This is a genomic window from Actinosynnema sp. CS-041913, assembly GCF_050942485.1.
Lineage (GTDB): Bacteria > Actinomycetota > Actinomycetes > Mycobacteriales > Pseudonocardiaceae > Actinosynnema.
In genome coordinates, this window is sequence record NZ_CP192037.1 from 7,960,663 (window position 1) to 8,018,333 (window position 57,671).

47 protein-coding genes and 3 pseudogenes (1 of these 50 running past the window's edge) are annotated in these 57,671 nt (G+C 68.0%); 29 read left to right on the forward strand and 21 right to left on the reverse strand.

Annotated elements, in window-relative coordinates; all coding sequences use genetic code 11:
- The 5 genes from mmuM to ACQPZF_RS35845 form a co-directional block, all read right to left on the reverse strand.
- Positions 1–478, reverse strand: partial view of a homocysteine S-methyltransferase gene (gene mmuM, locus ACQPZF_RS35825; RefSeq protein ID WP_433274863.1) — the 5' portion only. It extends 407 nt beyond the left edge of the window; only the first 478 of its 885 coding nucleotides appear in the window; its start codon is at positions 476–478; its stop codon lies beyond the left edge, outside the window.
- 157 nt (positions 479–635) lie between these two features.
- Positions 636–1,859, reverse strand: coding sequence for a methyltransferase, FxLD system (fxlM, locus tag ACQPZF_RS35830; protein ID WP_433264704.1), 1,224 nt, complete (start codon positions 1,857–1,859; stop codon positions 636–638).
- Positions 1,856–3,094, reverse strand: coding sequence for a lanthionine synthetase C family protein (locus ACQPZF_RS35835; protein ID WP_433264706.1), 1,239 nt, complete (start codon positions 3,092–3,094; stop codon positions 1,856–1,858). Before ACQPZF_RS35835 ends, fxlM begins: the two co-directional genes overlap by 4 nt.
- Entirely contained in the window at positions 3,091–6,156 is a 3,066-nt protein-coding gene (locus ACQPZF_RS35840) for a lantibiotic dehydratase (RefSeq protein WP_433264708.1), read from the reverse strand. The genes ACQPZF_RS35835 and ACQPZF_RS35840 overlap by 4 nt, the downstream gene beginning before the upstream one ends.
- A gap of 83 nt (positions 6,157–6,239) precedes the next feature.
- Positions 6,240–6,401 (reverse strand): FxLD family lanthipeptide, encoded by a 162-nt coding sequence (locus ACQPZF_RS35845; RefSeq protein ID WP_433264710.1) that lies wholly within the window; start codon positions 6,399–6,401, stop codon positions 6,240–6,242.
- A gap of 590 nt (positions 6,402–6,991) precedes the next feature.
- On the opposite strand from ACQPZF_RS35845, the gene ACQPZF_RS35850 reads away from it, so the two are divergent.
- Together ACQPZF_RS35850 and ACQPZF_RS35855 are read left to right on the forward strand one after the other, a co-directional pair.
- Positions 6,992–8,515, forward strand: a complete 1,524-nt coding sequence (locus ACQPZF_RS35850) for a peptide deformylase (RefSeq protein WP_433264712.1) — start codon at positions 6,992–6,994, stop codon at positions 8,513–8,515.
- Positions 8,516–8,982: 467 nt separating this feature from the next.
- Positions 8,983–10,194: an IS256 family transposase gene (locus ACQPZF_RS35855; protein ID WP_433274859.1), complete on the forward strand. Its 1,212-nt coding sequence runs from the start codon at positions 8,983–8,985 to the stop codon at positions 10,192–10,194.
- A 332-nt stretch (positions 10,195–10,526) separates the two neighbouring features.
- On the opposite strand, the gene cas2 is transcribed toward ACQPZF_RS35855, so the two are convergent.
- The 8 genes from cas2 to ACQPZF_RS35895 all read right to left on the reverse strand — a co-directional run bounded on the left by cas2 (position 10,527) and on the right by ACQPZF_RS35895 (position 20,991).
- On the reverse strand, positions 10,527–10,817 hold the full coding sequence (cas2, locus tag ACQPZF_RS35860) for a CRISPR-associated endonuclease Cas2 (protein WP_433264714.1): 291 nt from the start codon (positions 10,815–10,817) through the stop codon (positions 10,527–10,529).
- A 654-nt stretch (positions 10,818–11,471) separates the two neighbouring features.
- Entirely contained in the window at positions 11,472–12,365 is an 894-nt protein-coding gene (gene cas7c / locus ACQPZF_RS35865) for a type I-C CRISPR-associated protein Cas7/Csd2 (RefSeq protein WP_433264715.1), read from the reverse strand.
- Positions 12,366–12,401: 36 nt separating this feature from the next.
- Positions 12,402–14,174, reverse strand: a complete 1,773-nt coding sequence (cas8c, locus tag ACQPZF_RS35870) for a type I-C CRISPR-associated protein Cas8c/Csd1 (RefSeq protein WP_433264717.1) — start codon at positions 14,172–14,174, stop codon at positions 12,402–12,404.
- Entirely contained in the window at positions 14,174–14,893 is a 720-nt protein-coding gene (gene cas5c, locus ACQPZF_RS35875; RefSeq protein WP_433264719.1) for a type I-C CRISPR-associated protein Cas5c, read from the reverse strand. The genes cas8c and cas5c overlap by 1 nt, the downstream gene beginning before the upstream one ends.
- Positions 14,894–15,493: 600 nt before the next feature.
- Entirely contained in the window at positions 15,494–18,346 is a 2,853-nt protein-coding gene (gene cas3 / locus ACQPZF_RS35880) for a CRISPR-associated helicase Cas3' (protein WP_433264721.1), read from the reverse strand.
- Positions 18,343–18,942: a sigma-70 family RNA polymerase sigma factor gene (locus tag ACQPZF_RS35885; RefSeq protein WP_433264723.1), complete on the reverse strand. Its 600-nt coding sequence runs from the start codon at positions 18,940–18,942 to the stop codon at positions 18,343–18,345. The genes cas3 and ACQPZF_RS35885 overlap by 4 nt, the downstream gene beginning before the upstream one ends.
- 115 nt (positions 18,943–19,057) lie before the next feature.
- Positions 19,058–20,302: a CRISPR-associated helicase/endonuclease Cas3 gene (locus tag ACQPZF_RS35890; protein WP_433264725.1), complete on the reverse strand. Its 1,245-nt coding sequence runs from the start codon at positions 20,300–20,302 to the stop codon at positions 19,058–19,060.
- Positions 20,194–20,991, reverse strand: coding sequence for a CRISPR-associated endonuclease Cas3'' (locus ACQPZF_RS35895; protein WP_433264727.1), 798 nt, complete (start codon positions 20,989–20,991; stop codon positions 20,194–20,196). The genes ACQPZF_RS35890 and ACQPZF_RS35895 overlap by 109 nt, the downstream gene beginning before the upstream one ends.
- 1,194 nt (positions 20,992–22,185) lie before the next feature.
- On the opposite strand from ACQPZF_RS35895, the gene ACQPZF_RS35900 reads away from it, so the two are divergent.
- Together ACQPZF_RS35900 and ACQPZF_RS35905 are read left to right on the forward strand one after the other, a co-directional pair.
- Complete coding sequence (locus ACQPZF_RS35900) at positions 22,186–23,364, forward strand: MFS transporter (protein WP_433274865.1); 1,179 nt, start codon at positions 22,186–22,188, stop codon at positions 23,362–23,364.
- 291 nt (positions 23,365–23,655) lie between these two features.
- On the forward strand, positions 23,656–24,858 hold the full coding sequence (locus ACQPZF_RS35905; protein ID WP_433264729.1) for a diguanylate cyclase: 1,203 nt from the start codon (positions 23,656–23,658) through the stop codon (positions 24,856–24,858).
- Positions 24,859–24,882: 24 nt separating this feature from the next.
- On the opposite strand, the gene ACQPZF_RS35910 is transcribed toward ACQPZF_RS35905, so the two are convergent.
- Positions 24,883–25,296, reverse strand: coding sequence for a winged helix-turn-helix transcriptional regulator (locus ACQPZF_RS35910; protein ID WP_433264731.1), 414 nt, complete (start codon positions 25,294–25,296; stop codon positions 24,883–24,885).
- Positions 25,297–25,853: 557 nt separating this feature from the next.
- Here ACQPZF_RS35910 and ACQPZF_RS35915 point away from each other — a divergent pair.
- From ACQPZF_RS35915 to ACQPZF_RS35980, 14 genes are all read left to right on the forward strand, one after another.
- Positions 25,854–26,300, forward strand: a complete 447-nt coding sequence (locus ACQPZF_RS35915; protein ID WP_433264733.1) for a prepilin peptidase — start codon at positions 25,854–25,856, stop codon at positions 26,298–26,300.
- Positions 26,301–26,518: 218 nt separating this feature from the next.
- Positions 26,519–26,875, forward strand: a complete 357-nt coding sequence (locus ACQPZF_RS35920) for a hypothetical protein (RefSeq protein ID WP_433264735.1) — start codon at positions 26,519–26,521, stop codon at positions 26,873–26,875.
- A gap of 41 nt (positions 26,876–26,916) precedes the next feature.
- Positions 26,917–27,912: a hypothetical protein gene (locus tag ACQPZF_RS35925; protein WP_433264736.1), complete on the forward strand. Its 996-nt coding sequence runs from the start codon at positions 26,917–26,919 to the stop codon at positions 27,910–27,912.
- A gap of 119 nt (positions 27,913–28,031) precedes the next feature.
- Positions 28,032–28,745, forward strand: coding sequence for an SAF domain-containing protein (locus tag ACQPZF_RS35930; RefSeq protein WP_433264738.1), 714 nt, complete (start codon positions 28,032–28,034; stop codon positions 28,743–28,745).
- 38 nt (positions 28,746–28,783) lie between these two features.
- Positions 28,784–29,587, forward strand: a complete 804-nt coding sequence (locus tag ACQPZF_RS35935; protein ID WP_433264740.1) for a chromosome partitioning protein — start codon at positions 28,784–28,786, stop codon at positions 29,585–29,587.
- Positions 29,584–31,035: a CpaF family protein gene (locus tag ACQPZF_RS35940; RefSeq protein WP_433264742.1), complete on the forward strand. Its 1,452-nt coding sequence runs from the start codon at positions 29,584–29,586 to the stop codon at positions 31,033–31,035. The genes ACQPZF_RS35935 and ACQPZF_RS35940 overlap by 4 nt, the downstream gene beginning before the upstream one ends.
- Positions 31,032–31,955, forward strand: coding sequence for a type II secretion system F family protein (locus ACQPZF_RS35945; RefSeq protein WP_433264744.1), 924 nt, complete (start codon positions 31,032–31,034; stop codon positions 31,953–31,955). Before ACQPZF_RS35940 ends, ACQPZF_RS35945 begins: the two co-directional genes overlap by 4 nt.
- Entirely contained in the window at positions 31,952–32,845 is an 894-nt protein-coding gene (locus tag ACQPZF_RS35950; protein ID WP_433264746.1) for a secretion system protein, read from the forward strand. The genes ACQPZF_RS35945 and ACQPZF_RS35950 overlap by 4 nt, the downstream gene beginning before the upstream one ends.
- Before the next feature lie 50 nt (positions 32,846–32,895).
- Entirely contained in the window at positions 32,896–33,081 is a 186-nt protein-coding gene (locus ACQPZF_RS35955) for a hypothetical protein (protein WP_433264748.1), read from the forward strand.
- A 13-nt stretch (positions 33,082–33,094) separates the two neighbouring features.
- Positions 33,095–33,577 (forward strand): TadE/TadG family type IV pilus assembly protein, encoded by a 483-nt coding sequence (locus tag ACQPZF_RS35960; protein ID WP_433274867.1) that lies wholly within the window; start codon positions 33,095–33,097, stop codon positions 33,575–33,577.
- Complete coding sequence (locus tag ACQPZF_RS35965; RefSeq protein WP_433264750.1) at positions 33,574–34,071, forward strand: TadE/TadG family type IV pilus assembly protein; 498 nt, start codon at positions 33,574–33,576, stop codon at positions 34,069–34,071. Before ACQPZF_RS35960 ends, ACQPZF_RS35965 begins: the two co-directional genes overlap by 4 nt.
- Positions 34,072–34,130: 59 nt before the next feature.
- The gene (locus ACQPZF_RS35970; protein WP_433264752.1) at positions 34,131–34,520 is read left to right on the forward strand and encodes a pilus assembly protein TadG-related protein; all 390 of its coding nucleotides are present in this window, start codon (positions 34,131–34,133) and stop codon (positions 34,518–34,520) included.
- 54 nt (positions 34,521–34,574) lie between these two features.
- On the forward strand, positions 34,575–35,012 hold the full coding sequence (locus tag ACQPZF_RS35975) for a hypothetical protein (protein ID WP_433264754.1): 438 nt from the start codon (positions 34,575–34,577) through the stop codon (positions 35,010–35,012).
- A 185-nt stretch (positions 35,013–35,197) separates the two neighbouring features.
- Entirely contained in the window at positions 35,198–38,146 is a 2,949-nt protein-coding gene (locus ACQPZF_RS35980) for a BTAD domain-containing putative transcriptional regulator (protein WP_433264756.1), read from the forward strand.
- A 111-nt stretch (positions 38,147–38,257) separates the two neighbouring features.
- On the opposite strand, the pseudogene ACQPZF_RS35985 reads toward ACQPZF_RS35980, so the two are convergent.
- Positions 38,258–38,533: pseudogene (locus ACQPZF_RS35985) on the reverse strand (winged helix-turn-helix transcriptional regulator); the annotation flags it as partial.
- Positions 38,534–38,720: 187 nt separating this feature from the next.
- Between ACQPZF_RS35985 and ACQPZF_RS35990 the strand changes: the two are divergent.
- Together ACQPZF_RS35990 and ACQPZF_RS35995 are read left to right on the forward strand one after the other, a co-directional pair.
- Positions 38,721–39,194: pseudogene (locus ACQPZF_RS35990) on the forward strand (transposase family protein); the annotation flags it as partial.
- A gap of 249 nt (positions 39,195–39,443) precedes the next feature.
- Positions 39,444–39,752 (forward strand): annotated as a pseudogene (locus ACQPZF_RS35995) (transposase family protein); the annotation flags it as partial.
- Between the two features lie 767 nt (positions 39,753–40,519).
- On the opposite strand, the gene ACQPZF_RS36000 reads toward ACQPZF_RS35995, so the two are convergent.
- The 4 genes from ACQPZF_RS36000 to ACQPZF_RS36015 all read right to left on the reverse strand — a co-directional run bounded on the left by ACQPZF_RS36000 (position 40,520) and on the right by ACQPZF_RS36015 (position 43,663).
- Entirely contained in the window at positions 40,520–41,905 is a 1,386-nt protein-coding gene (locus ACQPZF_RS36000) for a tetratricopeptide repeat protein (RefSeq protein ID WP_433264758.1), read from the reverse strand.
- Positions 41,906–41,949: 44 nt separating this feature from the next.
- Positions 41,950–42,743, reverse strand: a protein-coding gene (locus tag ACQPZF_RS36005; protein ID WP_433274840.1) for an IS5 family transposase whose coding sequence is annotated in 2 segments (ribosomal slippage) — positions 41,950–42,410 and positions 42,410–42,743 — 795 coding nt in all. Because the reading frame shifts where the segments join, the coding sequence is not laid out codon by codon here.
- Between the two features lie 23 nt (positions 42,744–42,766).
- Positions 42,767–43,279 (reverse strand): hypothetical protein, encoded by a 513-nt coding sequence (locus tag ACQPZF_RS36010; RefSeq protein WP_433264760.1) that lies wholly within the window; start codon positions 43,277–43,279, stop codon positions 42,767–42,769.
- Positions 43,280–43,390: 111 nt separating this feature from the next.
- Positions 43,391–43,663 carry a TnsA endonuclease N-terminal domain-containing protein gene (locus ACQPZF_RS36015; RefSeq protein ID WP_433264762.1) on the reverse strand — a complete coding sequence of 91 codons (273 nt, stop codon included), beginning with the start codon at positions 43,661–43,663 and terminating at the stop codon, positions 43,391–43,393.
- Positions 43,664–43,863: 200 nt separating this feature from the next.
- On the opposite strand from ACQPZF_RS36015, the gene ACQPZF_RS36020 reads away from it, so the two are divergent.
- The 9 genes from ACQPZF_RS36020 to ACQPZF_RS36060 all read left to right on the forward strand — a co-directional run bounded on the left by ACQPZF_RS36020 (position 43,864) and on the right by ACQPZF_RS36060 (position 54,657).
- On the forward strand, positions 43,864–44,343 hold the full coding sequence (locus tag ACQPZF_RS36020; protein WP_433264764.1) for a site-specific integrase: 480 nt from the start codon (positions 43,864–43,866) through the stop codon (positions 44,341–44,343).
- A complete protein-coding gene (locus tag ACQPZF_RS36025) occupies positions 44,340–45,035 on the forward strand; it encodes a tyrosine-type recombinase/integrase (protein ID WP_433264766.1) in 696 nt (231 codons plus the stop codon). Before ACQPZF_RS36020 ends, ACQPZF_RS36025 begins: the two co-directional genes overlap by 4 nt.
- A complete protein-coding gene (locus ACQPZF_RS36030; protein WP_433264768.1) occupies positions 45,032–45,946 on the forward strand; it encodes a hypothetical protein in 915 nt (304 codons plus the stop codon). The genes ACQPZF_RS36025 and ACQPZF_RS36030 overlap by 4 nt, the downstream gene beginning before the upstream one ends.
- Positions 45,943–47,070, forward strand: coding sequence for a tyrosine-type recombinase/integrase (locus ACQPZF_RS36035; protein ID WP_433264770.1), 1,128 nt, complete (start codon positions 45,943–45,945; stop codon positions 47,068–47,070). Before ACQPZF_RS36030 ends, ACQPZF_RS36035 begins: the two co-directional genes overlap by 4 nt.
- Positions 47,071–47,210: 140 nt before the next feature.
- A complete protein-coding gene (locus ACQPZF_RS36040; protein WP_433264772.1) occupies positions 47,211–47,612 on the forward strand; it encodes a hypothetical protein in 402 nt (133 codons plus the stop codon).
- 184 nt (positions 47,613–47,796) lie between these two features.
- Positions 47,797–48,663, forward strand: coding sequence for a hypothetical protein (locus ACQPZF_RS36045; protein ID WP_433264774.1), 867 nt, complete (start codon positions 47,797–47,799; stop codon positions 48,661–48,663).
- An 80-nt stretch (positions 48,664–48,743) separates the two neighbouring features.
- The gene (locus ACQPZF_RS36050; protein ID WP_433264776.1) at positions 48,744–50,906 is read left to right on the forward strand and encodes an ATP-binding protein; all 2,163 of its coding nucleotides are present in this window, start codon (positions 48,744–48,746) and stop codon (positions 50,904–50,906) included.
- Positions 50,907–51,283: 377 nt separating this feature from the next.
- Positions 51,284–52,282: a hypothetical protein gene (locus ACQPZF_RS36055; RefSeq protein ID WP_433264778.1), complete on the forward strand. Its 999-nt coding sequence runs from the start codon at positions 51,284–51,286 to the stop codon at positions 52,280–52,282.
- 1,595 nt (positions 52,283–53,877) lie between these two features.
- Positions 53,878–54,657, forward strand: coding sequence for a transposase family protein (locus ACQPZF_RS36060; RefSeq protein ID WP_433264780.1), 780 nt, complete (start codon positions 53,878–53,880; stop codon positions 54,655–54,657).
- Between the two features lie 304 nt (positions 54,658–54,961).
- Here ACQPZF_RS36060 and ACQPZF_RS36065 read toward each other — a convergent pair whose 3' ends face one another.
- Both ACQPZF_RS36065 and ACQPZF_RS36070 read right to left on the reverse strand, forming a co-directional pair.
- Positions 54,962–55,114 carry a hypothetical protein gene (locus ACQPZF_RS36065; protein ID WP_433264782.1) on the reverse strand — a complete coding sequence of 51 codons (153 nt, stop codon included), beginning with the start codon at positions 55,112–55,114 and terminating at the stop codon, positions 54,962–54,964.
- A 448-nt stretch (positions 55,115–55,562) separates the two neighbouring features.
- Complete coding sequence (locus ACQPZF_RS36070; protein ID WP_433264784.1) at positions 55,563–56,945, reverse strand: hypothetical protein; 1,383 nt, start codon at positions 56,943–56,945, stop codon at positions 55,563–55,565.
- Between the last annotated feature and the right edge of the window lie 726 nt (positions 56,946–57,671).

Sequence of the window (57,671 nt, forward strand, 5' to 3'; positions counted from 1 at the left end):
CGGGTACCGTTTCCAGCGCCAGCACGTCGGCTCCCGCATCGGCCAGTACTTCCATCCGGGGGCGGTGCCAGGCCGCCAACTCGGCCACACTGAGGCCGTAGCGGCCCCTGTATTCGGAGCCATCGGCCAGCGCAGCTCCGTACGGCCCGACCGATGCGGCTACCCATCGGGCGCGGCCATCGTGAGCCAGTTCGGCCCGCGCGGCGTCAGCCAACTTGACGCTGCGCCGCATGAGTCGGGCCGCGTCCGCCCGGTCGATACCGCGCGCCGCGAATCCGGGGAACGAGGCTTGGTAGCTGGCTGTCGTCGCGATCGACGCACCAGCTCGGTAGAACGCCAGGTGCGCCGCCGTGATTTCGTCCGGTGCATCGACCAGCAGCCGGGCGGACCACAGAGCATCGGACAGATCGTGACCGCGCGACTCAAGCTCAGTAGCAAGACCACCGTCCAACACGAGCGGGCCGGAGGCGTTCAGCATGTCCACGCGCCCGAGCGTAGGACGGCCAAGGCTTCTTAGTTGCTCACGTGCTCAGCCCGGTGACGGGTGAGCAAGCGGCCTTTCGCTCACCCACCCTGCGCCAGCCACGGTGCGAGTCCGCCCGCGGCGCGGCAGGCGGCCTGTGGTCGGGGTCGGATCAGGCGGAAACGACCAAGCGGACGAACCGCTTGTCGATGATCTGCCCGTCCGTCAGGTCTTTGTCGGGGGTGCCGGCGGGGTAGGCGGTGATGACGGGTTGTGCCGTGCGGTCGTGGTCCCAGGCTCGGATTCCGGCGCACAGCCGTTCCGCGAGGTGTTCGCCTGCGGGGCCGTGGCCGGTGGCGCCGAGTTCGAAGCGGCGTTCGGTGGCGTCGGGTGCTGGTCGGCGCAGGGTGAGGTAGGCCAGCGAGTCGCCTTGGACCAGGGCGGGGCTGCTGTAGGTGAAGGCCGGGGCGCACAGTCGGGCCTCGACGGCGGCCTGGGTGGCGGCGAAGCGGCAGGTGCCGGGTTCGACGCCGGTCAGGCGTGGCCAGATGAGGTCGGTGGACTCCATCGGCACGACCGAGGCACCGGACCACACAGTGGTCGCGGGCTGCGTGAGGATCCCGTGCAGGGTTTCGGGATCGATGGGCTGGTCAGGGTCGAAGTGCAGGTCGACGTCGTCGGCGATACGGGCCTTGCGTTCGCCGTCCTGGCCGTCGCCGAGCATGGGGATGAAGCCGCACAGTTGGCTGTCGGTGGCGCGCAGCACGCCGTTGTCCTGCTTGACGAACGCGACGCTGCGGGCTTGGCCGCGCCAGTGCAGCGGCACCACCAGGCGCCCGCCGGGGGCGAGCTGGTTCAACCACGCGGGCGGCAGGTCCCACGGACCGACGGTGACGATGATCCGGTCGTAGGGGGCCCGGTCTTGGTGGCCGAGCGCGCCGTCGCCGGTGACGACGTGCACCTGGTCGTAGCCGGTGGCGTCGAGGGCGAGGCGGGCGTGGGTGGTGACGTCGGGGTGGATGTCGATGGTGGTGACGTGGCCGGTGTCGCCGATGATGTCGGCCAGCAGTGCGGCGTTATAGCCGGTGCCGGCACCGATCTCCAGGACGCGGTGCCCGGGTCGGGCGTCGAGTTGGCCGAGCATCATGGCCACGACGGTGGGCACGGAGATGCAGCTGGCGGGCCGGCCGCCGGGTTCGCCGGGCTTGATGGTGATGGACCTGTTGGCGTAGGCGTCATGCAGGGTGGCGTCGGGCACGAACAGGTGCCGCGGCACGGTGCGCAGCGCGTGCTCGATGGCGGCCGGGAGCTGGTGTCCGGCGTCGGCGATGTGGTCGACCATGCGGTCGCGCAGCTCGTCCGGTGAGAAGTCGGTGTCAGGGGGCGTGGCGGTCATTTATGTCCTTCCATGTCCAGGGGCTCAGAGGTCTGTGGTGCCGGTGGGGTGATGAGCAGGCAGGCGTCCCACCGGAACGCGGGCGCGGTGGCCGCGTCGCGGGTCAGGGCGATGCCTGCGGTGCCTTCGAGGAGGCCGTCGCCGGGGACCGGTCGGCGGCCGTACAGGTGGTGTGCGAAGCGGGTGTGCAGCCGCAGGCGTTGGGCGGCCAGTTCGCTGTCGGGGCTGGCGTCGGCGGCGGTGCGCCGGAGGGTCTGGACGAGTCCGGCCCAGCCGTGGCAGAGGGAGGCGTCGTCGAGCAGGGCGAGCTGGTGGTCGTCGGTGACGCAGGCGGTCAACGCGTTCTCGGCGGCGCGCTGCCGGCGTCGGTCGCCCAGCGCCAGGGCAGCGAGCTGTTGGGCGCGGGCGAGTCCGGGGGTTCCGTAGCACCATGACGGTCGCTGCGGTCCGTGCTGGTCGACCGAGCCGGTGCGGAACTCCGACGGACGGATCGTGCCGGGCCACCACGGCCGGGTTGCGGTGCCGCACCGCCACCGGTCCAGCCAGCGACAGATCCGGTCGATCGCCTCGGCCTGTCCCGGCACGGTGGTGCCGTCGATCATTGCGAGTGCCAGTAGCGCCAGCGGGCCGGCGATGCCGTGGACGATCCCGAGGTTGGCGTGGCCGCCGGGCCACTGCGGCGAGAGGCGGTCGGCGGGTTCGTTGTGGGTCCACCAGCCGGGGAGTTGTTCGCCGTCGATGGTCACGGGCTCGGTGGCCAGCCGCACCAGGTAGCTCAGCACCTCCCGCAGGAGCACGTCGGCACTGCCGTGCAGTAGGTAGGCGCCGAGGCCGGTCATTCCGTTGATCAGGTCGAACTCGCGCAGTCGGGGCGTCAGGCCCTGTTCGATGCGCTGGCGGGCGGCGTCCAGGCGCTGGCGGACGAGTGCGGCGATGTGGCGGTCGAGGGTGTCGATCGCGGCGGCGTAGGAGGGTCGGTCTGCGGCGCGCAGGACGAACGCGACCGCCGGGGCACCCCGGAACAGGCAGGCGTCGGAGTGCGCGGTGACCGGGCCGCGGGTCATCGTCGCGATCCATCGGTGGGCGGTGGTCCACGTGCCCTGGCCCGCGTGGGCGCGGGCCAGGTGCAGCAACGCGATCCCGGCTGCCCCGAAGGACAGGGATTGCCCCCAGTCGGGCGAGGGATCGTACTCCGGTGGCACCGTCGGCGGGCCGGGCGGATCGTCGCAGCTCATCGTCTGCCGCCGTCACGGGGTCGGCGGGCTCGGCGGGCGAGTGCGGCGTGCCGGGCCAGGCGGCGGCAGGTGTGTTCGCTGGCGGGGTCGATGCCGATGGTCCGGTTGTGGTGCATGTGCAGCAGCGATTCCAGGACGACGTCGTTGTCCGCGTCGGACGGCAGTTGCACGCGATAGGCGGCCAGCGCGTCCGTCCGGGACCGCCACGCCTGCTCGACCGGCTCGGCCCAGCCTGGTAGGCGGCTCAGCGCATCTGGATCATTGGCCAGTCGGATCGCTTCGTCGGTCACCGTGCGGTCGACCGCGGGAGTGGTGCGGACGGGGTGGTCGGTCAGCCAGTCGGTGGCGTCGATGGGGTCGCCGAGGAAACCTTCGACGATGTCCACCATGCCTGCGACGGCCAGCGCTGTGGGATGTGCCGCCGTGGCGGGCAGTTCCCGCAGCATGGCGGCGACCAGAAGGGAGTCGGCGGCGAAGACGTCCTCGGCGGCGGCCAGCGTCGCGCCATGCCCGTAGCGGCCGACTTCCGGGTGGTAGGTGTCGAGCACCAGCCGTCCGATCACTTCTGCCTGCCGCATCCGCTGCGTCCACTTCCCGAGCGCGTTGGTGCACGCAGCGTAGTGGTCGGGGGTGGTGCGCAGACGCAGCCGGAGGTGGTGGGTCTCATGCGGGTTGTGGTAGCGCAGGAACCACCAGTTCTGGTCGATGTCGAGTTCTGCCAGCAGCAGCGGCAGGTGCCGGGCGATGATGTCGTTCATTCGCTCCGGGTGGGTGTGGATCTTCGCCGTGAGCCAGTCGGCGTCCGGGGCGCCGGGTAGGTGCCCGTGGGTGTTGCCCACCTCGGGCAGCGTGCCGCGCAGCGGGTTGGGTGCGGGCGGGCGTGTGGTGACCAGCGGTAGTGCGATCTCGTGGGCGTGGTGGTCGATCCAGCCGTAGTCGGCGGCGAGGGTGGCCTCGTAGAGGATGGCCTGGCCGTGTCGGGTGAGGTGGGTGTGCAGCAGGGTGGCGTGGGCTGGTTCGTCGAGGGTGAGGCGCAGGGTGCGGTCCGCGTCGCGCAGCTCGACCACGTCGGGGCATCCCCACAGCTGCCGCCACGTGTCCAGCGACTTCCGCCGGTCGTCGTTATCGGCGGGACCGGTCGGCAGGTCGGCGGTGGTCAGCCGCCACTGCGCCAGCGACAGCACGGTGCGGCGGTAGCGCACCCTCGGCAACATTGGCAGGTTCGCGTGTGGTCCCCAGTCGAACTGGTACCAGGCCGCGCTGAACGCGCGCGGCAGCTCAGCCAGGAATCGCGCCAGCGGCGAGGGCTGCTTGTCCAGCGCGAGCGCGTGGAACACCTGCGGCTCGACCACCCGGCGGCGGCATCGGCTGACCAGGTGCAGCCGGTCCCGGGTCGCGGTGACGGCCAGGTCCTCGACTGTGATCAGCGTCGAGGAATCGCCCGGCGCGCGGTGTTCCCCCAGTGGGATCACGTGGTCGAGGTAGGCCGGGACGCGGCAGACGTTCTCGGCGGGCGCGTACTTCGGGCCGAAGCTCAGCTGGGCGCGCAGCGCGCCCTCGGTCGCGGCGGGCAGCGTCCGGTAGACCTCCGCGAGGCCGGAGCCTGTGGCCATCGGAGTGAAGCGGCTGGTCAGCGTTCCGGCTGAGCGGGCGGGCGCGACGGTGAGGGTGAACTCGCCGCGTTCCATCGCAGACACACTGGTGGCGTGGACGCGGGCGGACAGCTCCACGTGCGGCGGGATGAACCGGTCGTCGAAGTCCTCGTCGGTCAGTTCGGTGACGTCGTCGTCGGTCAGCACGATCTCGCGGGTTCCGTCGGCCATCGCCCGCCAGGCCAGCGCCGCCAGCCGCTCGTCGCGCGGCGCGGCCCCTGGGACCGGCGTGGTCAGCAGGCTGCCCTCGTAGCGGGCCGGGTAGCCCAGGCCGGCGTCCGGGAGGACGACGTCGAGCAGCGGTACCAGCGTGCCGGTGCCGTACCGGTCGACGAACGCGGCGTGGTAGTCCCGCCAGACCTGGGTACCGGTCGGATGCCTGGTGGTGCGCAGCAGCGCCGAGGCAGCGAGTTCCATCTCCCGCGCGACGTCGGTGGGCACGCGGACGTCGCAGTCCAGCAGCAGGTCCGCCGCCAAGGGCGTGCGGCCCACCGGGGACAGCCTTCGCATGCGGTTCGAAAGCGTGGTGCGCAGGCGCTGCTGCTCGACGAGCGGGGTCGCCTGGTCGTTGTGGTGACGAAGCTCGGCCAGGACGACGTTGAGTTCGTCGAGCGGGGCCGATATATCCGGCAGGGCGTCGGCGTCGGCGGCGTGCAACCGGGCCATCAGGTGGGCGAACGGGTCGGTGACGGTGAACGGCGCGCGTAGGCAGGTCAGCAGGTGGCCCTGCCGCACCAGTTCGGTGAGGGTGTCGAGGACTCTGCGTCGGTCGGCGGCGAAGTCCTCGGCGAGCTTGTCGACCAGCACGCCGAACCGGATCGGCATCGCTGCCATGTCGCGGACGGCGGCGACCACGCTGGTGTGCCGGATCGCCACCCGGTTCGCGCCGTGCGGGACTTCCAAGCGGTCACCGCGCCGCACGGCGAGGTCGTTGACGGTCACGTCCAGGCGTTCCAGCAGCTCGGGAACGGCTTCGGCGCGGGCGGTGATGTCGGCCAGCCACTCGGTGTTCACTCGCACAGTTGCTCGATGGTCTTCGCCCCACTGCGCGCGGGTCGTGTCGGCTATCCCCGCTGAAGCCACGCCCGCGAACAGGCCGAACGGCGTGGGCCGGCCGATGCCGCGCAGCGCATACCGGGCGGTGGACAGGGTCGCGCCGCGGACCTGCTTGTCTGGCATCGCGTGTCCGCGCCGGATGGCGTCGACGCGGTCGGCCAGCGACGGGCTGGCCTGCCGGACCGCCTCGGCCAGGCCGGGCCGGGACCACATCCGGTCCAGCCACGACCGGCACCCCGGGATGTCGGTCGGGTCGGGCCACCGGTCGGGCGCGTCGGTCAGCGGCGCCGCCGCTGACCGCAACAGCGCGACGCCCGTGTGCCGGTACAGCGGCTTTCTCCCAACGGGAATCATCCGTTCCTCCAGGCTGTGCGGTGCGCGAGGGAAGCCAGGGGGCCGGCAGGACCGGCCCCCTGTGTCGAACCGGACAGTCGGTCTCACACGCCGCCGGTGACGCACGCCGATGCGCACGTGGGGTCACAGCCGTCGTCGGTTCCGTTGGTGCACGGGTTCAGCGCCGAGTCCGCAGGGAGGTCGGTGATGACACGGAGTTCGAGCACGAACGGATCGTCAGTGGTGGGCATCTCGGTCGTCGTCATGAGAAGTGGTTCCCCTCGTTGTTCTGGTTGGATCACCATCAACCTGACGTGAAAACGTTGTGCGACAGCGTTCACGCAGGAACTCGTGGCACCGCGTCGACTGCGTCCCCCGCAGGGGTGGACGGTGAGGACCCGGTTGGGTGAAGAGCACGCGCGGCGCACGGCACACGGCCTTGCCAGCCGCGACCGGCCCGCAACGTGATGACCGCGGGCGAGGTGGCTATGGCGGCGCGGGTCAAGCAGTATTCACAAACCGGCCACTGGCACCAGGTGAACGGCCCGGTCGGGGCGGGCAGGCACAGGGCGCGGCACAGCGCCCGGTGACGAGAGCCGAGATGAGCGGAGCCGTACGCCGGCGCGTCGGTGGCGACGAAGTGCCGCTCGTCGGTGAAAACCCCTGGCAACAAGCGAACATCGCTCATGTCCTTCTCCTAGGGGCAGGAAGCGCCGGCAACGCGGCTTCATCGAGGTCTTGTCGCCGAGCGCGGATGAGGTCCACGACACCAGCAGGGCCGGGTGTGCCTCTAGGCTGAACAGCGACTCACAGTGGGTTCACGCCCACTCACGGTCGAAGAAGGCGAGGTGTTGTCGTGACCGGCGGGGCGCATTCGACCAGTGGAGACAACGGTGAGGCCAACAACTTCTCAGCAGAACTGGCCCGTTGGCGCGACGTGCGCGGGTTGTCCCGCACGGCTCTGGCGAAGCTGATGGGCTACGACCGCTCGTATGTGTCCAAAGTGGAGTCCGGACATGAACGACCGTCTCGGGAATTCGCCCTTCAGGCCGAATCCGCGCTGAAGGCCGGTGGAGCGCTGCGCACCGCGTTCCGCGAGTACGAGGCGAGCCGCACCGGCAAATCCCGACAACCACTGCCGGCCACACAGGCCGACCAGCCTGGCGTCGGCAGCCTGGTGGTCGACCACGACGACGCCACCCTGCACTACGACGGGCACACCTATCGGCTGACCCAGCGCCGTCACCTGATCAACGGTGGTGCCGAACCCATCAACCGCTACCTGATCCGCATCTCCGTCGACCGCTACCCTGGGGATCCCGAACGGTCCAACCGCCTTTACAGCGCCGATCCCCTGACCTGGGACGAAATCAACCTGCACGCCTGGCACGGGCAGGACCGGTCGGAGCCGATGAGCTGGAGCGCTCACCACGACCGCGACGCCTTCAAGGAAGTCTGGCTGCACTTCGCCGGCGACACCGGCCACTTCCCGCTCTACCCCGGCGAGTCGACCTGGATCGAGTACGAATACACCGTCCGCGACGAGCACTGGGGCAACTGGTTCCAACGCGCGATCCGGCTGCCCACCGCGAAGCTGTCGGTGTCGCTGAACTTCCCCGCCAGCCTCACCCCGGTGGCATGGGGCCTGCACACCTCCATGACAGCCGAAGCCATGCCTTTCCCCACCGCCATCGACCGCACCACCGACGACGACCGCGTGATCTTCGCCTGGTCCTGCCAAGACCCGCCTCTCCACGCCCGCTACCGACTGGAATGGGACTTCCGCAGCCACAAGACCGCCGACACCGCCGCACCCGCCCGTCCCAGCCGCACCATGGCCGCCCTCGGCGTGGTCCAGGACGGCGACCCACTGCTGCGCCGGACAGCTCGCCCCTTCGACCTGCCCACCGAGGCCGAGGACGCCCGCCGGGTCATAGTCGAACTGCACTCCGCCGCCGAACGCATCGCCCACGCCCACACCTTCGGCAAAGGCATGGGCGTCGCCGCGCCCCAGCTCGGCATCGACCGCGCCGCCGCCATCGTGCGCCCACCCGGTGCCGACCAGCCGATCACCCTGCTCAACCCCGTCATCATCGAGACCGGTGCCGAGACCGACGAGCAATACGAGGGCTGCCTGAGCTTCTTCGACGTCCGCTGCCTGATACCCCGACCACTACAGATCCACGTCGAACACACCGACATCACCGGCGAAAAGAAGATCACCGTCTTCGAACGCGGCATGGCCCGCCTCGTCGCCCACGAAGTCGACCACCTCCACGGCACCCTCTGCCGCGACCTCCTGCCCCACGGACGACAGCCCATCCCCGTCGAACAGTACCGAGGCACGGGCCACACCTGGACCTACGGCGGATCCGCGTAAACACCACTCACAACATTCGGCGATACTCCGACCAACAGCTACGCCGATCGAGTCGGACACCGTTACGACTTTAATCCCAAGTCATGGAATTGGTCTCAGCATGGGCTGAACCCCACACTTTCGTGCCACAGCAAAGGCGTGAAGCGCGCTGACGCCCCTCGACGAAACCCGCCTGGAGGCCCTGGATGAGCAGTTGATCGACCAGGTCCGCCAGGCCCGCACCAGCGGCTCAGGCTGACCGACGAAGGTGGGATGCTCTAGCAGGAGCGCAGCATCAATCGGGTGCAATCCTCGCCAGCTCCGAATGGCGGGACTGTTTCAAGATCGGTGTGTCCGGCCCGACACGCCGGGCCTGGGGTCCGGCGGGATGGGCACTGTGAGTGATGACATCTGAGCTTGTGGGCGCACGGAAGAGCGAGACCGGAACCGGGCGGCAGCTGTCGCCGGAGCAGGCCGCCGCGGCGGCGATGGTGGCCGAGGCCAAAGCACAAGGGCTGGCGTTGACCGGTCCGGACGGCCTGCTCAAGCTGTTCACCAAGAACGTGCTGGAGACCGCCCTGGCCGAGGAGATGACCGAGCATCTCGGCCACGAGAAGAACCGGGCGGAACCCGGGCGCGAGTCGACCAACGTGCGCAACGGTACGCGGTCGAAGACTGTGATCTCGGACGCGGCCGGCGAGGTGGGGATCGAGGTGCCTCGGGACCGGGAGGGCACCTTCGAACCGCAGATCGTCAAGAAGCGGCAACGTCGCCTCACCGATGTCGACGAGATCGTGTTGTCGTTGTACGCCAAGGGATTGACCACCGGTGAGATCTCGGCGCACTTCGCCGAGATCTACGGCGCCTCGGTGTCGAGGGAGACGGTCTCTCGCATCACGGACAAGGTCGTCGCGGAGATGAACGACTGGGTGGGCCGCCCGCTCGACGCGGTGTACGCGGCGGTGTTCCTCGACGCCATCGTGGTCAAGGTCCGTGACGGCCAGGTCGCCAACCGGCCGGTCTACGCCGCGATCGGCGTCACGGTGGACGGGCGCAAGGACGTGCTCGGGCTGTGGATGGGCACCGGCGGCGAGGGCGCCAAATTCTGGATGAGCGTGCTGGTCGACCTGAAGAACCGCGGCGTGCACGATGTGTTCTTCCTGGTCTGCGACGGGCTCAAGGGCCTGCCCGACGCGGTGGCGAACGTGTGGCCGCGGACCGTCGTGCAGACCTGCGTCGTGCATTTGATCCGCAACACCTTCCGGCTGGTGGCCCGCCAGGACTGGGACGCGGTGAAACGGGGCATCACCCCGATCTACACCGCCCCGACCCCCGACGCCGCGGCCGCCGCGCTGGAGGACCTGGCGGAGCAGTGGGGCCGTAAGTACGGGGCGATGATCCGGTTGTGGCGCAACGCCTGGGACGAGTTCGTGCCCTTCCTCGACTACGACGTCGAGATCCGGCGGATGATCTGCTCCACCAACGCGATCGAGTCGCTCAACGCCCGCTACCGCCGGGCGATCCGCGCCCGCGGGCATTTCCCGACCGAACAGGCCGCGATGAAGTGCCTGTACCTTGTCACCCGCAGCCTCGACCCCACCGGAACGGGCCGCGCCAGGTGGACGATGCGCTGGAAGCCCGTGCTCAACGCCTTCGCCGTCACGTTTGGTGACCGCTGGCCGAACGCCGAAACCTACTGATTAACAACGCCGGACACACCGATCACGAGATAGACCCCGAATGGCTGGCGCTCGCCTCACAGCCGGTGTTGCGGATGCAGTAACCGTACGGGTTGCGATCCTCACCAGCTCCGAAGGGCTGGCGCTGGGCTGCCTGATCAGGTGCTTTCGTGAGTGGGGAGCTGAGCATGAGGTGTAGTTCCCACGTGTTGGTACGACACGCCGTGTGCAGGTTGGGAATCTCTCGGCGTGTCTTGTCACGCTTGGGGTTCCCAGGTGGTGGACCGGTTGGGTGTCCGGCGGAGTCCGTGTCCCGGTCACCGCTTCCGTTGGATGCGGAGCCATACGGACTTTCAGATCATCAGGGCGCCGTCGTGTGGTGGTTTTGTGGCGCTGCCGAGGTGTCGGGTGGCGTGGAATGTGCCTCGGTCGAGGTGGTAGATCCTGACTGAGTCGAGGGTCGTGTCGATGGTTGCGAGTAGCCGGGCTTCGAGTTGGAGTCGTTGCGAGAGTGTGCAGACGATTTCGAAGGCGGATTTCTGTACTCGGTGTCCGACGCCTTCGCAGATTTTCGCGACGTGGCGGAGGCGGCGTTCGCCTTCGGGGTTGGTGGTGTCGACGTCGTAGGTGACGAGGAGTTCCATCAGGTGACGGTCCAGGGTAGGGAGGTTTCGCTGGTGCCGCGTAGGTGGCGGGCGAGCAGGCGGGCTGGGATCAGGGGGATGAGGGCGGCCGGGATGTCACGGCCTGTGCCGGTGTGTGGCCATGGGCCTTCTCGGGCTTGGCTCCAGTGTTCGAGGAAGGTTCTGCGTCCGTCGTCGGTCAGTTGGACTGCGCCGCCTGGCGGTGTTTCGGTGTGGTGGTCGCCGCTCTGCTCGCGGTGGATCAGGGTGAGAGGGCATTGCCAGTGCCAGCCCTCCGGGACTGGCGAGGATCGCGACAACGTAGGCAGGCATCGGTCGGGGCTACTGCCCGGCCCCCCGCTGCTTCGTTCGGTTGCTCATCTCGGCGACGCTGGGTCTGTGGGCGCGATCTTGTCGGCGCTCGCCTCTATCGTCGAGGCGACGGCGCAGAAGCCGCCGCATCGTCGACCGGATCGCCCGTCCGCTGCGGCATCGACCGGTGACAGTCTGGGCTGCTATCGCCGGGTCGTGAAACGCAACTTTGCCCGAGCTGTTGGACTGTCGGCGTCTTTCACCTCGCGACGAGCGAATCCCGGCAACTGCTGGGCATTCCTCACCCTTGCCGTCTTGGACAGCTACAGGCGACTGATCAATATAACCGCAGAGCGCACCGTGTTAATGGATGACCTTGGTGAGGGTGACGCCGGTGGGCAGTGTGTCGTCGTCGATGGAGACGGTGTAGTCGTTGAATCCGCGTGGTGGGGTGTCGGGGTTGGTGAGGGTTGCGGTGATGCGTTCGGTGAGGCGGTGGGCGGGTGCGGCGCCGAAGGCGTTGGGGTGGGTGAAGACGTAGAGGCCGCGGGGGGTGAGTCGGCCGCGGGTGGCGGAGCGGTCGTGGTCGAACATCATTTCGAGGGTGCGGTAGAGGAGTTCGAGGTCTTTGGTGTCGACTCCGGTTTTGCGGGCGTGGTTGGCGGAGTAGTAGAGCTCGGCGCGGTAGAGGCCGTAGGGGACGGTCCATTTGCCGCCCATCTCGGTGGTCTCGCCTTTGTCGATGTCGGCTTGGCGGGTTTGGGTGACGCGGGTGATGGCGTGGTCCATAGGGAGGATGGGATCGATGCTGCGGGCCATGGTGACCTGGAGTGGGCCGCGGATTTGGCCGAGGGCGTTGGTTTTGCCGACGGACAGGACGGCTCCGAAGAGGCGGATGTCGGCGTAGCGGTCGCACAGCCAGGCGCGGGCCTGGTCGGCGTCGTCTTTGGTGATCTTGGAGCCGAGTTTGAGGCCGGTGGCTTCGTAGGAGGCTTCCAGGCGTGGGTTGAGGGCGTGTCCGGCCTGGACGAAGATGCCGTAGCGGGGGTCGTCTTCGGCGGCGAGGGTGAGGGTGTCGCGGATCTTGCGTTTGAGGGCGACGTCGGTGACCAGACCGTGGCCGGATTCGTCGTCCATGCGGGGGCGGTTGCCGGCGTCGGGGTCGCCGTTGGGGTTTCCGTCGGTGACGTCGAAGAAATAGACGATGTCGTGGCGCACGGTGGGGTCGAGGTGCGTGGCGGTGGCGGTGCTGGACATGGGTGTCCTCGGCTTTGTTCGGGGTGGGGTCGGTGGTCAGGCGGTGGCTGTCGGGGAACCGTTGTCCGGAGTGCTGTCGGTGCCGCCGTCGCCGGTGGTGGTGCGGTGGCCTCGTTGGTGGTGGTAGCCGAGCAGGAACTGGGCCTGTTGGCGCAGGTTCATCGCGGCGGGCAGGCCTTTGCCTTCGGGGATGAGGGCGAAGACTTCGTCGAGTCGCCGGTCGAAGTAGTTGGCGAGGCCGGGCTTGCTGCGGCGGAGTTTCTTCTGCCAGGCCTTGGCGTTGCGGCTTCCGGTGACCAGCGCGGCGCGGGGGTTGGTGATGGCTCCGCTGAAGAAGCGGTCGCCGTAGGTGCTGTTGACGCGTTCCCCGGAGCCTGCGGCGTGTTGGATCTGTTCGAGCAGCGCGAAGGCACGGCCGGCTTGGTAGGCGGTGTCGGTGGTGCCCGGGTCGAGGTCGGGCATGATGGTCTCCTTGGTGGTCTTGCCGTGGACCAGGGCCAGGCGAAGCAGGGCGGCGCGGCTGTCGTCGAGGTGGCCGTCGGCGCGTATACGGCCGATCAGGTGCGCGAGCACGGCGGGTGGGATCGGCTTGTTGCGCAGGGCGGCGCCGAGCAGTTGTTGGTGGATGTTGTGCGGGCGGGCTCCGCCCGGGATGCCGAACTCTGTGTAGCGGTTGCGGTCGCCCTGCCAGCGGCCGGTGGCCAGCGCGAGTTTCCACAGCGGGTGGTGGCGGCGTCCGGTGGGCCAGGCGGGGGCGATCTCGTGGTGGTCGAACCAGGCGGCGATGTTGCGCTTGAGTTCGATCAGGGGCATTTCGATCCAGTCGCGGACCATGATGCGGGCGATGTTGCCCGCCACGGTCAGGGAGCAGAACATTTCAACGTCCGGCGGGTTTTCGTCGCGTCGGCCGGTGTGGACGGTGGACAGCAGTGCGCTGACGTCGTCGGGGTCGGCCTGGTCGAGGGTGGTGATCGGGTCGTCGTCGACCTCGCCGACGTACCACCAGGACACGCGGCTGTTCTGGCCGCGGGGGGCGATGCTGTGCGGGGAGGACAGCACCGCGACCAGGCCGGTGGAGATCGCGTCGCCGCAGCGGAAGCAGATCGGGGTGTGTTCCAGGCCCGTGGTCAGCCCGTAGCCGAACACCCGCTCGTTGACGCTGACCAGGGCCGTGTCGTTGCTTGCGCCCGGCACCAGACGTCCGGGGACCTTGCCGGGCACGGTGTCGACCAACTCTCTATGCCGGCCGCAGACCAGGCACAGGCCGTGTCGGGTGCCGCTCTTGCCGCCTTTGCGGGTGGCGACCTCGGCCGACCAGAACTCGATCACCGAGTCGCTGCGGCACGCCAGGTCACCGTTCACGGCGATCACCACACCGTGCTTGGCCGACACCTCCTCCGGGCGCACCAGCCGGGTCGCCGCGCCCGAGCGGTAGAACTCGGCCACGGCCTGGGCGGTCTCGTCGTCACGTCCGGTGTCGCTGGCCGCCCATTTCTCGATCAGTTCGACGAACGCGGTGTGGCACTGGGCGACCCGCTCGGGTTTGGTGGTCTCGTCGCCCCACCCGAGCACGTACTGGGCGTCGTCGGCGGCGAGGTTGGCCACCACTCCGACCGTGCGCACGACCGCGGGGACGGTGAGCACCAACCCCCGGTCGCGCCGCTGCTCGTCCTTGAGCGGAGCCAATCCGCCGAGGGGCCGACCGGCCAGGTCCAGGTCCAGGCGCCACCGGAACTCCCGTTCCCGGTGAAAGGGGCGGGCATGTTCCAGCCTGGTGTCGGAGTACTCGACCAGACGTTGCAACAGCATCAGGCCATCCCCCTGTCCACGGGCAGGAGGCCGGCCGACCTGGCCTCGCCGTCCACCGGATCGGGGGAGACACTCGCCGCGGGGATACCGTGGGCGGGCACCTTCAGCACGCCGCCGCGCATCCGCGCCTCGAACCAGGTGAACGACACCGGGTTGCTGCCGTGGTCGACGCTGTGCAGCATCAGGCCGAAGTCCTCGTCACGCTGGATGGGCCGTTGGTCGTCGGGTTCGCCGAAATAGCCGGTGAACTCCCGCGTCCCCAGGTAGGGCTGGGTGAAGCAGCGGCCTTTGGCGACCCGTCGCCGGAACTGGTCGCGATAGGCCGCCACCGGCTTGTCTGCTTGATCGGCCAGGTCGATCTGGGCGTGGATGCGGTAGGCCACATCGCGCAGGCACACCGCGTTGCGTTGCACCCGGTGCGCCACGGTGTCCACCCGCCGGCGACCCGACACCGCGTCGGTCAACGACGCCAGGTCGGTGGTTTCGTTACGGCGCTGGGTGAACTGCACGATGGGCCGCAGCACCTCGATGAGCACTACCCGCCACCGCATCTCCGGCTTCCAGAAGACCGACTCCAGCACCCCCACCGCGGCCGACGGGGTGATCACCGGGTAGCTGACCCGTTCGACCTTCAGCTCCGGACGCGTGAACAACGCTCCCGGACCCCACACTTGCACCACCAAGGGCACCGGCTCGGAGTGCTGCGCTGAATCGGTCATCGCTTCCCTTCACTGTCGGGCTATTCAATGGTCGTAACAGGCGGCAATCCGGGTGCCCGCCACCGAGCGCGTATGGCAGGCGACCCGGATCAGTTGGACTCGCGACCGATCAAGCCGAGTCGCCCCGTGCCGGGCCGGCGTTCCTGGTGCTACGCAGTTCGAGTCGGCGCGTGATCGTGCCCCCTCGTCGGCTGCGGATCATGCGGATCTCCCAACGGCGACCGCCGATTTCGATGGCCATGCTGCCCCATCTCTCCTACCTGGGTGACCGGTCGGCCACCCTCCGCTTGCAGAGAGTCATGGTGCACGTGATCGACCCCGAAGACAAGTTCTGGTAGGGCGGCGTTTTTTTCTGGTACGGCGGGTGCTGCCGGGGTGGCGATCCGGGCCGACGAGAGGCATCGATGGGCGTCGAAACACCTCGGGCCGGAACCCGAGGGTTCCGGCCCGAGGTCATGGTGGTGCCAGGCAGCACCCCGCCATATCAATTGCGATCCTCGCCAGCCGCCCATCGGGCGACGCTGACGCCTGATGGGGCAGCATAGGCGCCTGTCGACGGGCCGCCTGTCGGAGTCGGAGTGCAACAAGGCGCCGCAGCCATCACGTCACCGCAGTTTCATCAAGGCCGAGATCAACGTGATAGGGCCCGAGCCACTCGTGGAGATCGCCGACCACCGGGCGCAGTTTCACGCGGACGGCGTCGGTGTCGGCGATGCGTCGGGGCAGCATCACGGTCCAGCGCTGGAGTCGCCGGAGAGCGGCGAAGCGTGCCTGCGGGACGTAGCGGGCCTGCCGGAGCAGTCGCCCGATCCTGTCGCTGTCCCCGCCGGCACTGATGACGACAGGAAGGTCGTCCTGGTCGATCATCCTGAACGCCCGACGGGGGTCGCGGCGTACCGAGTCGGCCAGCGCCACCAGCGGGCCGTCCGCGACCGCCGGGAAGTCCCAGTTGCGGCGGTGGTACTGCACGAGTTGTCCACGCGGAAGTTTCCGGTGCTCGGTCACAGGCGGGGCGTCCAACTCCAGCGCCTTGTACAGATGGGGGTAGTAGCGCGCCAGGGCTTGGAGGTCGTCCGGTTGCGATTTGTCCGCGCCGAAGTAGTAGCCGCTGACCGCGATCGCCGGGCCGTAGTCACCGGGGCGCCCGCCGTCGGCGAGGTCGACGACGACCACCTCACCGGGGATCTCCCCGCCCTCGCGGTTGGCGCGGCCCGCGGCCTGCAGCAGCGAGTCCACCGGTGCCATCGCCCGATAGACGACCGGGAAGTCGACGTCCACCCCGGCCTCGATCAACTGGGTCGACACGACCAGCAACGGCCCGTCACCCGTCAACGTGTCTTCGATGGTCTTCAGCGCGGCCCGCCGGTGGTCGGGGTGCATGCGGGTCGACAGGTGCACCACCCTGCCCTCGGTGCGTCCGGAGACCATGCCGAACAGGCGGCGTGCGTCGTCGACGGTGTTGAGCACGACCAGCGCCCGGTGCCTCTGCCGCACCTGCTCGGCCAACTCCGCCAGCGTCGGTCGCGACCACCAACGAAACTCCACCCGCCGGGCCTGCGCGGCCATCCGCACCGGGTCCGGCACGATCTCCGGCACGGCCAGCCCGTGCCACGGCGACAGACTCTCGAACACCGGTTGCGTCGCCGAGGTCAACAACACCGTCGTTCCGAAATGCTCCGACAACGCCCGCAACGCATCCAGGATCGGCAGCAGCAGCGCCTTGGGCAACGCCTGGACCTCGTCCAATACCAGCACCGCGTTGGCCAACCGGTGCAGCTTGCGCATCCGCGATGGTTTCCGCGCGAACAGCGAGTCCAGCAGCTGCACTGTCGTGGTCACCACGAACGGCGCGTCCCAGTTCTCCGAGGCCAACCGCTGCCACCGCTCCCGCCGCGCCCCGGCCGGAGTCGCCCTGTCCTCATCACCCAGATCCACATGCGAGTGGTGCTCCAACACGATCCGACCGCCGTCGGCGTCCGCGTCGTCACCATCACCGCCATCCACGCTGTCGCTGTCCGCATCGACCGGGCGGAGGTCGAGGAGTCGGCGGAACACGTCCGCGTTCTGCTCCGTGATCGACGTATAGGGCACCGCCACGATCACCCTGGACTTGCCGTGCTCGGCGGCGTGGTGCAGCGCGAACCCCGCCCCGGCGATCGTCTTGCCTGTGCCCGTGGGAGCCGACATCCGATACACCCCCGGCTTGCCCGTCGCCGCTGCCACCGCCGCGGTGTACAACTCCTCGCGCAAGTCGTGCATCGACGACTTACGGCCACGCTCCTCGGCCTCGGCACGACGCACGGTCAGATAGTCCAGGCGACGCCGCTCGAAACGGTCCCGCAACTCCGCCATGCCGATCCCGGCGCCCAGCGTCGGTTGCGCCCTGCGCAGGAAGTGGACCGCAGTGTCCAGGAAGTCGGCGTCGACCAAAGCCGAGTAGGTCAACCGCACCCCCAACTCCCGCACACCTTGCCGTTTCCGCCACGACTCGGGCAGCAGCAACGGACCGTCGAGCACGGCTCGCGCCTGCGGCACCGCCTCCAGGAAACGCTCCACCGCCTCGCCATCGTCCGCCTCGCCCGGCTGACGCAGCATCTGCCGCAACTCGGTCGAACTGGGCAAACCGCCGTGATGTCCCCACACCATCAGCGCCGCCGCCCACGCCGCATGCCGGTCCCCCGGCACAGTCGCAAGCAGGCGCGCACCCAGATCCTTGTGCGGAACACCGACCCGTTCGTCGGTTCCCTCCACTCTCGACAAGCCGTCCTGCCATGCTCGGCGGGCCTTGCCGGCGTCGTGCAGCAATCCCGCCGCGTACGCCAACCCTCCCGCACCGAACACCGACGCGAACTCTCGCGCCAAGCTGGCCGTCGACGGCGAATGCTCATCCAGCCCTTGGCGGATCATCTTGTCGTTCGCACTATGCGCCCACACACGATCCCTGAGTGCCGTGTCCTCGGTGGGCAATGCCGGATCCAGTTCGGGTTTACTGACTCGTGCATTCAGGGTGGCCGTGTGGTGGATGCCGACAGCACGCGAAGGGAGCGAAGCCGCTGGCGCCTTCGTCGGATCATCGGGGACTCGGTCGACGCTCGGGACTTGGAACGACGAGTCGCCAGGCAGAATCAACTCCGGGCAGGTCCTATCCGGGAGCGCCGCAGAACCTCGCTCGGCTTCCAGGAGTTCGACCGCGCGCGGGGGCTCATGGGCATGTGGGAGGACCAGGTCGGCAGCGGGTCGGAGAGCGGCGATGTCCGAGTCGATCAGAGTGGCCTCGTGGACGAGACCGTCCAACTCCTGTCGATCCATCGACTCGACCGCGTCGAACACCGAGGCCAGGTGAGAATGTATTTGCTGTGTGGACGGTGGGTTGTAGTCGAAGGACGACGGGACGAACGAGTCGCGGTCGTCCTCGTGGTCGTTCGTGTCCTTATTCGTGTTGGGCGTGCTCATGCCCGCCTCCCTCCACTCCGCGGCCCGTACCCCGCCGACAGCGGCGAGCCCTGCAAGTCCTCCGCGATCCGTTTGATCAACCGGTAGGCCGTGGTCGTGCTCATCCCCAGCGCCGTGCCGATCTCCGCGTAAGTGCATTCGTCGACCGCATAGGCCACCACGGCGCGTCTGTCCCTCTGTGGCAGCGACCGGATCAGCCGTTGCATGTCCAGCCGCAAAGCCACGTCATCCTCGGTACCCGCGGCGAACCGATGGAGGATCAAGGCCTCCTCCCGGCGGGCCAACTCGTCGGTCGCCGCCGCCAAGGCCTGGTCGTCCACCGCCAGCGGGGCCTCCCGCTGGGCGAGATAGGACTTGAAGACTCGATCCGCCGCGGCGAACAACCAGGCATGCAGGTTGACCGGTTCCCAGCCGGGTTCCCGACTCCGTTCGGCCGCGTAGCGCTTGAGCGTTTCACCGGCCAGATCCTGCGAGTCCGACTTCCGGCGAAGGCTCAGCCGTTGCCAGAACCAGCGGTCGAGGACCCGAAAACCCGTGGCGAGCGGGATACCGGGCGTCTGCCCAGACCACCGCTCGTCGTGGTCGGACCTCGTCACGATTACAGGTCCTCCGTGACGTGGCCGATGCGGATGGACCACTCCACGCCGTGCTCTTCTTTGGCGTTGACGTAGACGGGCCAGCCCTGCACCGCCAATGTGGCGGCGACGGCCGTCATGGTCGCTGCGCGCTGCGCGGCGAGGCGAACTTCGCCACGGACGCGGACCGCAGTGCCAGCCAACCCAACCAGCCTTCTGGGGAGGGAACCAACCCGAACGGGAAGGCTTCGAAGGGATCGATCGCGGTCACAACGTCTCCATGCTCACGCAGCAGGGATGAAAGATCCTTCACCCTCTGAGTCCCTGGAACAGGCGCCGATTTTTCACATCCGACGAAAGTCGGGGTCGCGTACAACGCTCCGCCCACCGATCGACACTCTCGACCGGCAGTACGCCTCGGAAGCGCACCGTCGGCACTCGCTCGGCGTCCGGACGCCGGTGCGCGACCAACCGGAACAGTCGACGGGCGTGACCGACGGTGTTGACGATCGCCAACGCCTGCCGTCGCTGCACCACACTGCTGTGCGATCGCGTCCAGCATCGGCCGGGGATCGACCTTCCACTCGTAGCGGACCCGTCGCAGGCGGGTGAACGACTCCACCGGCGAGTCGACCAGCGATGTGATGTCCAACTCCCGCCACACCCGCAGATGTTCGAAGCTCGGCTGGGTCGCCGACGCCAGGAGCACGGTGGTGCGAAAATGCGCCGCCAACGTCCGCAGCACGTCCAGAATGGGCACCAGCAGCGGTATCGGCAATGACTGCACCTCGTCGAGCACCACGACCGCGTTCACCAGTCGGTGCACCTTCCGCGACCGCGCCGGCTTGCGCCCGAACAACGAGTCGAACAACTGCACCGTGGTGGTCACCACGAACGGCGCGTCCCAGTTCTCGGCCGCCAACCTGACCCGACGATCGTCCAACTCGGCGTTCGAGTGGTGCTCCAGCACCGCCTGCTCGCCCAGCAGCTCCCGGTACACCGCGGCGTTCTGCCCGGTGATCGTCGTGAACGGCACCGCCACGACCACCCGCGCCCTGCCGTGCTCGGCCGCGTGGTGCAACGCGAACCCCGCCGCGGTCATCGTCTTCCCCGACCCGGTCGGCGCCGGGAGCCGATACACCCCCGGTCCGCCTTTCGCCAGGCGCACCGCGTCCTCGTAGACCCGCGTACGCACCACGTCCACCCCGGACGGAACACCACGGCCGTCGAGCAGGCGTGCACGGTTGGCCTCGAACCTCCGCACCAACGCCGTCATGTCCGCCGGCGGCAGCACCCCGGGACGCACCCACCCGTGGTGGTGGGCGGCGGTGTCCAGGTGGTCGGCGTCGACCAGGGCCGAGAACACCAACCGAATGCCCAACTCCCCCACCAGACCCGACTCCGCCCACGACTCCGGCAACAACGACGGGCCCGCCGACAACCCCCCGCGCCTCCGGGACCTCGGCGAGGAACCGGTCCAGCGTCTCCCGCGACTCCGGCGTCCACTCCAAATCGACCAGGTCCTGCCGACGGCCGAGGCCACCGTGATGCCCCCTGAACCGCCATCGCCGCAGCCAGCGCCCGATCGCGCAGCATCAGCGCACCCAACTCCTTGTGCGGAATGCCCACCCTGTCGCCACTGACGGCGACCTGCCGCAACTTCGCCTGCCACGAACACCCCGCCTTACCAGCGTCATGGACCAACCCCAACGCCGCAGCGAGGGCACCCGCTCCGAAAGAATCCGCAAAACCACGGGCCAACTCGGCCGTAGAACAAACATGATCCACCAACGGATGCCAGGAACCGGTGGCCCTACTGGGACTGTGCGCCCACACCTCAACAAACACCTTCCACGCCGCCGTCCCCCGACGAACGACGCGACCATAGAGACGAGCACCGACAAAACAGACCACCCAGACCCCACACCACCCACATGAACACCCGAACGGAGCAACGAACCAGGGCGATGCAGGGCAACAGCCCGACCGATGCCTGCCTACGTTGTCGCGATCCTCGCCAGCCCCGCAGGGCTGGCGCTGCCGTGGAGTAGCCAGACGGCAGGTAGCCACCCTGGTCGTTGCGATCCTCGCCAGTCCCCGAGGGCTGGCGCTGCGGTGCGTACATCACGTGCTCACCGCCGGCCGTAGTTGCGATCCTCGCCAGTGCCGGAGGGCTGGCGCTGCGCCGACCGCAGCACGCTGCCGTATGCGGTGGTCGAGTTGCGATCCTCGCAGTCCCGGAGGGCTGGCGCTGCGGCTCGGCGAGCACGCCGCGGCGGTCGACCTGTGCGTTGCGATCCTCGCCAGTCCCGGAGGGCTGGCGCTGCACGACGTGCCGAACGTCCTGCTCGTCCAGCGCCTCTGGGTTGCGATCCTCGCCAGTCCCGGAGGGCTGGCGCTGCCGCAAGGTGCAGGTGGACTGGCACGCGACGGACTGGTTGCGATCCTCGCCAGTCCCGGAGGGCTGACGCTGCCGTGCGGCTCGATCAGGATGTCCACCAGGCGCCGGTGGTTGCGATCCTCGCCAGTCCCGGAGGGCTGGCGCTGCCCTGCCTCACCAGCCTAGACCTGGTAAGAAAGCTCAGGCGGGTGGTCATCCTCCCGCCATGTGGGATGACACGCCGGGGCGAGCTTCGGAACCGGTCGGCGTGTCGCGTCACGCTTGTGGTTCCGAAGCAGACACCGCACCACCGACATGGTCTCAGGCCTGTGGTGTACGCAGACGTCCTGCGGTGGCATGGAGCGGTTCTGCTGTGAGTGTGGTCAGGCGGGAAGCTTCGCCGGGGGCGGGGCGAGGACGGTGACGATGTCGCGGTTCGGAGTGCAGCCGTGGGGCGAGGGTGATGTAGCGGAGGTTGGTGCCGGGGAGTTGCCCGGTGACGGCAGCGTGAGCGGCGTTCGGTGGTGAGCAGGCAGCTATGGAGTAGCCCGGTGTCCAGGAGTTTGAAGCCTCGCCACCGCCGCACTCCGACCGGTACCTCACCGACAGCGGAACCCTGGTCCTCCTGCCGTCGCCGACACGCTGGCCGATGTCTCCAACACAACCCTCACCGCACTCCGGATGCATTCTGCGATGGTCAAGTCCTCGAAGCTTTCTCACGATGCCTACTCGACATCCCCGAGCACGAACATCATCGCAGTTCGGAGGGCAACTCGATGCCATACCGCCGGAACCGCAAGTGATCGGCGGACGCTGCGGGTAGGGTGAGGCCGCATCGGTTTCAGCCGGTATCCCACTCCGGGGAGGGGGAGCGGGTGCGCCTGATGGTCGTTCTGCGGGTCCGCGAGTTTCGTGCGTTGTGGATCGCGGAGTTGTTGTCGGTTGCGGGTGATCAAGTTGCCAGGGTGGCATTGGCTGTCCTTGTGTTCGAGAGGACGTCGTCTGCGGCTTGGACGGCGTTGACCTATGCGCTGACGTTCGTGCCGGCCCTGCTGGGAGGTGCGCTGCTCTCCCGGCTGGCGGATCGCTTTCCGCGCCGCGAGGTCATGGTGGCAACTGACTTGTGCAGGACGGTGTTGGCGGCGCTCATGGCTTGGTCCTCGCTCCCGCTGCCGGTTTTGTGTTTGTTGGTGTTTTTGCTGGCGATGTGCGGAGGACCCTTCAGAGCTGCACAGTTGTCGCTCCTGCCGGATGTTTTGGGCGATGACCGATATGTCGCAGGATTGGCCGTTCGCAATATCAGTGGCCAGATAGTCCAAATGGCAGGCTTTGCCGTCGGTGGAACGCTCCTGGCGATCATCAGCCCCTATGTGGCCCTGGGCTTTAATGCGGCAACGTTCCTGGTCGCCGCACTGGTGGTGCGGTTCGGGGTCCACTCTCGACCGGCACCATCACCGGTCGAGTCGAAGCCGTCGACGGCGAGCGGCGGTGGCGCGGCGCGGCTGATATGGAGGGATCGGCGCAGTCGGGGCTTGGTGGGCTTGGCGTGGCTGGTCGGGCTGTTCGTGGTGCCGGAAGGGCTGGCTGCCCCCTATGCGTCAGCTCTGGCGGTTGGTCCGGCTGCCGTCGGTGTTCTGATGGCCGCGGACCCGGCGGGCAGCATCATCGGGGCTTGGCTGGCTGTGCGCTTGTTTTCGGAGGAGACGAGGGCTCGGCTGTTGGCTCCCTTCGCCGTGTTGGCGGGATTGCCGCTGGTGCTCTGCCTGGTTGGCCCAGGGTTGGCTTGGTCGGTGGCGCTGTGGGCGGTGTCCGGAGCCTTCTCCACCGCGTATCTGATGCAGACGCAGGCCTCGTTCGTGAAGCGGATCCCGGATCACCGCAGAGGGGCGGCGGTGGGACTGGCCAGCACTGGCATCCAGGCGTCGCAAGGGTTCGCGATCCTTGCCGGGGGCGCCGTGTCCGACTTGCTCGGGCCCAGCACGGCCGTCGCGGCGGCGGGTGCGTTGGGAGTGGCGTTGTCGGCCGTGTTGGGGTTGTCGTGGCTTCGCGCCCGCCATGCTTGAGCCCGCCCCTGGTGACGGGGGTTGCGGGCGCGAGCCCACGAGGTCGACAACAGCTGTGTTAGTCACCAGTCCTTGTTCTGCACTGTCCACACCTCCCTTCCGCTTCCGAGCACCACCTTTATCAACCGGGGGTGACGATCCACGTACCAGCCGTTACAATCGACGTCCGGTCGGACGGGGGTGTTTGGCGTGACCATGGTCCGCCACCTACGTCGGTGGCACAAAAAACTCACCAGTCCTGGGCTGCCGGCTGCCGTGAGGTGTTGGACGGTGTGGTCGCTCCCCCGACCCGTGTTGATCTATCTCGTCCTGGTCGAAGCATCGGCGATCGTCCTGACTTGGATCTTGATGTCGGGTGGGCATCCGACGACCGGCGACTGGACGATGCTGGTCTTGATCACTGCATTCGGGGTGGTCAACGCTGAGGTGTCGCGGCATGTCGAGCGCGACCGGCGACGCTTCTCCGACACGCCCCACGTGAACCTGACTTCGGTGTGGACCTTCGCCGCGGCGCTGCTGCTGCCCGTCGGATTCGCGGCCCCGGTAGTGATCACCTTGTATCTGCATCTGTGGTGGCGAAGCTGGTACAAGGTCCACGGCGTGCACGCCTACCGGCTGACGTTCAGCGCCGCCACCGTCGTTCTCGCCTGTCACACCGCCGGCGTGGTGCAGCAACTTATCGGACCCCGATCGCTGGTTGTTGCGAATCTGCACGCCGTGTGGGGCATCCCGTTGGCCATCGCGCTGTACTCGCTGGTGAACTCCGGACTCATCGCCGGCGCCATCGGGCTCTCGGAGCGGGCGTTTCATCCTCGCCGGATCCTGGGGAGCGCGCGCGAGAATGCCCTGGAGTACGCGACCCTCTGCCTGGGCGTCCTGGCGGCGATCCTCCTGGCCTGGAAACCGGCCCTCATCGCGCTGTTCTTCCCGGTACTGCAGGTGATGCACCGCAGTGTGTTGATTCGTCAACTGGAGCAGGCCGCCGCGTCCGACGCCAAAACCGGCCTGCTCAACGCTTCGGCGTGGCACACCATCGCTACAGCGGAATTCGACAGAGCGCGTCGCGACAACACCACGTTGGGCGTCCTCATGATCGACCTGGATCACTTCAAGAGGATCAACGATCAGTACGGCCACCTGGTCGGCGATCGTGTACTGGAGGCAGTTGCCCACACGCTGAAGGAGGAAGTCCGGCGATACGACGTGGTCGGGAGGTTCGGAGGTGAAGAGTTCGTCATAGCGTTGCCTGGTGTCGAGGACAAGGAGATCGTCGACATCGCCGAGCGGATCTGCCAGCGCATCCGGTCGATGCGCGTCCAGGCGGGTTCGGAAGGGCCCGAAGTCGTCAGTGGCCTCAGCGTCTCGGTGGGCGCGGCGACCTTCCCCACGGCTGGTTCCCAGCTCGACCAGGTACTCCTCAGGGCGGACAACGCCCTGTTCGCCGCGAAGGACAGCGGGCGGGACCGAGTCCGTACTGCCATGGCACCCAACTGATCATGATGCGACGACGAGCTCGGTTCAGTCGGCGCCGCCTTCTCGACTGGTACGGCGACGATCACTTCCCGCTGTGAGCTCCTCCTGGTACTGCCTCGCCCACTTGATCAGTGGACGCAGTGCCGCAAGCAGGGCGCTTCCCATGTCGCTGAGCTCGTACCAGACCGGCTGGAAGGCCGCCTCCGGTCTGGAGCTGCGTAGCACCAGCCCGTCGCGCTGCATGCGAGCCAACGTGTCCGTCAGCACCTTCCTCGTGAGTGGCCGTTCGTGAGTGCGCCAGCCGGAACGCGCCTCCACAGCGTTGATCTGCTCCAACAAGTCACTGAAGATCAGCGGCCCACTGGCCAACGACGCCAACACCGCCGAGACCCACTGACCACTCAAGGCGGTCATCGCTAGATGCAAGCTCTGCCGGTAGGGGACGTCGTCGGCGGTCATGGTTGCAGTCTCCCTTGCGCGCCGGGAGTGCAGCAGGCAATTGCCCAAGTCGTAGGGGGCCGACACAAACGTTCGTCCGGACGGGTGAAAGTTGAGCATCCGTCCCCTGTTACGTCGAAGTGCCTCGGGGACTCACCTTGCGGTAACACCAACCGCCGAGGGTAGGGAGGAAGGGCCGAGGTCGACGCACGGCACTCCTGGAGGGCCAGTCATGGTCGCCAACCAGTCCTTCACCAGAAGGGCCGATAGGCCGACCATGACTGTCCCGCAACTAGTGGCGTCGGGGTCACGGAAATGGTTGCGTGAGCAAGCGGAGACAATCATGCATCTCATCGTGTATGCCGTTGCGGGCGGAGCCTGTGGCCCCTTCCTCGCTGCATGGACGGTGCGTGCCGTGGATGGCCCCGGCCTGTTCAGGACCGGCTGGGTGGCGCGGCGGCGAAGCAAACCGTCGGCGTGTTGTAGCCACAACCGTCTGTTCAGTAGGTGCGCTTGGCGCCGTCGGCGACACCGTAGGTTCCGCACAGCCGATATTCGTAGCGCTGGCAATATGCTGGATGGCCTGCACAGGGATCGTCCTTGCGTTCATCGACTACGACTGCTTGCGTTTGCCACACTCTGTCGTAGCGGCGATGGCAATCGGAGGGTTGATCTTCCTCGCAACCGCAGCTCTGCAAAATAACCACCTCCGTCACTTCACCGAGGTCGTAGTCCTCGGACTCATCGTATTCGCCAGTTTTCTCACGCTGGCACTGACAAGCCGCCGGGGCCTTGGATTCGGTGACGTGACCTTATTTGCGACCGTCTCGCTGTACTTGGGCTGGTTTGGCTGGAGGCACGTGGTTTACGGCATCTTGGCCGCCTTCACGTTGGGTGCCGTCACAGCCGTAGCGCTACGAAGCGCAGGAAGGATCGGGAGCCACGATCATTTCGCGTTGGGTCCGTGCATCATCGCCGGCGCACTACTGACCGTGTTGATACAACCGACGGAGGTCGCTGCATGAATCGCCGCACCATGTCGTTCCGCAGGTTACTCTATCCAGTAGTGGCTGTCGGACTGACTTTAAGTGGATGCACTTCCAGTTCGGAACCCGGCGGTGACGCAAGGGATGCGAGTATTGCGCGGGGAACTGTCACCGTTAGTACGTCGACACAAGCTTCCTCGGATCAGGATGTCGCACGTGGTGCAGCGGTTGCCGTATACGTCGCAATGTGGAGGGAGATGGCGAAATCTGGCGAGACTGCGGACTGGCAGTCAGCCGTGCTTGCCCAATACGCGACCGGCGATGCGCTTGGTGTGATCAATCGCAGTCTGTACACCGATCACCTCAACGGTGTGGTGTCCAAGGGGGCTCCGACGAACAATCCCCAGGTGTCCGGCGTGGAACCCGCTGCGAATCCGACCACGGTCATGATCTCGGACTGCAGTGACAGCTCGAATTGGCTGAAGTACAAGGACGGCCAGTTGCTCGACGACACACCGGGCGGGCGACGCTCGATCACCGCGGAAGTCAAGAAGCAGCAGGACGGCACGTGGAGGGTCACCCGCTTCGCCGTGGAAGGGGTGGGCTCGTGTTGAAACGATCAGCAGCTGCAGTCGGCCTGTCCGCGGCGGTCCTGGTGGCGAGCGCGCTGCCCGCGCAGGCGGACGACGGGTACGGCTTCACCGACTGCACCCAGTACCCCAACCCCGGTTGTGAACTCGGCGCAGGCAAGAACCCCCGGCCCGGAAACGGTAATCAGGGCAACGGGACCAACAAGCCCGACATCCCTGGACAGAACCACCCCGGCACCGGCCAGGCCGAAGCCAACGGTGACACGATCATCGGGGGCAACACCAACCTGGCCCAGTGCGGGTACGAACGCAGCAGCTACCAGGGCCCGCCACCAGGAGATGCGCAGCCGGCGGCCTTCCAGGTCCTGCCCAGGACCGGTGCGGTCACCGCGGTGCCCGCGGTGTACCGGCCGCAGAGCGGGCCAGCCACTGCGCGGGTCGCGGTCGCACAGCCGCGGTTCGCGCAGGCTCAGCCGCCGTCGGGTGCCTGGTATGTCTACAAGTGCACCGGGCCTGGCTTCGCGGATGCGCTGTACCGGCCGCCGGTGTGGATCGCGGACGGTCAGCCCGGCCCGGTACCACTGCCGTCGCCTGCTGAGCTCGCGGTGCAGGCGCGGAACCAGTTGCGGCTGCCCGCTCCGAAGATCGAGGCGAATCCGGCTGGCGATCAGCTGGTCAGCTTGCCGACCTGGTTGTGGCTGGACCCCAGCAGCTGGGGCGACGTTTCGGCTACCGCGTCCGTGCCGGGCGTGTCGGTGACCGCGGTCGCGAGGCCGACCTCGGTGACGTGGTCGATGGGTGACGGTGGCTCGGTGACCTGCACCGGCCCTGGCTCGCCGTTTCCTGCTGGTGGTGATCCGAAGAGCGCCTCGCCGGACTGCGGCTACACCTACAAGACCTCCTCGGCCGGGCAGCGCGCCGACGCGTTCCCGGTGACCGCCACGGTGAACTGGACCGTGACGTGGTCGGGCGCGGGCCAGGGCGGCACGTTCCCGAACATGACGACCTCGGCGTCGGTGGCGTTCCGCGTGGCGGAGAGCCAGGGAATCGCGACCGGCTGAACCAAAGCCTCCCTCCTCACGAGGGCGGGCGTGCACAACGAAACACCCCTGTTGAGCAAGGCACGTCGAACACCCGAGTCGACGCGTCGCGATGGCGTCATGCCTGAAGGAGGTCGGTGGTGACCACTACCGCAGGTTCGACCAGCACGGAGACGACGACGAGGAAACCGGCGTCGAAGAACGCGTGGGCCGGCCGTGACGGCAAGACTCCTTCGCGCTTGAGCGGCAGCGGTCGGCGCCGCAGCGTGCCCTACCTGCTGCTCGGTGTCCTACTGGTTCTGGTGTGCGCGGCCGGAGGTGTGTTCGCCGGAATACAGCTGGGTGACCGGGAAAGCGTCCTCGCGCTGGCCCGTCCCGTTGCCGTAGGCCAGATCCTCACCACGCAGGATCTCAAGCAGGTCAGCATCGCAGCGGACTCCGGTATGGACGTGATGCCCGCTTCGGATGCGTCGACGGTGGCGGGGCAGCCGGTCGCGTTCAGCCTGCCTGCCGGTTCGCTCGTAATCCGATCGGTCCTCGGGACACCGCAGATTCCCGCGCGGGGCATGGCAATTGCCGCTGTGGGGCTCAAGCCGGGCCAGTTCCCGCCCGACCTGTCGCCCGGTACCACCGTCGCGGTCCTCACCACACCGGGGCAGGGCACGACGACAGGAACGTCGACCGGCCCTGGGCAGACGTCGTCGTGGACCGCAGTAGTGGCCGGTATTGCCACGCGTGAGACCGAGCAGACCACGGTGTTGTCATTGCAACTGTCCGAGTCGGACGCTCGCGCGCTGGCTTCAGCGCCGGCGGGGCAACTCAGCTTGGTCGCGATCGCGGGAGGAGGCCGCTGATGCTCATCGCTGTCTGCTCACTTAAGGGGTCGCCCGGCGTGACTACCCTGGCGACCGCGCTCGGCGCCCGCTGGCCGGGCCAGGAGAACCCGATCGTGGTCGAAGTCGACCCTGCCGGCGGTGACCTCATGGCGCGCTTCCGGCTGCCCGCCACACCGGGCGTGGTGAGTTTGGCCGCGGCGGCGCGAGGTCGCGGCGGCGCCGACCCGACTCTGCTCGCCCAGCACACCCAGCTTCTCCCCGGTGGTCTGCGGGTGGTGTTCGGTCCGGTCGGTGCCGAACAAGCTCGCGCCGCCCTGTCGGTGCTGGCCTCGGGGCCGTCCTCGCCGCTGCGGCGGGCCGCGGACCAGCCGGAGACCACGGTCATCGCCGACTGCGGCCGGGTCGATCCCGATTCACCCGCGTTCCCGATCATCCGCAGCGCGGACGCGATGCTGCTGGTCGCCCGTCCCCACGACGACGAGCTCGCGCACGTCGCGCTCAAGCTGCAGGCCGCCCAGCAGTGGTCGCGCCGCCCGTGCTTCGTCCTGGTCGGCGACGGCTACCCGACCGCGGAGGTCTCCCAGGCGCTGCGCATCCCGGTGATGGGTCGCGTGCCGCAGGACGACAAGGGCGCCGCCGTGCTGTGCGGCCAGGGCACCGGTCGACGTGGACCCGACAAGTCCGCGCTCGGCCGCGCCGCCACCAAGATCGCGCTCAACATTCACGCGCACTGGCACGCGCCGACCACGAGCAACGGCGCTCGTGCACCGCACCTGCGGGTGGCCGTTGCGGGTGAGCCGGTCTCGGGCGCGGCCCTGCAACCGCTCGGGCCGCAGACCCGTAACGGAGCGACGTCATGACCCGGCCCGGACTTGGCGACCCGCGCCTGACCACCTCGAACAACGGCACTGGCCCGAACCCGGTCGTTGCCCAGCCTCTGCTTGGACCGGCGGAGCTGCCTCACCGGCCCGCCGGTGAGGCCGCCGCGGTGGAGCGGCTGCGGCAGTACCTGCGCGACGAGTTGTCCACCCAGTTCAGCCAACGTATCCGGGCCGACGAGACCGTCGGCCGCCCGTCGATGGACGCCCCGCAACGTCGCCGGTTGGCCGAGGCGATCTTGACCGATGCGGCCGAGGCGCACGCGGAGGCTGAACTTCGCAACTCCGCCATCGGCGGGATGCTGGTGGCGCCCGAGGTCGAGCAGCGGCTGATCCGTCAGGTTCTCGACGAGGTCTTCGGCCTGGCCGGCCTGGAACCGCTGCTGGCCGACACCGACATCGAGAACATCAACATCAACGGCGACCGCGTCTTCGTCAAGTACGCCGACGGCCGCCGCAACCGTGTGCCCCCGGTAGTCGGCTCGGACACCGAGCTGATCGACCTCATCCGCGACCTGGCCACCCGCTCCGGGGTGGAGGAGCGTCGCTTCGACCGCGGCAGTCCGATCGTGAACTTTCAGCTGCCTGGCGGCGAGCGGGTCTCGGCGGTCATGGCGGTCACCGCGCGGCCGTCGGTGTCGATCCGCCGGCACCGGTTCGCCAAGGTCACTCTGGCCGAGCTGCGCGAGAACGGCACCATCGACCTCGCCCTGGAGAGCTTTCTGAAAGCCCTGGTGCGGGCCAAGCGCAACATCCTGGTCACCGGCGGCACGGCGATCGGCAAGACCACGCTGCTGCGCGGCTTGGCCTCGGCAATCCCGCCGTGGGAGCGGCTGATCACGATCGAGGACGTCTTCGAGCTCGGCCTCGGCGAGGACGCCGACGCCCACCCGGACGTGGTGGCGCTGCAGGCCCGCGAACCGAACATCGAGGGCCAGGGCGAGATTTCCCTGTCGGACCTGGTGTGGCAGTCGCTGCGCATGTCGCCGGACCGGGTCATCGTCGGCGAGGTCCGCGGCCCGGAGGTCATCCCGCTGACCAACGCCATGTCCATGGGCAACGACGGCAGCATGGGCACCCTGCACAGCAGCTCCAGCCAGGGCGCGTTCACCAAGCTGGCCGCCTACGCCGTGCAGGGCCCCGAGCGGCTGCCGATGGAAGCAACCAACCTCCTGGTCGCCGCTGCGCTGCACTTCGTGGTGCACCTGGAAAAGCCCCGCGACGACCCCAGCAAACGGGTCGTGTCCTCCATCCGCGAGGTCGTGGGTGCCGACGGCGCCCAGATCATCAGCAACGAGGTCTGGCGCCCCGGTCCGGACCTACGCGCGGTGCCCGGCGCGCCGCTACGTACCGACACCGTCGATCTGCTCGTCGAGGCGGGCTACGACCCGGACCTGTTCGAGCGACGCGAAGGGTGGTGGACGCCATGACCACGACCGCTGCCCTGTTCGGCCTGCTCGGCACCGGTGCGGCCGTCGGTGTCCTGCTCATCGTCACCGGGCTGCGCGGCCGACCCGCCCGCGCGGCGACGCCCTCGCGACTGAGCGCCTGGCTGGCCGCACGGCACGACCGCAAGCGGGTCGGATGGCTCGTCGTGGCCGTGCTCGCCGGCCTGGCCGTCGGCGTCGTCACCGGCTGGGTGGTCGCCGCCATCCTGACCGTCCTCGCGGTCGTCGGCCTGCCGCGGATCCTCGGCTCGAACGTCGACCACAAGCGCCACCTCGAACGCATCGAGGCGATCGCCGGCTGGACGGAGATGCTGCGCGACACCCTGGTCGCCGCGGCCGGCCTGGAACAGGCCATCCTCGCCACCGCCCCGGCCTGCCCCGAGGCGATCCGCGAGGAGATCACCGAGCTGGCCGTCCGGCTGGAACGCGGCGAACGTCTCGCGCCGTCGCTGCGTCACCTCGCCGACCAGCTGCGCGACCCGACCGCGGATCTGGTGATCTCCGCGCTCGTGTTGGCCGCCGAGCACCAGGCCCGGCAGCTGGCCGACCTGCTCGGCGAGCTGGCCGGCGAGGCGCGCGAGCAGGCGTCGATGCGGATGCGGGTCGAAGCCGGCCGCGCCCGCACCCGGACCAGTGTGCGCGTCATCGTGATCACCACACTGTCCTTCGCGATTGGGCTGGTGCTACTCAACCGCGGCTACCTCACCCCGTACGGCTCCGCGTTCGGCCAGATCATGCTGCTGTTCGTCGGCGCGTTGTTCGCTGCCTCTTTTGCTTGGCTGGCAGGGATTGCGCGGCTGCGGGAGCCTGAGCGCTTCCTCACGGAACTGGCCACGATCCGGCCACACGACGCCGACGTGGACGTCGATGACCTGCTCACCGGGAAGGGAGCGTCGTCATGATCAGCGCGCTGCTGTGGGGCGCCGGGCTCAGCGTCGGATTGTGGGCGCTGGTGGTCTACGCGTTCCCGCCCCGGCCGCCGCTGCGAGCTCTGGTCGACCGGCTGCACGCGACCCCGGCGCCACCGCCGATCCTCACCGCGGACTCCCACGGCTGGGCCCTGCGCGTGGGCCGCCCGTTCATCAAACCGTTGGCCGCGCTCGGGTTGCCCAACCGCAAGCTGCGCAACGACCTCGCGGTCACCGGCAAGAGCATCGAACACCACTTGGCCGAGAAGGCCACGTTGGCGCTGACCGGGCTGCTGCTGCCGATCCTGATGCACCTCCTGCTCGTCGTGGCCGATGTCGGTCTCGGCTGGGAAGTTCCCGCGGTCGCCAGCCTGCTGTTCGCGCTCGGCGGGTTCCTGCTGCTGGACATCAGCGTCCGGCAGGAAGCCGAGCGGCGCCGCTCCACCTTCCGGCATGCGCTGTCGGCCTATCTGAACCTGATCCGGGTCCTGCTGGCCGGCGGCGCCGGCGTCGACGGTGCCCTGTCCGACGCGGTCGGTATCGGCAAGGGCTGGGCCTTCCAACATCTGCACGGTGCGCTGGTCACCGCCAAACTGACCCGCACCACGCCGTGGTCCACCCTCGGCCGGCTCGGCACTGAACTCGACGTGCACCAGCTGTCCGAGCTGGCCGCCTCGGTCAGCCTCGCCGGCACCGAAGGCGCCCGCGTGCGCGCCAGCTTCGCGGCCAAGGCCGCCGCGCTGCGCACCCGCGAACTCACCGACGCCGAAGGCGAAGCCCAAGCCGCCACCGAACGGATGAGCCTTCCCGTGGTGATGCTCTTCGGTGGGTTCCTGCTTTTCATCGGGTTTCCTGCACTGGCGAGCGTCCTGGGAGGCCTCTGAGTACCACAAGAACCGTCCATACCGGATCCCGAACCACAAGGGAGAAGCTGATGTTTACCGGAGTTCAGGTCCTGATGGCCCGCGTCCGGGCTGAGCTGGACCGGCTACGCCGCGACGAGGGCGGTTACTCGACCGAAGCAGTCGTGGTCACCGCACTGCTGGCGGCGCTCGCCATCGCGGTCATCGCGATCATCGTCATCAAGGTCACCCAGAAAGCCAACGGGATCAACCTGTAGGTCGGTGACCACGATGCCTCGACGCCCCAGCCGACCCCGCACGCCGACCACACGCGAGCGTCTACACCGGACACGCGTTCCGGCGGCGTTGCGCCGGCTGCGGACGGATCAACGTGGCGCCGGCACGGTCGAACTCGTCATCGCCACGCCACTGCTGTTGCTGCTGATCCTGCTTATCGCGCAGTTTGCCCTGTACATGCACGCCACCCACATCGCCCAAGCCGCAGCGTCCGAAGCACTGTCCGCGGCACGGGTGTATGGCGGCAGCGCCACTGCGGGCAACACCGAGGGACAGCGAATCCTCACGCAACTGGGAAGTGGCCCGCTGCAAGAAACATCGGTCGACGTCCAGCGGGGACCGGCCCAGGCATTCGTGACGATCACCGGGACAGTGATCAACGTGATCCCATTCGCGACCTTCACGGTGCACGCTGAAGCCGTTGGGCCCGTTGATAAATTCACCCCTCCGACCAGCACCGGGGCGGTGTCACCATGACCGCGGCCCACCGGTTCCTCACGTTCGCGCCCTTGGTGTACGCGCGAATCCGCGCGCTGCGCCGTGACGAACGAGGGTCCGCCGCAGCCGAACTCACTCTACTGACTCCGCTGCTGATCCTGCTGCTGTTGTTCGTCGTGTTCTGCGGCCGGCTGGCCGACACCAAGTTGCGGATCAACGACGTGGCGCACCAAGCCGCCCGTGCCGCCACCCTGGCCCGGACCCCGTCGCAGGCCACTGCCAACGCTCAAGTCACCGCCAGCGCAGCCCTGGCCTCTGCCGGGATCACCTGCCAGTCGCTGTCGGTGTCCACCGACACCCAGGGACTCAAGCCGGGTTCCACAGTGACCGTCACCGTGTCCTGCAGCGTCGGCCTCGGTGACCTGACCTCGCTGGGTGTGCCCGGCAGTCGGACGTTCGAATCCAGCTTCTCCTCCCCAGTCGATGTTTGGCGCGGCACCTCCCCGAACGCCCAGGCGGGAGGCGCGCCATGAGGTTGGCCGCATCGCTATGCCGCCGAACGCGCCAGCTGCGCAAGGACGAGGACGGTCGGGTGACTGCGTTTGTCGTCATCATCGCGCTGGCCGCGCTGCTGTTCGCCGGGCTCGTGCTCGACTGCGGGCTCGCGCTGGCCGCCAAGGTCCGCGCGATGGGCGAGGCACAGGAAGCCGCGCGGGCCGGCGCCCAGGAAATCGACTTGGCCGCCTACCGCGCCGACGGCACGCTGCGCCTTATCCCGCAACAAGCCAGCGCAGCGGCTCACAGCTACCTCGCCGCCGCGGGCCACACCGGCACCGTGTCGGTCGCGGGCAACACGGTGAACGTGACCGTCAGCATCAACCAGCCCACCCAGCTGCTCGGACTGGCCGGCATCGGCTCGATCACGGTCACCGCAACCGGGCAAGCCCAACCGCAACGCGGAATCTCCGGAGTTCTTCCATGACCGCCCTCACACACCGCTACCCAATTCAGTGCCACAACGGGGAAGGAGACCAGGATGGCGACGACTGAAGAGATCGAACGCCGAGTCGAGGAAGCCGACGCGGCCCGCAGCGCGAAGAGGGCCGCTGCGGCCAAGCGCGTCGGTGAGCTTGCACAGCTGCGGGCAGAAGTGGCCGAGAAACTCGGCGACATCGAGCGAGAACTCGGGGACGTCCTCGCCGAGTCCAGCGACGTCATCGGTGTCGACGAGCTGGCCACGTTCACCGACGTACCGGCTGCCGACCTCACCCAGTGGCTCAACGGCCGGAAAGCGACTCGCCCCAAGCGCAAGCGGTCCACCGCCGGCACACCAACCACCAAGAGCGACGCGAGCGGGCAACAGACCACAGCGAAGACACCGCCGGCCAGCCAGACGTCCGCATCACCCGAACTCGCCGGGCCTCGCAACGGCGCGGCGGACACATCCACCCGGATTCTCGCGTCGGTGACGTGACACCGCCGCTCCGGTTCGTTCACCGTCCGCCGCTGTCTCGGGTGGCGACCGCGGAGTCGTAAACCTGCACGTTCCAAGGAATTGAGCACGTCGTGACCGCACACTCGCACTTCTCCCGCCGGAAGCCGATACGGCCGAGCGCAGGCCGGCCCAGCTGGTGGGCTCTGGTCGCCACGCTCCGGTTCGTGCGCGGTCTGCTCGCGTTCGTCGTCCTGCTCGCCCTCGTGGCGGGTCTGCCCTGGGCCCTAGTGCATTTCGTGGGTTGGCCCTTGCCCGGCCAAGTGCCGACCTGGGACGAGATCCAGGCGACGCTGCTCAACCCGATGAGCGCGCAATTCCTGCTCAACACCTTGGCGGTGCTGTGCTGGATCGTCTGGTTCTTCTTCGCGCTCGACGTCCTGCGCTGCACCATCGACGCGGCGCGCGGGATCACCTGGCCGCAGGTCCGCCCTCCCGGCCGGCTGCACGGGTTCGCCGCGGCCCTGATCGGCACCATCGTGCTGACCCTGCTCGGCAACCGGACCCCGTACACGGCGCCCACCCCGACCACCGCAACCCTGACCGCCGATCTCACGCCCGTCGCGGTCGTCGCACCGCTGACCCCAGGCCCGGCCACGCCCGCCGCGGCTTTGCAGGCGGCCGGCGTCCCGACGACCACGTTGGTGATCGATCGGGCAGCACCTGCCCCGCCGGGCATGGTCCACGTCAGCGAGGAAGTCCGGCTCCCGCACGACGGGATCTACGACAGCCTGTGGCGGGTCGCCGAACGCATCTACGGTCCCGGCGGCGGCAGCCGCTGGCCCGAGTTGTTCCAGCTCAACCGCGGCGTGGAGCAACCTGACGGCCATGCGCTGACCCAGCCCAACCTTGTGCGCCCCGGCTGGAAGATCACCGCCTACATCCCCGCCCCACCCGAACAGCATCCCCCCGGCGAGCAGCAGCCGCAGGTGCCGCCCCAGCCGCCGCCCCCACCACCTCCGACGAGCACCGCGCCGACCACGCCACCATCAACACAGCCCGCACCGAACACGACCCCGGCGCCGGCCACGACGGACCAGGCCGGCAAGCACCGCGACGACCAAGCCGAACCGGGACTGGACCTGCTGACGGGCGTGTTCGTCAGCCTCGGCCTCGCTGGAGCCATCACCGCGGCCACGGCGTCAGCCAGGATGTGGCGCCGACGCCGCTACCGCATCGGCAGCGGCGACCGCGCCGACCTGCACCGCCCGATCGCGCCCGTGGTCCGCGCCCTGCGGGCCGCGCACGACCACGACGACGGCGACCAGCGGCCCGGTGACGACGTGGAGTTCGTCGACCTCGCCCCGGCCCCACCGCAGATACACATCACCGCCGCCGGGGCCCTGGAACCCGACGACAAGCCAGTGCCGGTACCGGCGAGGGTCGGCGTGCGGGGCGGTCGCGAACTCGCCCTGAACCTCGCCAGCACCCGCGGCCTCGGCCTCGCCGGCCCCGGCGCACCCGCCGCCGCCCGCGCCCTCCTGCTGCACCTACTCACCGAACAGCAGCCCGGCGAGGGCATCCGCGTGCTCGTGCCCGCCGATGATCTGCACCTTGTCTTCGACGGTGCCGACGTCGAGAACCTGCCGTCCACCATCCACGTCGTCGCCACGCTCGACGCCGCCCTCGACGAGATGGAAGCGGCCCTGCTCACCCGCACTCGCCACGCCATCGAGGAGACCGAATCCCAACCCACCCCGGCCTCGCTTGTGCTGCTCGCCAGTCCCGCAGCCCACGCCGAACGTCGCCTTCAGGCCATGCTCGACAACGGCTCCACCCTCGGAATGGCCGGCGTGCTCCTCGGCCAGTGGCGACCCGGCGCGACCGTGCGCGTCCGCTACGACGGCACCGTCAGCGCGGCCAGCCCCGGCCTGGGCGACGCTCTGGTCGACACGCGGCTGTTCAGCCTGCCCGCGGCCGACGCCACCGAGTTGCTTGCCGTGCTCCGTGATGCCGAAGGCCCCACCGAACTCACGACACCGGCTCAGACCGAGCTGGGCGGCGAACACCAGGTGCCTCTCGCGGACGACCGCGAGGACGAACACGACGTTATGCACGCGCCGCCCGTTCCCGAGCAGCGCTCGGTCGAGGAAATGACCCAGCTCGAATCCACTCGCCCGCCGAAGCCGGAGGACAATTCGCAGACCTCTCCGGCCTCGAACCGGCAGCTGCTGGACGCCCCGCCTGTCCCCGTGGACGTCCAGTTGCGTGCCCGGGCCCCAGCCGCACCGGATGAGGACCGCGGCACAGCTGCCGAGCCAGCCGGTGACCGGGCACGGCAGCCCGAGCAACCGCTAAAGCCGGAGAACTGTGACGAGTCCACGCCGCGGCGACCGCTGGCCGTACGCGTGCTGGGGCGCCTGCACGTGGCCCTTCGCGCCGACGAGGGAGACCGCGAACTCAACGGCGCGCTCACACCGAAACAGCGCGAAGTGCTCGTCTACCTCGCGCTGCACCCGCACGGCGTCCGCCGCGAAGTCCTCAACGAGGCCGTCTGGCCCGACAGCCGGCCGCCACGGCCGTACAACTCGTTCCACAACACCCTGTCGATGATGCGCCGCGCGCTCGGCGACGCCACCGACGGTCTGATCACGAACCTCGTCCTTAACGACGATGGCCGCTACCAGCTCAACGACGAACTCGTCGTCGTCGACTACTGGCAACTCCAGCACGCCCTGCAGGCGCCCCGCCCCACTGACGCCGAGGCCCAGGCCCAGCTGCACGACGCCATCGAGCTCTACCAGGGCGACCTCGCCGAGGACCTACTCGTCCCCTGGGTCGAGCCGTTCCGCGAAGCCACACGCCGCGACGTCCTGGACGCGCTCGGCACCCTCATCGGCGTACACGGCGACGCCGACTTAGACACCTCGCTCACGCTGCTGGAACGCACCCGGAAGCTCGACCGGTACAACGAAGGCGTCTACCGCGACATCATCTGCGCCCAGGCCCGCCTCGACCAGTACGCCGCCATCCCGCGCACGCTCGCGCTGCTGACCACGACACTCGACGAGATCGGCCAACGCCCCAGCGCCGACACGCTCAACCTCGCCGACTTCCTCCAACGTCGAGGCAGCACCCGCCGGCCGCTCTCCACCGACAACGCCGCGGCCAGCTGAACCGCGCCCGACATCGCAGCTGGTGCCGCAGTCAGATTGATCGTCATCGTCCGGCGACTGATCGCCGTCATCCGGCGCCTTCTGCAGCTGCTCGATCAGATCGAGGTTCTCTTCCGCCCAATCGATCAGAGGCCGCGCCCGGACCAGCAGTTCTGCAGCGGCGGGAGTCAGCGAGTACTCCACCGACCGCGGGAACGTCCGCTCCTCGACCCGATCCACCAGACCGGCGGTCTCCATCCGCCGCAGCGTGCGGCCCAGCGCCCGGCTCTGAATCCTGCGCACGGTCCCGGTCCACGGATCGAACGTCGTCATTTCCTGAATGGCTGAATGAAGTTCGCTGTAATGCAGCGGGCCAGCGCTCAACGCCACGAGAATGCGCGGATCCATTCCCCGTTCAGCACATGGCGGAGATCCCGCGACCGCGCTAGGTATCTAGCGCCTCCCGTTACCATGAGCCATTTTCATCGTGACGTCGCAGGTCACGGCGCAGGCTGAGTAGTGGGAGCGTGGTGGGCGAGGCTCCAGGTAAGACAGCAGTCGACCAAGATCCGATGCCCCAACCGGGAGCCTCGCCGTGCGGTCCTACCCTGCCGCGATTCCGCTGTCCAACCGCACCCTCGTCCGCCTGGGCGACCTGATCCGCGCCGAGCGCGTGCGGCGACGATCCCGGTGGCGGCGGCTCGATCCCGGTCGTCAGGCGCTGCTCGTGCTCGCCCACCTGCGCAACGGCGACACCTGCGCTCGTCTGGCCGCCGGTTTCGGGGTTTCCTGCAGTACCGCCTGGCGCTACGTCCGGGAAGCGGTGGACCTGCTCGCCGCCCTGGCCGACGACCTTCACGCCGCCGGTGAACGCGCCGCCCGACTCGCCTACGCGATCCTGGACGGCACCCTGGTCCCCATCGACCGCATCGCCGACCAGAAGCCCTACTACTCGGCCAAACACCGTCGCCACGGCGTCAACGTCCAGGTTCTCGCCGACCCGGCGGGCCGGCTGGTGTGGGTCTCGCCGGCTCTGCCCGGCGCGGTTCACGACCTGACCGCGGCCCGCACCCATGGCCAACCCATGGCCCAATGCCACTAACTTTAGCCACGTTTTCACAGCTCAGATCGATCCAGAGGACGTTCAGCTCGACCGGATCCGGGCCATCCCGGACTCGTTGGGGCGAGAGGCGACCTGGGGATCTGCGCCTGCGCGATGCAACTATGTCCTAAGTGGACAATCTTTCGTAGTGTCATCCGGCCTGTTCGGCGGACGAACCTGGCCCTGACCAGCGGAAAGCTTAAGTTAGTGGCATTGACCCATGGCCTCGTCGACGCGCTGACCGGCCACAGCGTCACCACCTTCGCCGACAAGGCGTATCAAGGCGCGGGCGGCACGGTGCGCACCCCGTTCAAGCGCCACGCCACACGCCCTCACCTGTCACGCGGTCAGAAGGCGGTCAACCGTGCCCATGCCCGCATCCGCGCGCTCGGCGAACGCGCCGTCTCGCTGCTCAAAGGCTGGAAAGTCCTGGCCAAGCTCCGCTGCTGCCCACGCCGGGCCACCACGATCATCGCGGCCATCCTCGTCCTGCACCACACCGAGACCCGCCGCCAACCACGATGAAAAGGGTTCCATGTACACCCCTCATACTTGTTCGCGATGGCCCACCTACACCCCGCCCCCGCAGCACAGGCGAGCCCTGAGATTCAAAACTGAGAATCGCCTCCTTTTCCGATCAGAAGGCGTATAATCGCCTCCGTCATCGGCCACTTCGGTTGATCAGTGTCAAGGTTGTCAAACGCTACGTCAAACGAGGTACCCGTTGCAGCGTATTTCCCCTTAGGACGAGCTGGCGTCACCACATCGAGTGACCAACTAGTAAATCAACAGCACAGTCAGTGATCACTCTGCAGTGTCCTGGTCACCTACCGAACGACGGTCCGATTCAACCGCCTGTTAGAGCGGTAGCCCTCCGACTCCGCGAAGCGCCTAGTCACCAGGCCGCAGGGCCTACCGATGTAACGCCCAACTCAGTGGCCAACAGGCACATGAACAGTCGATTCGGGTGGGTGGTCACCTGTCGTCACTCGTGACCCCGTGGTCGCCCTGACTGCGTTGGTCGCCATCCGTTCGTACCCCACTTCCCGCCGTCTGATCGGCATGCACTGCCCGCCTCTGGCCCCCCTTTGATCACGGCCACAGTCCACTTCTGCGCACTCGCCGTTGATCAACTTGGCTCGAATTCGACACTTCGTATCAATTTGCATCCGATTGTCGCTTGCGCTTGATAATCACATACTGCGCAACGACAAGGACAGCACTGTCCCCACTGCGCATCTGCGTCCAGTGCGACGTCACCTTCGAGGGCTGACAACCCCATCGCGCGAGCGTCAGTCCGCGCTCGCGCCATCGTTGAGCGCGTCGGCTTCCCACGTCGGCTGGTCGAGGATGCGGAAGAGGTCAAGGGCGTGGCGGGCGTGCTCCAACGCCCGCCGGTGGTCCCCTCGCCGTTCCCAGGCCCGCGCGAGGGTGTGGTGAGCGAGAGCCTGCTGGGTGGGGTCGTGGTGGTGTTCCGCCAAGGCGAGGGCCTGGTGCAGATGTCCGATGGCCTGCTCGTGCCGTCCTTGCCGGGCGAGGGCTTGACCAAGGTGTCGGTGGGCGAGGCTGCGGGCGGCGGGGTCCGGCAGGTGGATGGCGGCGTCGGCGGCGGCCTGCCACATGGCCAGCTCGGCGTGACGGTGTCCCAGCCGGAGGTGGAAGGTGCCCAGGGCCCAGGCCAGGTGCAGCACGGCCTGGTGGCGGTGTTGGGCGGCGGCGGTGTGTTGGGCGGCAAGCAGGTGGCGGTGGTGGGTGTCCAGCCAGAGCAGCGCGGCCGGGTGATCAGGCAGCGGATGGGGGTGGCTGTTGACGGGGATCGGGTCGAGCCGGATCGGCGGGCGGTGGGGATACAGGAGGCGGTCGGCGGTGTGGGCGGTGTCGAGGTAGAAGTCCACGACCCGCTCCAGCGCCGCCCGCCGCACCGGCTCCGATAGGTCGTCGTGGGCGGTGGTGGCGGCGTAGGCGCGGACCAGGTCATGCATCGCGTAGCGGCCGTTCGGGTGCCGGTCGAGCAGGGAGTGGTCCTCCAGGACACGCAGGACCTTGCGCGCCTCGGTCAGGGACAGGTTGGTGAGGGAGGCAACGGCGGACAGGTCAGTGTCCGGTCCGGGAGCGATTCCGAGCAGGGCGAACACAGTGCGTTGCTCGCTGGTGAGGTGATGCAGGGACCAGGACAGCACCGCGGGCAGGCTAGCGGTGGGGTCGGTGTCGTGGGCAAGTACCTCCAAGCCCAGCTCACGCAGTTCGGCGGCAACCTCGGCCAGCGGGATGGTGGGGTGGGCGGCGGCTTGGCGGGCCGTGATTGCCAACGCTAGCGGGTGACGTCCGCACAGCTCGACCATCTCGTCGGTCACGTCGGGTTCGGCGTTGACCCGCTCGTCGCCGACGCGTGCGGCCAGCAGGGTACGGGCCTCCGCGTGGGTGAGGACGTCCAGCGGCAGATGGCGGGCGCCGTACCGGTCGATAAGGGTGGGCAATGTGGTGCGGCCGGTGACCAGCACGGTGCAGGCCGGGCTGCCGGGAAGCAACGGGACGACCTGGTCAGCGGTGGCGGCGTTGTCCAGCACGATCAGCATCCGCCGTCCGGAGACCAAGCTGCGGTACAGCGCGGCCTGGGCGTCCAGGTCCGGTGGCAGGCTGCCAGGGTCGACGCCGAGTGCATCGAGGAACCCTCGCACCGCGACCGCCGGTTCGGTCGGCCGTCCAGTGGGGCTAAGAGGTCCTAACAGAATCGCTGGACGTGTCGGTAGCAGATGATGCAGGTGGCGAGGCCGAGGAAGGCTTCGTGGATGTCGTCGCGGCGTTCCCAGCGGATGCGCAGGCGCTTCATGCCGTGGTACCAGGCGATCGTGCGCTCCACGACCCAACGGATCGCGCCCAGGCCGGAGCCGTGCGGTTCGCCGCGACGGGCGATCCGAGGGGTGATTCCCCTGGCGCGCAGGCGTCGGCGGTACTTGTCGTGGTCGTAGCCGCGGTCGGCGTAGACCGTCTTCGGACGCCGGCGGGGTCGACCCCGCCGACCGCGCACGTTCGGCACCGCGTCCAGCAGCGGCTCCAGGCCGACGACGTCGTTGCGGTTGCCGCCGGTCAGCAGGACCGCGAGCGGGATGCCGCCGCCCTCGGTCAGGACGTGGTGCTTGGAGCCCGGCCGGGCGCGGTCGACCGGGCTCGGCCCGCTTTTGGGCCGCGTCGCGCAGCCCGGATGTGCGAGGTGTCGATTACCGCGCGGTCCCAGTCCAGCCTGCCCGCCGAATGCAGCTCGGCGAGCAGCAACTCGTGCAGCCGGGACCAGACGCCGGCCTCGTTCCAATCACGCAGCCGCCGCCAACAGGTCATCCCGGAGCCGAAGCCCAGCTCCTGCGGCAGGAACTCCCACTGGATGCCGGTATGCAGCACGAACAGGATGCCCTGCAGACACAGCCGGTCCGGCACCCGCTTGCGGCCCGGGTTGTGGGTCCTGCGCGGCACCACCGGCAACAACGGCTCGATCCGCTCCCACAGATCGTCGGAGACGATCCATGGCGGCGACTCACCCCTCCTCACAACCGAACATGATCCAGATCGGGCAGGCCCGACGCCACCACGTTGATCATTTTGTTAGGACCTCTAAAGCCGTGCAGGTCGGCGAATAACTGGCCGTCGGGAAACCGGTGGAGGTTGCGATGAGCCCACGCAAGGGCGAGCCAGGTTTTACCGATCCCGCCCGCTCCGCCGATCGCCGAGATCATCACCATCTCGCCCCCCTGCTCGCCGCCCGGCGGAGTGCCGAGGGCTGCAGTGGGCGTGGGGCTGTCGAGGTGGACAAGGTGGTCGACGCGGCCGACGAAGCTGTGCGGTGTCGGAGGCAACTGCCGCAGCACCGGTCGCATGTGCGGAGCGGAATGGTGGTGGACACCGCCGGTGATCGTGTGAGCCTGCACGACCGTGCCCGACACTGTGGTCGCGGCTACTGTGTTCTGCACATCGACATCCGCCTCAGGCGGGCGGCCCCCCGGCGGGGTCGGCCCGTCCGCATCATCGGCGCTCCCACTGCGCTGGTCCTTGACCGTCATCGCCGTCCCTCGGCCGCTCTTTACGCCTTGGAAGGCTCCGACGCTACGAATTAGTCACCAGGCCCGTCCGAAGTACCGGGACGTAGTCACCCGCATGGGCGAATACAACAACTAGCGGGCGTTGGCCAGCAGCGTCGGCGCATCGACGATCTCGTAACGCCAACCGAGCAAGGCGCAGGCCTCCCGCGTCGCGTCGAACGCGACCTGGTCCTTGGGCTTGATCTGGTCCACCAGACGGCTGTCCAACACCAGCGCGGAACCAACGGCGAGGCGGGCGAAGTAGTCCGGAGCGTGCGAGCGCCGCTTGCCCGCCGGCGTGGTGAAGGACAGCCAGAACGGCTGCGAGGTGATCCCGACGACGTCGGCATCGAAGTCCAGCAGCACCAGGCGCTATCCGGTGTTGATTTGAGATGCCGCTGACGACGCCATCGACTGGTGAACCACCGCCGCCCCCAAGCGAATGAGGCTCTTGGTTGGGGTACGCCGCCAACGGCGCTGACGACGCTGACGACACGCCCCAGGTCGGGTGATGAACGGCGAGCAGCAGCCGTTGATCGCTTAGCCTCCGCCTCGGAGGTGATCATGTGGCGGTTCGGCAAAGGGTCGTCCTCGATGACGAGGTGACCTACCTCGTACTCGACCGAGAGTGGCGGGTCGTCGAGCCGGTCGAGGGGTACCTGGAGCACCTGCGGCAGGAGCAGTACTCGCCAAACACCGTGCGCGCCTACGCATACGGGTTGGCGTTGTGGTGGTCGATGCTGGAGGACCGCAACCTGGACTGGCGGCGGGTCGACATCCACGATCTCGCGCGATTCAAGCAGCGGTTGCGCACACGGGGCACCGACTCCACAGTCCTTGCGCTACGCCCCGACAAGCCCGTCCCGAACAGCACTGTCGACGTCGCGTTGACCTCGGTCTTGAGCTTCTATCGCCATCAAGCCATCGTCGCGAACGTGCCAGCCGCACGGCAGTTCTACGTGCATGTCAAGGGCGGCACGTTGCAGACCCGCAGCCAGTACACTCGTTCCTCGGCCACATCGGCGGTGGTCAGGACCGACGAGTGATCGGCCGTCGGCGCGATCCGAAGGCGCCACCCCCGTTCCTGACCCCACGGCAGATCACCGTGGTCAAGGACGACGCCGCCCGCTTCGACCACGGCGACGGCCGCTGGATCGGTGATCTCCGCCTCCGGCTGTTCTGGACGCTGCTGGAGGAGACCGGGCTGAGGCTGTCCGAGGCCCTCCTGCTCCAGCATCACGACTGGCAACCCGGAACCGGCACCACGGCGTTCCTTGAGGTGCAACCCCGCGAGGACCAGCGACGCCGGCTGCGAGTGAAGAACCAGAAGTACCGCCGCGTCTACCTCAGCGACGACCTCGACGACCTCTACAGCGAGTACCTGTTCCTGCTGGTCGAGTTGGGCCTGGACGTGCAGGACACCGACCCGGTGTTCGTCAACTTGTTCCGCAGTGAATTCGGCCGCCCGGTGCGGGCCGAGACGATCTACGACTGGATCGCCGGGTTCAAGCGGCGACATCCGCTGTTGCCGTCGGGCTGGACACCGCACTGGTTTCGCCATTCCCACGCCACCGCGCTGTTGTTGGCGGGGGTGCCCGAGCACGTCGTGCAACGACGCCTGGGCCACAGCGACTTCCACACCCTCATGGCGACCTACGCCCACGTCACCGAGGACGCCGCGATGCGCGCGGCGGCCGACTGGAAGACGCTGGTCGCCCGCTGGGGAGCGGTGGCATGACGCAAAGCGCGCCCTACTGTCCCCGCCGCACCGCCAAGGCCGACCCGCGGTTGGGCCAGCACAGCCTGTTCAGCGAGGAGATCAACCAGCGGCTGGCCGAGGAGGTGCCGCCCGAGGCGCGGCAGTCCTACTTCACCCGAGCGATGATGCCCGCGCATTGGCTGGAAGCGATGCTGGAGAACCAGCCCTCCTACCGCGAGCGCGATACAAGCCTGACAATGAACTTCCGGAACCTGCCGGCCAGCATGGTCACCGAGTTCGTCTGGACCCTCGAACGACAGGTCCGGTTGGGCATGCGGATCCAGGCCCAGAACACATCGCGGTTGGCCCAGCATGTCGCGCTCGTTCTCGCCGACTCCCGTCACGCGCAGGTGGTCAGCTTGCTCGACCTGTCGCGCGATCAGTGGATCCGCGCGATGCGGAAGGTCGGCGCCCGCCGCAACAAACCCCGGTCATTGGAGACCATCGGCTGTTTGCTCGGCCGGGTCCTGGATCTGCTGGTGCACGTCTATCACCAGGGCCACTGGTGGGAGTTGAATGTCTGGAACCCGGTGCTGGACACGCGGATCCCGTTGCGGGAACACGAGCCTCAGCGCCACAACCTGAGCTACTTCAGCCACTTGACCACTCCCTGGCTGCGCGAAGCCGCCAAGTGGTGGCTGTCGCGGCAGTTGGAACGCGAGGTCTACAGCTGGACGACCGTCCACACCCGCCAGCAGAACCTGACCTGGTTCCAGCGCTACCTTGACCTGCACGATTGCGACGGCCCGCATCTCCTTAACGACCAACGCCAACTGGGTAACTGGGTAACTGGGTGCAAAGCTACCGGCAGTGGCTGTTCCGGCAGAAGTGCCTCAGCGGACCGACCAAAGGCAAGCCTCTTGGGGAGAGTCAACGCCGGGGCGCGATGACCGCGCCGGAGCAGTTCTATCGGTTCCTGTTCGAGGAACGCGAGACAGCGGCGGTCGAGCTGAACGAGCCAGGATGGCTGCGGCTGGGGCCGCAACACGCCGCGTTGTTCCGGTTCGGCGACAAGCCCACCGCGCCGAGACCGCCCTCGCCGGACATCGTGCTCAGTGACGCGGTGATCAGCCGGATCGCCGAAAACAGCGAACTGCTGGCCACGCCCGTCGAGGACGGCGGGTTCGGCGAGCAGCAGTTGGTCCGTGTCCTCGGCCTGCTGATCAAGACCGGGCGGAGGATCAGCGAGATCACGTTGCTGGATTTCGATCCGCTGGTCGCGATCCCGTTCTCCGAGCCCAACGGGCATGTTGCTCGGTTGCGCTACCAGCAAACCAAGATCATCACGGACGACAACACGATCCTGGTCGACCAGGAGGTCGTCGATCTGATCCGCCAGCAGCAGGACTTTGCTAGGGCGTTCATGGTCGAGCAGGGCAAGCCAAGAGTCGAGCCGAAGTATCTGTTCCTGGCTAGCCGCAACAACCGCAACGGCGACCGCCCGTATCCGCAGTCCAAGATCCGTCTCCGATTCAGCGAGTTCGCGACACTCATCGACCTGCGGGACGAGCAGGGCAAGCCGGTCAAGGTGTCCAAGACGCACACCTTCCGTCACACCCGCGCCACCAACCTGCTCAACGCCGGAGTGCCGATCCACGTCGCGATGCGTTACATGGGACACAAAACCCCGACGATGTTCCTCCACTATGCGCAGACGTTGTCCACGGTCGCGGAGAGCGAGTTCCTTCGCTTCAAGAAGGTGACCGCCGACGGCCGGGAGTATGACCGCGATCCGGCGGAGATGTTCGAGGCACTTGCCTTGGACAAGCGCACGGATCGGGTTTTGCCCAACGGTTACTGCACGCTCCCGCCGCGGCAGGCATGCGATAAGGGCAACGCGTGCTTGTCCTGCACCAAGTTCGTCACCGACGCCAGCTTCACCGAGGCGTTGGTGCGGCAACACGAGGACACCATGAGCCTCGTCGAGCGGCGGCAAGCTGCGCACAGTCAGCGGTTCGGCGAGCCGATGACCCAGGACAACGTCTGGCTGCGCGGCCGGCGGGAGGAAATCTAGGCGCTGGACGGCATCCTGCTGGCCATCGACGGCGTCCGCCAGGCGGATGGGTCCCTGACCCCGTTGAGAGGCGCGGGAGCACCGCAAAACCGCCTCTCGCTGCCAGACACAGGTCAAGAATGCCGAACGGAGACTGACGAGTGAGCCGCAGCATCGCCGCGCTGGCCGAGGCGACTCGCCGACGCCGGGAGGCCGCAGAAAAGGCTGTTCAGGTTGCGCTGCGCGAGGCCCGCAAGGGCCACACGCCGGTGACCGTTGCCGGAATCGCCGCCGCGGCCGGGGTGTCCACCGACTTCATCTATCGCCACCGGGAGTTGCGACCCCAGGTCGAGGCCCTGCGGCGAGCCCATTCGCCGCGCGGATCCACCGAGACTGGTGATCACCCTGATACCGAGGCGGCGGCCAGCACACTCGTGCGCAGGCTCAGCCAGCAGTTGGCCGACGCCCGTCGCAAGCACCGTGAAGAGGTCACTGAGCTCCATCACGCGCTGGAGATCGCTCACGGTGAACTGCTGCTGCTCCGGCGGCAGGCCGAGGAATAGACCAAGACCTTCCGGTAGCAGACGCGCAGAAAGCAATGTTTAGCTTGGTGGTCGACCGGTTGGGTGGATTCGTACGGCCGAACGAGCGGCTGGTGCGTCAAATGACGCGCAACCCACCCGCACCGGTCCGGTAGGACTACAGTCCATCGGCGCACCACGCGGTCTCCACTGGCGGAGGGTTGGCATGGCGGGCACGGGTCGGCACGCGGTTCACCGCACGATGGTTCTGGTCGATGTGGAGGGCTTCGGTGCTCCGACACGGACTCTGCCCCATCAACTCGGCACCCGCGCGGGGCTGTATGAGGTGGTCGGCGAGGCGCGGGCGGCGGTCGGGGTGCCGTGGGACGTGTGCTACCACGAGGACCGGGGCGATGGCGTGTTCCTGCTGGTCCCGCCGGAGTATCCGAAGGCGCCGTTGGTGGAGGTGCTGCCTGAGGCGTTGGCGCGTGCGGTGCGCGGGCACAACACCACCAGCCACGACGCTGCACGGGCCCGCTTGCGGCTGGCGGTGCACGCCGGGAAGGTCGCCTTCGACGAGCACGGGGTCACCTCCACGGCGCTGACCAGTGGGTTCCGTCTGCTCGACGCCGCCCCGTTGAAGAAGGCTCTGGCGGACTCGCCCGGTGTGGTGGCGATGATCGTGTCCCGGTTGGTCTTCGACGAGGTCGTGCGGCACTCCGCCACGGTGGATGCGGCGACGTTCCGGCCAGTCGAGGTGACGGTGAAGGAGGTCCGGGACCTGGCCTGGCTCGCCCTGCCAGACCACCCGTACCAGCCCGATCACGCGGTGCTTGCCACACGACCGCCAGGCCCCACGTCACTGGGTACCGCGCCGGGCGGCCACGCGGCGACCGGCAACGATGGCGATGTCGGCGGGAACGGTCCGGGGAACGACGGCGCTGGGCCTCGCGGGGTGAGCATCGCCGGCGGCGTGCACGGCGGCGGGTCGGGGATCACGATCGGCGCGGCCACCGGCGACCACCTCACCGTCGGCTTATCGCCCGTGCCTCCAGCTCCGCTTGCAGCGGGAGAGTCGAAGAACCCCCGTTAGCCGACACGGACCGCGGGCACACCGCGTCGGCGCCCGACCCTGCCCACGACCCCGCCTCCAGCCCACCCACCGGAGCAGGTGTGGCGACGCAGGTGCACGGCGGCGTCAACGCAAGCACCGGCGCCACCGCCGTCGGCACCCTCGCCGGCGACCTCCACGTCCACCACGCCGCCCCGCGACCATCCGTACCCATCCCGCGACAACTCGGTTCCGCACCGGCAGGGTTCGTCGGCCGCGCCGACCAGTTCGCCGCGCTCGACCATGTACTCACTACCCCCGGCGCCTCTTCACCCGGAGATGGCGGCCGCGACGCGGGGGCGACGGCGGTGATCTCCGCGATCGGGGGCACCGGCGGCATCGGCAAGACCTGGCTCGCCCTGACCTGGGCGCACCGCAACCTGCACCGCTTCCCCGACGGACAACTCGCCGTCGACCTGCGCGGCTTCAGCCCCGGCGAGCCCCGGCACCCGGCCGACGTGCTAGCCGACTTCCTCGCCGCACTCGGTGTCGACCGCGACCACCAGCCCACGGACCTCGATGCCCGCGTCGCGCTCTACCGCACCCACACCACCGGCAAGCGGATGCTCATCCTGCTGGACAACGCCGCCGCCCCCGACCAGGTCGTGCCACTGCTGCCCGGCGGCACCAACTGCACCGTCCTGATTACCAGCCGCGACCGGTTCCGCAGCCTCGTCGCCCGCGACAGCGCCCGCCCGGTGCACGTCGACGTGCTCACCGACACCGAAGCCCGCACCCTGCTCACCACCGCCCTCGGCGACGCCCACGGCAGCACCGACGCGCATCGGGCGATCACCGAGCTGATCGGCCTGTGCGGTGGATTCCCGCTGGCGCTCGGCCTGATCGCCGCCCGTATCCGGACCCATCCCGACCTGCTGGACGACCTCGCCGCCGAAATGCGCGAACTCGGCCTGGACGCCCTGGGCTCCGACGACCCCGCCGCGAGCCTGCCCGCCGTGCTGTCCTGGTCGCTGCGCCACCTCACCAACGAACAGCGCATTGTGTTCGGGCTGCTGGGCATCGCCCCCGGCCCCGACACCACCCTGCCCGCCGTCGTCTCTCTCACTGCCCTGCCCCGGGCCCGCGCGCGCAAGGCGCTGTCAGCGCTGGAGGAGGCGTCCCTGCTCGAACGGCGCCCGGGCGGTCGGTACGCGATGCACGACCTGGTCCGTGACTACGCCACCACCACCGCCCACGATCTGCCCGATGGCGTCCGGAAGCTGGCCCTGACACGGGTGATGGACTTCCACCTGTACACCGCTTCCGCCGCCGACCGCCTCCTGAACCCCCACCCCCAGCCTGTGCAGCCCTACCCGCCCTCGCCCGGCGTCCAGCCGCACCCGCTGTCCGATGCCGCGGCCGCGATGGCCTGGCTGGAGGCCGAGCATGCCACCCTGCTGGCCACCCAGCGTGCCGCGGTTGCCTTCGGCCGCCATTACGTCGTCTGGCACCTCGCCTGGGCACTGAACACCTTCCATTTCCGGCGGGGGCACCGGCGCGACGCGCTCGCGTCGTGGCGGGCAGCGCTGGACGCCTCCGCTCACCTGCCCGACCCCGCCACCCGCAGCCGCGCCCACCGGCGCCTCGGCCGCGCCTGCTCCCGGCTGGGCCTGCACAAGGAAGCCGCCAGGCACCTGGACCAGGCCCTCGACCTGGCCATACGACACCACGACCCCACTGAACAGGCACATACTCACCAGACGCTCGCGACAGCCTGGGGACGACGGGGGGACGACCGGCAGGCCTTGGAGCATGCCCAACACGCCCTCGACCTCCACCGCACCCTCGGCCGGAGGCTGGGGGAAGCTGGCGCGCTCAACCAGGTCGGCTTATATGCCGCGTGCTTGGGCGAGTTAGATACCGCCCGCGACCACTGCCGCGCCGCCCTCGACCTGCACCGACACCACCACAACCCCGCAGGCGAGGCCGACACGTTGGACAGCCTTGGGTTCATCGCCCACCGCACCGGCGATCACCAGCAGGCCGTCGACCACTACCACCAGGCCCTCACCCTGCGTCGAACCCTCGGCGACGCCTACCGGTTCGCGGACACCCTCGACAACGTCGGCCACTCCCACGCCGCCCTCCGACAACACGACCAGGCCCGCGCGGTCTGGCGGGAGGCACTGCAGCTGTACCGGGACCAAGGCCGTAGCACCGACGCCGAACGCGTGCAACGGCAACTCGACGACCCCACCGACACCAACCCGAGCCGCAGCCTCTAAAACGTCGAAGTCGTTGTTTCCTGCACGCTTGCTACTGGAAGGCCACCAAGGACTGACGAGAAAGCAGGGTGCGCTGCATGCGGGCGACCGCCCTCGTTAGCGCCATACCGCTCACTGTCCGGCCAGCGCAAACTGCCGCACCACTCGCTACGACGCCGGATAGCACGCGGGCCCGCTCCAGCCACGACTCATAGCCGACATGCCGATCCGAGACACCAAGTAGTACAGGCCTGGAAAGTGGCGTTGACCTGGATAGGAAGGAAAGTCCCTGACCGACGGGGCGCCCTCGAACGCGTTCACCGCCGCCTCCGCCAGCGAAGCTCAGACCTCGCCCTGCCCGCCAGTCACACGACCTCGAACCGGTGTAACTCCGATGGGTGATCTGCATCGTCCAGATGGGGCTGCTGTTCACGGTTGTGCCAGGGGCCGGGCGTAGCATTTCCGGTTCTGGTTCTGATCTCGCCTTGGAGGTCAAGATGGACGCCTGCAGATCCCTCCGGCGGTGGGTTTCGGTGGCGACGGCCGCGTTTGTGGTGGCTGGTCTGCAGGTGGTGACGGCAGGCCCTGCGGTGGCGTTGCCCGCGACGACGGTGCGGACGGGGTTCTCGGAGGGCGGGCACAGTCCGGGGCTTACGAAGTGGGCTGAGGCGTTGTGCCCGGCGGGTCAGGTGGTGGTGGGTGGTGGTGGTGAGGTTCTAGGCGAGCCGCAGCGCACGACTGTGCTGACTGCGGTGGAGCCGCACACCCCGGAAGGTCCGAAGCCGTACCGGTTCGTTGTGCAGGCGCGGGCGTTGGCGTGGAAACTGAATGGTCCGAATGAGGACTGGCAGCTGAAGGCGTACGCGCTGTGCGTGCCGGCGGCGTCGATGCCGGGCTACCGCATCGAGTCGTACGTGTCGCTGCCGACCACCGACCGCTTCATGGCGCACAGGGCGGTGTGCCGCAACGGCCTCGTCGCTTACTCGGCGGGGGCGACGACGTCGGATACCACTGCGTTTGGTCTGCAGCTGGTACGCACGTCAGAGTCGTTGGATATCACCCGGGCGACGGCGCGGGCGTTCTTTACGCCGGTGACCAAGGAGTGGTCGTTGACGGCGATCGCGGTGTGCGGGCCGCGTAAGGATGGGATCGTGGCGGCCGGCCAGGTCGGACCCGGCCCGCTGGTTGGCGTGTCGTGTCCGGCGGGGACGACACAGCAGATCCACGGGGCGGGCGGCGGCCTGGGCCTGACGGACGACGGCGGCACGAACTGGATCCGTGAGCTGCGGCCGGGGCAGGAGGCTTCGGCGCCGTCGTCGACGAGGGTTCGAATGTCGTTGCAGGGCCCGCCGGGCGAGGCGGTCGCTCACACGACGTGTGCCACCAAGACGCCGTAGGCGCGGTGGTTGCCCCGCTCGGCAATGGTGCCGGTTTTGGCAGATCCGGGCGTGTCGTGGATGAGGATGTGCGGTTGGTGCTGGGGTTCGGATCCGACCCGAACGACCGGATGGTTGGCACGGTGCACTTGGGCCGGGCGCGGGCGCGGGCCCTGGTGTACCTGCGGCACACCGGCGGAGCTGATCTGCGTGGCGGTCAGTACGGCCGCCTCTCGGCCTCGGCACGGGGGCGTCGAAGATCGTCCATGCGGCCTGCGTGTCCACCCGAGTTCCCGCGAGGCTGGGTGTTCGAACCGGTGTAGGCGTCACACGCTGACGGGAACTGGGTGTTGATGGCGTCACATGTGGCCTCGACGATGGCCTTGTCCGTAGGTGTTCCGGGACGGTAGTTCTGCACAGTCGGGAACAGGCGCGGGTGTACGTCTCGGAGACGAACATGTTCCCGCCGTCGATGACGATGGTGTCCGGCACGATCACCCCGTTGCAGCTGGGCAGCGGTACCACTTCGGCCCGTGGATGGCCTCCACCGCCTTGACCACCCGCTACATCAGCCGCGATCGGGTGCCGGTCGACGTGTGCGTCTCGGCGTCGAGAGCCTCCCGGATGGCGGTAACCAGACGGGCGTCGGCTCGCCGGGTGACCTCCCAGGCGCGCACCGCCTGCAGGTCCACCAGGCCCCACAACCCCTGCTGGGCGTACCGCGCCCGCTGGGAGTGGATAGTTCGGACGCTGCCCCCTAACTCGGCAGCTTTCGCCGCGTCCCTCTCGTACAGCGTTCGTGCAGGCCGGACCGAACTCTGGACGCGACGGCGAGCCTCCGTGCGGCATCCGGAAGTAGTCCGGTCTCCACCTCCACCACGTGCCGTTCTCACATGCGCGCTTCAGCAAGGACTTCATCTGGCAAGTCGTTCAGCAGTCCGATCGGCTCCACCTACAAAGCCGATTCCCCGTCGACCACGGCGAACTCAGCCGTGGCCATCAGGTGCCCGGCCAGCACCATCTGCCCCCGCTGGCGTCCGCGCGTAGCCGGACCGTCGAGCCTGCGAGCCGGTCGAACGGCAATCGTGACGCCGACATCCGCAACGCGGCGGCAGCCAGCTCCTCACCGGAGCCCCGCCAGGTACCCCGAACTCCGCCACTACCTCCGCCAACAGGTCCGGACACCACCAATTTCGGCCGGACAGGACAGTTGTCCACAATGTCCGTTCCGTTTGCATCTTACGGAGGGCTACGCCGGTGACCTGCGGTCCGCACAGTGGGTCGGGACGGCCAGAGGAGAGGTTGTCCGGATCTACTTTGCGGATTCGGCGGGGCCTGGTACGTCTAGCGGTGTTGTCCTCGGCCGAGAGGCACGGCGATGCTGAGGGTTGAGGGGCGGAGTGTCCAGCGGGTGATGGTGGGGATGGGCCAGGTGCCGGTGGCTGGAAAACATCGTCGGCGCTTGGCCCACGCAGTGCTGCGTCAGTACCGCACGGAGTGCCCGTCGTACTCTCTGCCGATGTCCACTAGGCAGCGCGTTTCCCAGCTCACCACCAATAACCCGCCCTAAGGGATGTCACGTAACTCGATGACCGGTTGGCTGGGATCATGATCGGATGCAGGTGATCTCGGCGTCCCGGTCGGAGTGGATCGCGCCCTTCACGGGCTTGCAGCCAGGGCAGTTCCGCAAGCTGGTACGCGTGGTGGCCGAACGCGGCGGCGACGCCATCGCCGACGGCCGTCCCGGCCGCCAGTGGCGGCTGGATCTGGCCGACCGGGTGCTGCTGGTGGCCACCTACTGGCGAACCAACCTCACCATGCGCCAACTCGGGCCGTTGTTCGGCGTCTCCCACGCCGCAGCCCATCGGGTCATCGACACCGTCGGCCCGCTGCTCGCCCTGGCCCCGGTCCGGCGGCGCCGCGTCGACCAGGTCGCGATCGTCGACGGCACCCTGGTGCCCACCCGCGACCACCGCCTGGCCGCCCGGTCGAAGAACTACCGATACTCCACGAACCTGCAGGTGGCCGTCGACGCCGACACCCGCCTGGTGATCGCCACCGGTGAACCCAAGCCGGGCAACCGCAACGACTGCACCGTCTACCGCGACTCCGGCATCGCCGACGTGCTGGACGGTCGACCCGTCATGGCAGACGGCGGCTACCAGGGCAACAAAGACGTGATCATGCCCTACCGCAAACCCCGCGCCGGCGGCCCACTCGCCGACTGGCAGGAAGACCTCAACACCGTCCACCGCTCGATCCGAGCCCGCGCCGAACACGCCCTGGCCCGCATGAAGAACTGGAACATCCTGCGCGACTACCGCCGCGCCGCCCACACCCTGCGCGACACCGCCTCCGCCATCGCCCACCTCCACAACCTCACCCTTACCGGCTGACCGGGAAGCGCTCGGCCCCTGCCACGAGACAGTTACGTGACATCCCTTAGGCAAACCAGCCACCTTACCACGCTCTCCGAGCACACAGTAGGCAACCGAACCGAACAGAGAACACTCCGGAACCCCATCCATAACCTCGTCAACAGCAGCGGCGACAAGGGCTCACAAGCGATGCTCGACGAAGTCTGTACCCTCGCCGAGGCCGCAGGAGTTCTCGATCGCATCACCGTCCTGCACAGCGCGCTCGGCCACGTCGAGTGGCCCCGGTACCAGCGAACTCACCCGTAAGCAGGCTGAGCGTCTACTAGACGCGGAAGGTGGAGAGGGACGAGCACGTCGAAACGAGCACGGTGCCCGCCAGGTAGACGTGCAGGACTGCGGCGTGGCCGGGCCGGTGGACCGCACCCGGTGGGCTGGTCGTGGGGAGCGGGCGGGCCTGCGGCTGGGTCGCGCTCATGGGGATCAGCAGTTCGACCGGTCGTCCGATCCAGCCGCCGCGTCCCGGTGGGTTATCCTCAGCAAGTCAACCCTGTCGGTGCGGCGGAGCTGGGCTCGGAGGAATTCGCAGTCGGGCTGCTAGTCGAGGTTCAGGGACATGCAGAGTTCGCCGTGGTGCAGCACGCCCCGCGCGGGTACGCGCCCACCGGTGCCGCTACGCGGGCAGCGCCTCGTCGAACCGGTCCCGGCCGCCAATATCTTGGGGTGTGAGCAGCGTGCGACCCTCGCTACTGCTGTTTGATCGGCCTTCGAACCTGAGCGCATCGTCCTTGGCCCGAAATCCTCTGAGAACAGCGTGAGATGCCGCTCGCACACTTTTAACGCTCACACCGTCATCTCAGTCAAGAGACCAACGAAGGCGGCTTGCAGGCACATCGGCTCGCAAAGCCGCCGCATTGATGAAGGGGTTACTCGATAGCCCGGGCAATTCGCTCGTCGGAAGCTCTGGCTAGCAGGTGAAGGTGTTGCAGCGCCTCCTGTGGACTGGCCAACAGATGTTGGTTTTCCTCGAACGCCCGAACTTCCGCCACGGACAACGTCTTAGTGAAGAGATGCTGATGTCCGCAGTCATCGGTATACTTGATCATGACCACTGATCCGACCATCATAACTGCGTTATCAATTTTTTCGAGTGATGCGACCAATGCCGATACGGCTTCGGCTTGTTTTGAATTCTCCACCGCCATGGGCTGGCGAAGGCCCACCACCTCAATGGCATGCTCGATCTTTGCCACTCTTTGAACAACGCCGTCTTCCTTTGAAGCCTCCCTAGCGCGGACCCTAAATCGTCCCCACCAGGAGGAGATCTTGGGCTCACCTAACAGTTCCATCACGAGTCCCTCGGACTCGTAAAGGCCGCGAAGTGCCGCGAGCACGATGTCGACACGATTCGGATCATCTGTGTCGAGATAAACCGAGAGATGCTGCGCCAGTTCCTCCGTCAGCACTTCAACGGAGGCAAGGGCAATGCTCTGACGCGAAGCATCCACGCCGGCCTGGCTGTCTAGTTCGACCTGAGACACGACTTCGGCAGGCCGGTCCAGTGAATCCAGACCCTGCATTGCCCGGAAAGCGATAGAGGACGGAAACGACCTCATTTCCTGGGCCTCAGGACGATGTTGGAAGCGGGTCTGCAGCTTTTGCAGTGTGGTCATGACCTCGATTAAGCGCTGCATATCGAGCTCGGCTGCAGTCACACCGCCAGCCACGGTTTGCATCGCCTCGGTCAAGGCCAGCATCCCTCGGGCTGCTTCGTTGATCTCATTTTCAGTCGGCGTATCGTCGATAACCTCGCGGAACCAAATGGCAGCCCGATCGACGTCCGCTACGGTGTCTGATGAGAGGCCGCCAGTCATCAGTTTTGTCGACGACCCCAGTTCCTGTATTCCCGCCAGCGCGCGGCTGAAATAGAACTGGCCAAGCAGGAACCTGCTTACGAGCTTGGGGGGCGCTGCTAGATCGGGAGCGGCGACTGCCTCCTCCAGCAGGCGTATCCCTGCCTCCCGGTCCTCCACTACCGGACGGACGGCGTGCCTGACGCTCAGCAGTAAACCGAGAAGGGCCGCGAGCCTGCCACGGTCATTGCCATCAGGAGTCGTGTATCCGTGGGCTTCGGTTACCACTTCGATCGCGGCATCGATGTCCGACAGTCCTTCAGCTGAGTCTGGGCCGATCTGCAAGGACCGCTGCGCCAGCGCCTGTCCGAGTCGGGTAAGAGGCGGCACGCGAACTGGTCCAGACAGCTCCTCCAGTTCAGCCTGCAGCTGCGCGATTGTATCGGTCGGCGACAATCGGTACTCCTTCCATCTGCCCTATTTGTGCGGACTGGTATAAGCTGGGCCGTCCGGAGCAAATGAAGCCACAGCACCTCCCAGAGCGTTGATAGCTCAGGCGCAAGGATCCCACAGCCAGGTCGGCGGCGCTCGCGTTCACTCCTGATCGGGAGCAGGACGTTGCTGTCCTCAGGTGTTGTCGGAGCGCGCGGCGTTCACCGGTCAGACCAAATGGGTGAACGCGGTGGTGACCGAGGCGACGGCCGTCCGGTCGCCATCTTCGACAACCCAATCCGCACTGGAGCTTGATCAGTAACCGTGAAACCGAAGTGATCTACTCGGGATTCCTCGCCGTAGTACGAGGCGACCCTCGCCGCTCTGCACAAGTGCTCGACCCCGAGGCTCAACGCCATCAACAGCGAATATGCCGGGCTGCTGCCATGGACTCAGGGCGGGGATTCCGGCCAGCAGTGTGATCAATTCTGCTTGGGCGCGAACGGCGCGTCTGGCAGTGATCATCCTTGCGGCGGGAGTTCCGGCCGACCTGGCGGTGTTCCTGTTCGGCTTCTGATCCGTGTTGCATAGTCGAGCCCCGGCATGCGCTCGGGGGCTCGACTACGTTTCGTCTGGAAGGACTTGTCTCCCGGCAGCGGATCCGAGACATTCTGAGATCGGTTGGCCGGGTGAAGGGTGACGGGTGACGGGTGACGGCATGCTACGTGGATCCAACGATTCTGTGGTTCA

Bases quoted from the DNA above. Each gene is read 5' to 3' on its own strand.
- fxlM (WP_433264704.1), bottom strand. From the start codon at position 1,859: ATGACCGCCACGCCCCCTGACACCGACTTCTCACCGGACGAGCTGCGC.
- ACQPZF_RS35835 (WP_433264706.1), bottom strand. From the start codon at position 3,094: ATGAGCTGCGACGATCCGCCCGGCCCGCCGACGGTGCCACCGGAGTAC.
- ACQPZF_RS35840 (WP_433264708.1), bottom strand. From the start codon at position 6,156: ATGATTCCCGTTGGGAGAAAGCCGCTGTACCGGCACACGGGCGTCGCG.
- ACQPZF_RS35845 (WP_433264710.1), bottom strand. From the start codon at position 6,401: ATGACGACGACCGAGATGCCCACCACTGACGATCCGTTCGTGCTCGAA.
- ACQPZF_RS35855 (WP_433274859.1), top strand. From the start codon at position 8,983: ATGGTGGCCGAGGCCAAAGCACAAGGGCTGGCGTTGACCGGTCCGGAC.
- cas2 (WP_433264714.1), bottom strand. From the start codon at position 10,817: ATGGAACTCCTCGTCACCTACGACGTCGACACCACCAACCCCGAAGGC.
- cas7c (WP_433264715.1), bottom strand. From the start codon at position 12,365: ATGTCCAGCACCGCCACCGCCACGCACCTCGACCCCACCGTGCGCCAC.
- cas8c (WP_433264717.1), bottom strand. From the start codon at position 14,174: ATGCTGTTGCAACGTCTGGTCGAGTACTCCGACACCAGGCTGGAACAT.
- cas5c (WP_433264719.1), bottom strand. From the start codon at position 14,893: ATGACCGATTCAGCGCAGCACTCCGAGCCGGTGCCCTTGGTGGTGCAA.
- cas3 (WP_433264721.1), bottom strand. From the start codon at position 18,346: ATGAGCACGCCCAACACGAATAAGGACACGAACGACCACGAGGACGAC.
- ACQPZF_RS35900 (WP_433274865.1), top strand. From the start codon at position 22,186: ATGGTCGTTCTGCGGGTCCGCGAGTTTCGTGCGTTGTGGATCGCGGAG.
- ACQPZF_RS35910 (WP_433264731.1), bottom strand. From the start codon at position 25,296: ATGACCGCCGACGACGTCCCCTACCGGCAGAGCTTGCATCTAGCGATG.
- ACQPZF_RS35915 (WP_433264733.1), top strand. From the start codon at position 25,854: ATGGCCTGCACAGGGATCGTCCTTGCGTTCATCGACTACGACTGCTTG.
- ACQPZF_RS35920 (WP_433264735.1), top strand. From the start codon at position 26,519: ATGGCGAAATCTGGCGAGACTGCGGACTGGCAGTCAGCCGTGCTTGCC.
- ACQPZF_RS35940 (WP_433264742.1), top strand. From the start codon at position 29,584: ATGACCCGGCCCGGACTTGGCGACCCGCGCCTGACCACCTCGAACAAC.
- ACQPZF_RS35945 (WP_433264744.1), top strand. From the start codon at position 31,032: ATGACCACGACCGCTGCCCTGTTCGGCCTGCTCGGCACCGGTGCGGCC.
- ACQPZF_RS35950 (WP_433264746.1), top strand. From the start codon at position 31,952: ATGATCAGCGCGCTGCTGTGGGGCGCCGGGCTCAGCGTCGGATTGTGG.
- ACQPZF_RS35955 (WP_433264748.1), top strand. From the start codon at position 32,896: ATGTTTACCGGAGTTCAGGTCCTGATGGCCCGCGTCCGGGCTGAGCTG.
- ACQPZF_RS35960 (WP_433274867.1), top strand. From the start codon at position 33,095: ATGCCTCGACGCCCCAGCCGACCCCGCACGCCGACCACACGCGAGCGT.
- ACQPZF_RS35965 (WP_433264750.1), top strand. From the start codon at position 33,574: ATGACCGCGGCCCACCGGTTCCTCACGTTCGCGCCCTTGGTGTACGCG.
- ACQPZF_RS35975 (WP_433264754.1), top strand. From the start codon at position 34,575: ATGGCGACGACTGAAGAGATCGAACGCCGAGTCGAGGAAGCCGACGCG.
- ACQPZF_RS36010 (WP_433264760.1), bottom strand. From the start codon at position 43,279: ATGACGGTCAAGGACCAGCGCAGTGGGAGCGCCGATGATGCGGACGGG.
- ACQPZF_RS36030 (WP_433264768.1), top strand. From the start codon at position 45,032: ATGACGCAAAGCGCGCCCTACTGTCCCCGCCGCACCGCCAAGGCCGAC.
- ACQPZF_RS36035 (WP_433264770.1), top strand. From the start codon at position 45,943: ATGACCGCGCCGGAGCAGTTCTATCGGTTCCTGTTCGAGGAACGCGAG.
- ACQPZF_RS36045 (WP_433264774.1), top strand. From the start codon at position 47,797: ATGGCGGGCACGGGTCGGCACGCGGTTCACCGCACGATGGTTCTGGTC.
- ACQPZF_RS36060 (WP_433264780.1), top strand. From the start codon at position 53,878: ATGCAGGTGATCTCGGCGTCCCGGTCGGAGTGGATCGCGCCCTTCACG.
- ACQPZF_RS36065 (WP_433264782.1), bottom strand. From the start codon at position 55,114: ATGAGCGCGACCCAGCCGCAGGCCCGCCCGCTCCCCACGACCAGCCCA.